51 protein-coding genes and 1 tRNA gene (1 of these 52 running past the window's edge) are annotated in these 57,671 nt (G+C 74.0%); 31 read left to right on the top strand and 21 right to left on the bottom strand.

Translation table 11 applies throughout. The annotated features are described in order from the left end of the window. A protein-coding gene (locus VGI02_RS09845) for an AMP-binding protein (protein ID WP_331627149.1) crosses the window boundary here: on the top strand, positions 1-1,388 show its 3' portion. It extends 265 nt beyond the left edge of the window; only the last 1,388 of its 1,653 coding nucleotides appear in the window; its start codon lies beyond the left edge, outside the window; the stop codon is at positions 1,386-1,388. 108 nt (positions 1,389-1,496) lie between these two features. Next, entirely contained in the window at positions 1,497-1,883 is a 387-nt protein-coding gene (locus VGI02_RS09840) for a cold-shock protein (RefSeq protein WP_331627174.1), read from the top strand. 39 nt (positions 1,884-1,922) lie between these two features. On the opposite strand, the gene VGI02_RS09835 is transcribed toward VGI02_RS09840, so the two are convergent. Both VGI02_RS09835 and VGI02_RS09830 read right to left on the bottom strand, forming a co-directional pair. After that, positions 1,923-2,477: a DUF2771 family protein gene (locus VGI02_RS09835; protein ID WP_331627148.1), complete on the bottom strand. Its 555-nt coding sequence runs from the start codon at positions 2,475-2,477 to the stop codon at positions 1,923-1,925. Continuing rightward, complete coding sequence (locus VGI02_RS09830) at positions 2,474-3,730, bottom strand: MFS transporter (RefSeq protein WP_331627147.1); 1,257 nt, start codon at positions 3,728-3,730, stop codon at positions 2,474-2,476. The genes VGI02_RS09835 and VGI02_RS09830 overlap by 4 nt, the downstream gene beginning before the upstream one ends. Before the next feature lie 438 nt (positions 3,731-4,168). On the opposite strand from VGI02_RS09830, the gene mfd reads away from it, so the two are divergent. Continuing rightward, on the top strand, positions 4,169-7,927 hold the full coding sequence (gene mfd, locus VGI02_RS09825; protein ID WP_331627146.1) for a transcription-repair coupling factor: 3,759 nt from the start codon (positions 4,169-4,171) through the stop codon (positions 7,925-7,927). 13 nt (positions 7,928-7,940) lie between these two features. Here the strand turns inward: mfd and VGI02_RS09820 are convergent, their stop codons facing one another. Together VGI02_RS09820 and VGI02_RS09815 are read right to left on the bottom strand one after the other, a co-directional pair. Beyond that, entirely contained in the window at positions 7,941-8,843 is a 903-nt protein-coding gene (locus VGI02_RS09820) for an MBL fold metallo-hydrolase (protein ID WP_331627145.1), read from the bottom strand. 28 nt (positions 8,844-8,871) lie between these two features. Next, positions 8,872-9,540, bottom strand: coding sequence for an NIPSNAP family protein (locus tag VGI02_RS09815; protein WP_331627144.1), 669 nt, complete (start codon positions 9,538-9,540; stop codon positions 8,872-8,874). 54 nt (positions 9,541-9,594) lie between these two features. On the opposite strand from VGI02_RS09815, the gene VGI02_RS09810 reads away from it, so the two are divergent. The 6 genes from VGI02_RS09810 to VGI02_RS09785 all read left to right on the top strand — a co-directional run bounded on the left by VGI02_RS09810 (position 9,595) and on the right by VGI02_RS09785 (position 16,557). Then, positions 9,595-10,560, top strand: a complete 966-nt coding sequence (locus VGI02_RS09810) for an asparaginase (RefSeq protein WP_331627143.1) — start codon at positions 9,595-9,597, stop codon at positions 10,558-10,560. A 59-nt stretch (positions 10,561-10,619) separates the two neighbouring features. Further along, positions 10,620-11,546, top strand: coding sequence for a nucleoside triphosphate pyrophosphohydrolase (locus tag VGI02_RS09805; RefSeq protein ID WP_331627142.1), 927 nt, complete (start codon positions 10,620-10,622; stop codon positions 11,544-11,546). A gap of 176 nt (positions 11,547-11,722) precedes the next feature. Continuing rightward, on the top strand, positions 11,723-12,568 hold the full coding sequence (efeU, locus tag VGI02_RS09800; RefSeq protein ID WP_331627141.1) for an iron uptake transporter permease EfeU: 846 nt from the start codon (positions 11,723-11,725) through the stop codon (positions 12,566-12,568). 73 nt (positions 12,569-12,641) lie between these two features. Continuing rightward, positions 12,642-13,826: an iron uptake system protein EfeO gene (gene efeO / locus VGI02_RS09795; protein WP_331627140.1), complete on the top strand. Its 1,185-nt coding sequence runs from the start codon at positions 12,642-12,644 to the stop codon at positions 13,824-13,826. Next, positions 13,823-15,067 (top strand): iron uptake transporter deferrochelatase/peroxidase subunit, encoded by a 1,245-nt coding sequence (gene efeB, locus VGI02_RS09790; protein WP_331627139.1) that lies wholly within the window; start codon positions 13,823-13,825, stop codon positions 15,065-15,067. Before efeO ends, efeB begins: the two co-directional genes overlap by 4 nt. 56 nt (positions 15,068-15,123) lie before the next feature. Continuing rightward, positions 15,124-16,557, top strand: a complete 1,434-nt coding sequence (locus tag VGI02_RS09785) for a lytic transglycosylase domain-containing protein (RefSeq protein ID WP_331627138.1) — start codon at positions 15,124-15,126, stop codon at positions 16,555-16,557. A 76-nt stretch (positions 16,558-16,633) separates the two neighbouring features. Here the strand turns inward: VGI02_RS09785 and VGI02_RS09780 are convergent, their stop codons facing one another. Next, complete coding sequence (locus VGI02_RS09780) at positions 16,634-17,518, bottom strand: type IV toxin-antitoxin system AbiEi family antitoxin (RefSeq protein ID WP_331627137.1); 885 nt, start codon at positions 17,516-17,518, stop codon at positions 16,634-16,636. A gap of 138 nt (positions 17,519-17,656) precedes the next feature. Further along, positions 17,657-18,022, bottom strand: a complete 366-nt coding sequence (locus VGI02_RS09775) for a tetratricopeptide repeat protein (protein ID WP_331627173.1) — start codon at positions 18,020-18,022, stop codon at positions 17,657-17,659. Between the two features lie 248 nt (positions 18,023-18,270). Here VGI02_RS09775 and eno point away from each other — a divergent pair, with 248 nt between their 5' ends. The 8 genes from eno to VGI02_RS09735 all read left to right on the top strand — a co-directional run bounded on the left by eno (position 18,271) and on the right by VGI02_RS09735 (position 26,727). Beyond that, positions 18,271-19,557 carry a phosphopyruvate hydratase gene (gene eno / locus VGI02_RS09770; RefSeq protein ID WP_331627136.1) on the top strand — a complete coding sequence of 429 codons (1,287 nt, stop codon included), beginning with the start codon at positions 18,271-18,273 and terminating at the stop codon, positions 19,555-19,557. A gap of 12 nt (positions 19,558-19,569) precedes the next feature. Beyond that, entirely contained in the window at positions 19,570-20,355 is a 786-nt protein-coding gene (locus VGI02_RS09765; protein WP_331627135.1) for an FtsB family cell division protein, read from the top strand. A 15-nt stretch (positions 20,356-20,370) separates the two neighbouring features. Then, complete coding sequence (locus VGI02_RS09760) at positions 20,371-20,874, top strand: DUF501 domain-containing protein (RefSeq protein WP_331627134.1); 504 nt, start codon at positions 20,371-20,373, stop codon at positions 20,872-20,874. Between the two features lie 462 nt (positions 20,875-21,336). Continuing rightward, complete coding sequence (locus tag VGI02_RS09755; RefSeq protein ID WP_331627133.1) at positions 21,337-22,335, top strand: Ppx/GppA phosphatase family protein; 999 nt, start codon at positions 21,337-21,339, stop codon at positions 22,333-22,335. Next, a complete protein-coding gene (locus VGI02_RS09750) occupies positions 22,332-23,051 on the top strand; it encodes a uracil-DNA glycosylase (RefSeq protein ID WP_331627132.1) in 720 nt (239 codons plus the stop codon). Before VGI02_RS09755 ends, VGI02_RS09750 begins: the two co-directional genes overlap by 4 nt. Before the next feature lie 13 nt (positions 23,052-23,064). Next, positions 23,065-23,138 (top strand) — tRNA-Leu (locus tag VGI02_RS09745). 252 nt (positions 23,139-23,390) lie between these two features. Then, entirely contained in the window at positions 23,391-24,335 is a 945-nt protein-coding gene (locus VGI02_RS09740) for a PIG-L deacetylase family protein (protein ID WP_331627131.1), read from the top strand. An 88-nt stretch (positions 24,336-24,423) separates the two neighbouring features. Further along, entirely contained in the window at positions 24,424-26,727 is a 2,304-nt protein-coding gene (locus VGI02_RS09735; protein ID WP_331627130.1) for a SpoIIE family protein phosphatase, read from the top strand. Positions 26,728-26,813: 86 nt separating this feature from the next. On the opposite strand, the gene VGI02_RS09730 is transcribed toward VGI02_RS09735, so the two are convergent. Continuing rightward, entirely contained in the window at positions 26,814-27,032 is a 219-nt protein-coding gene (locus VGI02_RS09730; RefSeq protein WP_331627129.1) for an antitoxin, read from the bottom strand. Between the two features lie 247 nt (positions 27,033-27,279). Here VGI02_RS09730 and VGI02_RS09725 point away from each other — a divergent pair, with 247 nt between their 5' ends. After that, a complete protein-coding gene (locus VGI02_RS09725) occupies positions 27,280-28,080 on the top strand; it encodes a Bax inhibitor-1/YccA family protein (RefSeq protein WP_331627128.1) in 801 nt (266 codons plus the stop codon). 64 nt (positions 28,081-28,144) lie between these two features. Here the strand turns inward: VGI02_RS09725 and VGI02_RS09720 are convergent, their stop codons facing one another. Continuing rightward, complete coding sequence (locus VGI02_RS09720) at positions 28,145-29,395, bottom strand: acetyl-CoA C-acetyltransferase (RefSeq protein WP_331627127.1); 1,251 nt, start codon at positions 29,393-29,395, stop codon at positions 28,145-28,147. Between the two features lie 109 nt (positions 29,396-29,504). On the opposite strand from VGI02_RS09720, the gene VGI02_RS09715 reads away from it, so the two are divergent. Next, the gene (locus VGI02_RS09715) at positions 29,505-30,881 is read left to right on the top strand and encodes a cystathionine beta-synthase (RefSeq protein WP_331627126.1); all 1,377 of its coding nucleotides are present in this window, start codon (positions 29,505-29,507) and stop codon (positions 30,879-30,881) included. Positions 30,882-30,895: 14 nt separating this feature from the next. Beyond that, complete coding sequence (locus tag VGI02_RS09710; RefSeq protein WP_331627125.1) at positions 30,896-32,047, top strand: cystathionine gamma-synthase; 1,152 nt, start codon at positions 30,896-30,898, stop codon at positions 32,045-32,047. 89 nt (positions 32,048-32,136) lie between these two features. On the opposite strand, the gene VGI02_RS09705 is transcribed toward VGI02_RS09710, so the two are convergent. Then, the gene (locus VGI02_RS09705) at positions 32,137-32,406 is read right to left on the bottom strand and encodes a hypothetical protein (protein ID WP_331627124.1); all 270 of its coding nucleotides are present in this window, start codon (positions 32,404-32,406) and stop codon (positions 32,137-32,139) included. 243 nt (positions 32,407-32,649) lie between these two features. Here VGI02_RS09705 and VGI02_RS09700 point away from each other — a divergent pair, with 243 nt between their 5' ends. Continuing rightward, positions 32,650-33,903, top strand: coding sequence for a threonine ammonia-lyase (locus VGI02_RS09700; protein WP_331627123.1), 1,254 nt, complete (start codon positions 32,650-32,652; stop codon positions 33,901-33,903). Here the strand turns inward: VGI02_RS09700 and greA are convergent. Further along, positions 33,891-34,385: a transcription elongation factor GreA gene (greA, locus tag VGI02_RS09695; RefSeq protein WP_331627122.1), complete on the bottom strand. Its 495-nt coding sequence runs from the start codon at positions 34,383-34,385 to the stop codon at positions 33,891-33,893. The genes VGI02_RS09700 and greA overlap by 13 nt on opposite strands. A 310-nt stretch (positions 34,386-34,695) precedes the next feature. Here greA and mca point away from each other — a divergent pair, with 310 nt between their 5' ends. The 4 genes from mca (at position 34,696) to abmR (ending at position 38,857) form a co-directional block, all read left to right on the top strand. Further along, on the top strand, positions 34,696-35,604 hold the full coding sequence (gene mca, locus VGI02_RS09690; RefSeq protein WP_331627172.1) for a mycothiol conjugate amidase Mca: 909 nt from the start codon (positions 34,696-34,698) through the stop codon (positions 35,602-35,604). Beyond that, the gene (locus VGI02_RS09685) at positions 35,604-35,903 is read left to right on the top strand and encodes a hypothetical protein (protein WP_331627121.1); all 300 of its coding nucleotides are present in this window, start codon (positions 35,604-35,606) and stop codon (positions 35,901-35,903) included. The genes mca and VGI02_RS09685 overlap by 1 nt, the downstream gene beginning before the upstream one ends. A 78-nt stretch (positions 35,904-35,981) precedes the next feature. Further along, positions 35,982-38,024: a thioredoxin domain-containing protein gene (locus VGI02_RS09680; protein WP_331627120.1), complete on the top strand. Its 2,043-nt coding sequence runs from the start codon at positions 35,982-35,984 to the stop codon at positions 38,022-38,024. Positions 38,025-38,188: 164 nt separating this feature from the next. Continuing rightward, entirely contained in the window at positions 38,189-38,857 is a 669-nt protein-coding gene (gene abmR, locus VGI02_RS09675) for an ATP-binding transcription factor AbmR (protein WP_527249128.1), read from the top strand. On the opposite strand, the gene trhA is transcribed toward abmR, so the two are convergent. After that, positions 38,848-39,474, bottom strand: coding sequence for a PAQR family membrane homeostasis protein TrhA (gene trhA, locus VGI02_RS09670; protein ID WP_331627170.1), 627 nt, complete (start codon positions 39,472-39,474; stop codon positions 38,848-38,850). The two genes, abmR and trhA, sit on opposite strands and share 10 nt — an antisense overlap. 176 nt (positions 39,475-39,650) lie before the next feature. On the opposite strand from trhA, the gene VGI02_RS09665 reads away from it, so the two are divergent. After that, positions 39,651-40,430, top strand: coding sequence for an isoprenyl transferase (locus VGI02_RS09665; protein WP_414638235.1), 780 nt, complete (start codon positions 39,651-39,653; stop codon positions 40,428-40,430). Positions 40,431-40,584: 154 nt separating this feature from the next. Here VGI02_RS09665 and VGI02_RS09660 read toward each other — a convergent pair whose 3' ends face one another. After that, positions 40,585-41,037, bottom strand: a complete 453-nt coding sequence (locus VGI02_RS09660; RefSeq protein ID WP_331627119.1) for a hypothetical protein — start codon at positions 41,035-41,037, stop codon at positions 40,585-40,587. A gap of 344 nt (positions 41,038-41,381) precedes the next feature. Between VGI02_RS09660 and VGI02_RS09655 the strand changes: the two genes are divergently transcribed. Further along, complete coding sequence (locus VGI02_RS09655) at positions 41,382-42,719, top strand: amino acid adenylation domain-containing protein (RefSeq protein WP_331627118.1); 1,338 nt, start codon at positions 41,382-41,384, stop codon at positions 42,717-42,719. A gap of 451 nt (positions 42,720-43,170) precedes the next feature. Further along, entirely contained in the window at positions 43,171-44,514 is a 1,344-nt protein-coding gene (gene phoH2 / locus VGI02_RS09650; protein ID WP_331627168.1) for an RNA 5'-3' helicase PhoH2, read from the top strand. Positions 44,515-44,610: 96 nt separating this feature from the next. On the opposite strand, the gene VGI02_RS09645 is transcribed toward phoH2, so the two are convergent. Together VGI02_RS09645 and VGI02_RS09640 are read right to left on the bottom strand one after the other, a co-directional pair. Further along, positions 44,611-46,080, bottom strand: a complete 1,470-nt coding sequence (locus VGI02_RS09645; RefSeq protein ID WP_331627117.1) for a GuaB1 family IMP dehydrogenase-related protein — start codon at positions 46,078-46,080, stop codon at positions 44,611-44,613. Between the two features lie 83 nt (positions 46,081-46,163). After that, positions 46,164-47,087, bottom strand: a complete 924-nt coding sequence (locus VGI02_RS09640; protein ID WP_331627116.1) for a LysR family transcriptional regulator — start codon at positions 47,085-47,087, stop codon at positions 46,164-46,166. A 67-nt stretch (positions 47,088-47,154) separates the two neighbouring features. Here VGI02_RS09640 and VGI02_RS09635 point away from each other — a divergent pair, with 67 nt between their 5' ends. Further along, positions 47,155-47,835 (top strand): O-methyltransferase, encoded by a 681-nt coding sequence (locus VGI02_RS09635; RefSeq protein ID WP_331627115.1) that lies wholly within the window; start codon positions 47,155-47,157, stop codon positions 47,833-47,835. 30 nt (positions 47,836-47,865) lie between these two features. Here the strand turns inward: VGI02_RS09635 and VGI02_RS09630 are convergent, their stop codons facing one another. From VGI02_RS09630 to glpX, 3 genes are all read right to left on the bottom strand, one after another. Then, positions 47,866-49,419: an ATP-dependent DNA ligase gene (locus VGI02_RS09630; protein WP_331627114.1), complete on the bottom strand. Its 1,554-nt coding sequence runs from the start codon at positions 49,417-49,419 to the stop codon at positions 47,866-47,868. Between the two features lie 73 nt (positions 49,420-49,492). Further along, positions 49,493-50,920, bottom strand: coding sequence for a class II fumarate hydratase (locus tag VGI02_RS09625; RefSeq protein ID WP_331627113.1), 1,428 nt, complete (start codon positions 50,918-50,920; stop codon positions 49,493-49,495). A gap of 61 nt (positions 50,921-50,981) precedes the next feature. Further along, positions 50,982-52,079, bottom strand: coding sequence for a class II fructose-bisphosphatase (glpX, locus tag VGI02_RS09620; RefSeq protein WP_414638233.1), 1,098 nt, complete (start codon positions 52,077-52,079; stop codon positions 50,982-50,984). A gap of 94 nt (positions 52,080-52,173) precedes the next feature. Between glpX and VGI02_RS09615 the strand changes: the two genes are divergently transcribed. Continuing rightward, complete coding sequence (locus tag VGI02_RS09615) at positions 52,174-52,734, top strand: DUF4245 domain-containing protein (protein ID WP_331627111.1); 561 nt, start codon at positions 52,174-52,176, stop codon at positions 52,732-52,734. A 295-nt stretch (positions 52,735-53,029) separates the two neighbouring features. Here the strand turns inward: VGI02_RS09615 and VGI02_RS09610 are convergent, their stop codons facing one another. The 4 genes from VGI02_RS09610 to VGI02_RS09595 all read right to left on the bottom strand — a co-directional run bounded on the left by VGI02_RS09610 (position 53,030) and on the right by VGI02_RS09595 (position 56,322). Then, complete coding sequence (locus VGI02_RS09610) at positions 53,030-54,133, bottom strand: hypothetical protein (RefSeq protein ID WP_331627110.1); 1,104 nt, start codon at positions 54,131-54,133, stop codon at positions 53,030-53,032. Between the two features lie 39 nt (positions 54,134-54,172). Beyond that, on the bottom strand, positions 54,173-54,415 hold the full coding sequence (locus VGI02_RS09605; RefSeq protein WP_331627109.1) for an exodeoxyribonuclease VII small subunit: 243 nt from the start codon (positions 54,413-54,415) through the stop codon (positions 54,173-54,175). A 108-nt stretch (positions 54,416-54,523) separates the two neighbouring features. Beyond that, positions 54,524-55,762 (bottom strand): exodeoxyribonuclease VII large subunit, encoded by a 1,239-nt coding sequence (xseA, locus tag VGI02_RS09600; RefSeq protein ID WP_331627108.1) that lies wholly within the window; start codon positions 55,760-55,762, stop codon positions 54,524-54,526. After that, positions 55,759-56,322 (bottom strand): lipid droplet-associated protein, encoded by a 564-nt coding sequence (locus VGI02_RS09595; RefSeq protein WP_331627107.1) that lies wholly within the window; start codon positions 56,320-56,322, stop codon positions 55,759-55,761. Before VGI02_RS09595 ends, xseA begins: the two co-directional genes overlap by 4 nt. Before the next feature lie 111 nt (positions 56,323-56,433). Between VGI02_RS09595 and VGI02_RS09590 the strand changes: the two genes are divergently transcribed. After that, positions 56,434-57,456 carry a 4-hydroxy-3-methylbut-2-enyl diphosphate reductase gene (locus VGI02_RS09590; protein WP_331627106.1) on the top strand — a complete coding sequence of 341 codons (1,023 nt, stop codon included), beginning with the start codon at positions 56,434-56,436 and terminating at the stop codon, positions 57,454-57,456. Positions 57,457-57,671 lie beyond the last annotated feature (215 nt).

Raw genomic sequence — 57,671 nt, 5'->3', positions numbered from 1 at the left:
GGACGCTGCTGCAGTACGCCGCGGCGAAGGTCGGCGCGATCCTCGTCAACGTCAACCCGGCCTACCGCACCCACGAGCTGGAGTTCGTGGTCAACCAGGCCGGGGTCCGGATGCTGGTCGCGGCGCGCAGCTTCAAGACCTCGATGTACGCCGAGATGATCGAGACCGTGCGGCCGAACTGCCCGGGGCTCGAGCGGGTGGTCATCACCGACACCGAACAGTGGGCGTCGCTGTTCGTCCACGACGGGGACCTGGGACGGGTGCGGAGCAGGCAGGATCAGCTCTCCGCCGACGACGCGATCAACATCCAGTACACGAGCGGGACCACCGGCTTCCCCAAGGGCGCCACGCTGTCCCACCACAACATCCTGAACAACGGGTACTTCGTTGGCCGGCTGTGCGGCTATACCGAGGCCGACCGGGTGTGCATCCCGGTGCCCTTCTACCACTGCTTCGGCATGGTCATGGGCAACCTCGCGTGCAGCAGCTCCGGGGCGACGATGGTCATCCCCGCGCCGGGGTTCGACCCGAAGCTCACCCTCGAGGCCTGCGCCGAGGAGCGGTGCACCAGCCTCTACGGCGTCCCGACGATGTTCATCGCCGAGCTGTCCCTGCCCGACGCCGACTCCTACGACCTCGCCCCGCTGCGCACCGGGATCATGGCCGGCTCGCCGTGTCCGGTGGAGGTCATGAAGCAGGTCGTCGAGCGCTTCGGGATGACCGAGGTGACGATCTGCTACGGCATGACCGAGACCTCGCCGGTGTCCACCCAGACCCGCGCCGACGACTCGCTGGACCGCCGGGTCTCGACCGTCGGACGCACGTTGCCCCACCTCGAGTCGAAGATCGTCGACCCGGAGACCGGACTGACGGTCCCGCGCGGCACCCCGGGTGAGCTCTGCACCCGCGGTTACTCGGTGATGCTCGGCTACTGGGAGCAGCCGGAGAAGACCGCCGAGGTGATCGACCGGGCGCGCTGGATGCACACCGGAGACCTCGGGGTGATGGACGACGAGGGCTACGTCAACATCACCGGCCGGATCAAGGACATGGTCATCCGGGGCGGGGAGAACGTGTACCCGCGGGAGATCGAGGAGTTCCTCTACACCCACCCGGACATCCTGGACGCGCAGGTCATCGGCGTGCCGGACGAGCGCTACGGCGAGGAGCTCATGGCCTGGGTGCGGCTGCGCGACGGCGTCGCGGAGCTCTCCGCCGAGGCGGTGCGGGAGTTCGCCTCCGGCAAGCTCGCCCACTACAAGATCCCGCGCTACGTCCGTGTGGTCGAGGAGTTCCCGATGACCGTGACGGGCAAGGTCCGCAAGGTCGAGATGCGGTCCGAGGCGGTCGAGCTGCTCGGCCTGGGGAACGTCAGCCCGACCGCCTGAGCGGTGATCACCCGGGGCTCACGCCGCCCCGACGGGGATACGATGGCGCGACGCGCTCCGGCACCTCGCCGGGGCGCGTTCTCGTCGACGAGAGAACAGGTGAGCACGGTGCCGACCGGCAAGGTCAAGTGGTACGACGCCGAGAAGGGCTTCGGGTTCCTCTCCCAGGAGGACGGGGGCGACGTGTACGTCCCCAAGGGTGCGCTCCCGGGTGAGGTGGAGGCGCTGAAGTCCGGTCAGCGCGTCGAGTTCGGGATCGCCGAGGGTCGTCGCGGCCCGCAGGCCCTGCAGGTCCGCCTGGTCGACCCGCTGCCCTCGGTGGCCGAGGCCAAGCGCCGCTCGCCCGACGAGCTCCACGGGCTCATCGACGACATGATCAAGCTGCTCGAGGTGAAGGTGCAGCCCGACCTCCGCCGTGGCCGCTACCCCGACCGCCGCAACACCAAGCGCCTCGCCGAGGTCGTCCGGGCCGTCGCGCGCGAGCTGGAGGGCTGATGCCCCCGGGTCGGCGCCCGACGGCGCCGGCCCGGTCGGTCAGCCGTTCACGAGCACCCAGGTGGAGCGCGTCGAGAACAGGCTCCCCTGGGGCGTGAGGGTCTCGCTCGCCCCGAACTGCTGGACCTCGACGCGCTGCAGACGCCAGCGCGGGTCCGGCAGCGCGAGATGGAACTGGCCGCGGGCCTTCGGGGCGAACACCTGGCTGCGCCCGCTCTGCTGGGTGCCGTTCTCGTCGAGGTAGGTGAACGCCACCTGCCACGGCGTGGCGAGCACGGTGTCCGGGACGGTGATGTCCACCGAGGCTCCGGGCGGCAGCGGGAGCGCGACGACGTCGGTCGGCTCGTTCTCGCAGTCGGTCACCATGACGTCGCAGTAGACCGTCGGCTGCGCGGACAGCGACTGACCGTTCGCGGCGAACGTGACGTCGCCGGGGGAGTCCGGCCCCGAGGTCAGGACGAGCGCCGTGACGGTCGCGGCCACCACCACGACGACCGCGGCGACCGCGATCCACACCCACCGCGGCACGGCCCGCAACCGGGCGAGCACGCCACCGCGGGACACCGGCCGGGACTCCTGGTCGGAGGCGGTCACGACGAGGCCCGCCTGCGGGGGATCAGCGAACGGCCGCGCGTGGTGAGCACGGTCTGCACGGTACCGACCGCCAGCACGGCGCTGATCACGGTGAACCCGATCCACCACGTCGGGGGCAGCAGCACCCCGAGCGCGCCGCCGAACACCCAGGAGAGCTGCAGGATCGTCTCGGAGCGCCCGAACGCCGACGCGCGCGCCGCCTCGGGCATGTCGCGCTGGACGACGGCGTCGAGGCACACCTTGAGCAGCGCGGACGCCGTCGCGCCGACGAGGGCGACGACCGCCGCCGTCGCCAGGCCGACGACGACCGCGGCGACCACCGTCGCCGCGAGGCTCGCGCACAGGCCGGTGACGAGCAGGGCGTCGGGCTTGTCGAAGCGCCGCCGCGCGCCGAGGGCGTTGCCGAGGAACCCGCCCGCACCCGCGGCGGCACCGACGATGCCGAGCAGCAGCAGCTGGCGGCCCGGGGTGCCCTCGGTCTGGTGCTTGACGACGAACGCCGCGAACAGCGTGAGGAAGCCGGTGAGGGCTCGGATCGAGCCGTTGGCCCACAGCGCGGTGATCACGTGCGCGCTCATCCCGACCCTGGGGATCTTCCCGTCCGCGCCCGGCCGCGGGATGAGGACGGTCTCCGTCTCGCCCTCGGTGACCTCCACCCACGACGGGATCCGCAGGCACAGCCACACCCCGACCCCGCAGATCACCGCGGTCAGCCAGGCGGCGCCCGCCGAGCCGGAGAAGTACGAGATCCCCGCGCCGATCCCGCCGAAGACCCCCGACGCGATCAGCCCGAAGACGGTGAGGCGCGAGTTCGTCGTGACCAGGGTGATGCCGGGTGGCAGCACCCGGGGGGTGACGGCCGCCTTGAGCACCCCGAACGACTTGGACAGCACCATGATCCCGAGCGCGGCCGGATAGAGCGCCCACGTGTCCATGAACAGGGCGAGCACGACGGCGAGCACGCCCTGGCCCGCCGTCGAGAGCGCGAGGGCGAGGCGACGGCCGCGCTGGATGCGGTCGAGCAGCGGGCCCACCACCGGCGCGATCAGCGCGAACGGCGCGACGGTGATGAGCAGGTAGAGCGCGACCTTGTCCTTGGACTCGGCGCTCGCGGCCGAGAAGAACAGGGTGTTCGCGAGGGCGACGGCGAGGGTGGCGTCGGAGGCGTAGTTCGCCATCCACGCGTAGGTCAGCGCGGTGAGCCCGGAACGGTCGGCGCCGTCGGCCGAGGCCGCGCGGTGGAAGGCGCGCACGCCTGCCCGGGTGAGGTTCCGCGTCCGCCACGCCGCGACCCGGGTGACGGTGATCTTCCTCGGGCCCTGGTCGCCGGGGTCCTGGCCGGCGAAGCGGCGGGTCGGGGGCGGCTCGGGAGTGTCAGAAAAGTCGCGTTCCAGACGTCGAGTGTCAGGTTTTCGACTTTCACTCCCCCGCTGGTCCCGCGGATCGTCACGCCTCCGGCGACCCGCCGACCACCCCGGACGCCCGGGATCGCCTGGCTGGTCGGAGCGGGTCACCGCCTCATCGTCGCCCATCGGCGCGGCGGAGGGGGAGGACGGTGGTGATCACCGGGTGGGGCCCCGGGCGCGGGCACCCCGCCGGTCGGCGATACCGACGTGGAGGGAAGGGCCGAGGCTGTCGGGGCGTTCTCCTAGACTGGAATCGATCGTTTCAGGTTTCTGCGAAGGGCTCTGGTGTCCTCCTCCGGCACTCCCCACGGACCGACGGCCCAACCACCGACGGCACTGTCCGGTCTCGCCTCCGTCGTGCTCGCCGACCCCGGCCTGCGCACCGTCGTCGACGCGGCGGGTCGCGACGCCGCGGTGGAGGGCCCGACGGCGCTGCGACCGCTGCTGGCCACCGCGCTCGCCGCGGATCCCGACGGCGAGCAGGGCGGCGCCGGGCGCACCGTGCTGCTCGTGTGCGCCACCGAGCGCGAGGCCGAGGAACTGGCCACCGCGACCGGGGAGATGGTCGGCGAGGACGTCGTGGCGTACCTCCCCAGCTGGGAGACGCTGCCCCACGAGCGGCTCTCCCCGCGGGCGGACACCGTCGGTCGCCGGATCGCGATCCTGCGCCGCCTGGCCCACCCCGAGCTCGACCCGCACGGCCGCCTGCACGTCGTCACGGCCGCCACCCGCAGCCTCATCCAGCCGCTGGTCCCGGGCCTCGGCGACCTCGAGCCGGTCGTGCTGCGCGAGGGCACCGAGATCGAGCTGGACCACCTCACCGAGCGCCTCGTGGACCTCGCGTACGCGCGGGTCGAGATGGTCGAGAAGCGCGGCGAGTTCGCGGTGCGCGGCGGGATCGTCGACCTCTTCCCGCCCACCGCCGAGTCGCCGGTGCGCATCGAGTTCTGGGGCGACGAGGTCTCCGAGCTGCGGTGCTTCTCGGTGGCCGACCAGCGCTCGCTGCCCGACTCCGTCGAGGCGCGGCCCGACGAGGTCGTCGCGCCGCCGTGCCGCGAGCTGCTGCTGACCGCCGACGTCCGCGAGCGCGCCGCCGAGCTGTCGCGCACGCACGCGGGCACCGGCTCCTTCGGTGGGGACAAGGCGCTGGCCGAGCTGCTCGGCAAGGTCGCCGAAGGCATCCCCACCGAGGGGATGGAGTCGCTGATCCCGGCCCTGCTCCCGGGTGAGCTCGCGCTGCTCCCCGAGCTGCTGCCCGACGGCGGGCACGTCGTCGTCTGCCACCCCGAGCGCGTCGAGCGCCGCGCCGCCGACCTCGTGCGCACCGGCCAGGAGTTCCTCGAGGCGAGCTGGCTGGTGGCCGCCGACTCGACCGAGGGCCGCGCCCCCATCGACCTCGGCGCCTCCGCCTACCGCGACCTCGACGTCGTGCGCGCCGCCTCGCGCGAGGGCGGGCACCCCTGGTGGACGCTCTCCAGCCTCGCCACCGACCCCGACCTGTCGGATGATTCGGTCACCAGCGGCGGCGTCCGCGTCGTGCGCACCGGCCTCACCGGCGTGGAGTCCTACCGGGGCGACTGGGAGAAGGCCGCGGTCGACCTGCGTGCCCACGCCGCGTCGGGCGGGGCGGCCCTCGTCGTCGTCCCGGCCGCCGGGACGGCGCAGCGGGCGGTCGAGCAGCTGAACGAGTTCGTCGGCGAGGACGTGCCCGTGGTGGGTGCGGACGAGCCCGCGACCCCGGTACCCGGCACCATCGCGGTGGTCCGCGGCCGTCTCGCGGACGGTTTCGTCTCGACGGCGAGCGCGCTCGTCGTGCTCACCGAGGCCGACCTCACGGGCAGCCGCGCCACCGGCAGCGACGCCCCGGCCAAGCGGGCCGCGGTCAAGCGCCGCAACGCCGTCGACCCGCTGACGCTGCAGACCGGGGACTTCGTCGTCCACGCCCAGCACGGCATCGGCAAGTTCGTCGAGATGACCCAGCGGACCACCGGCACCGGCAAGGCCGCGACCACCCGCGAGTACCTCGTGCTGGAGTACTCCAGCTCCAAGCGCGGGCAGCAGTCCGACCGGCTGTTCGTCCCCACCGACCAGCTCGACCAGGTCAGCCGCTACGTCGGGGGCGAGCTCCCGACGCTGAACAAGCTCGGCGGCTCCGACTGGTCGAAGACGAAGTCCAAGGCGCGCAAGGCCGTCCGGGACATCGCCGCGAGCCTCGTGCAGCTCTATGCCGCCCGGCAGGCCGCGCCGGGCCACGCGTTCGCGCTCGACACCCCGTGGCAGCGCGAGATGGAGGACGCCTTCCCGTACACCGAGACGCCGGACCAGGCGTCCGCGATCGACGAGGTCAAGGCGGACATGGAGAAGGCGGTCCCGATGGACCGGGTCATCTCCGGCGACGTCGGCTACGGCAAGACCGAGATCGGGGTGCGGGCGGCGTTCAAGGCGGTGCAGGACGGCAAGCAGGTCGCCATCCTGGTCCCGACGACGCTGCTCGCCTCGCAGCACCTGCAGACGTTCACCGACCGGATGCGGAACTTCCCGGTGACGGTGAAGGGCCTCTCGCGCTTCACCGCGCCCAAGGAGGCCGACGCGACGATCCGCGGGCTCGCCGACGGGACCGTCGACGTCGTCGTCGGGACCCACCGGCTGCTGCAGACCGGGGTCACCTGGAAGGACCTCGGGCTGGTGATCATCGACGAGGAGCAGCGCTTCGGCGTCGAGCACAAGGAGCACATCACCGGGCTGCGGGCCCACGTGGACATGCTCTCGATGTCCGCGACGCCGATCCCGCGCACGCTGGAGATGAGCCTCGCCGGCATCCGCGAGATGTCGACGATCCTCACGCCGCCCGAGGAGCGCCACCCCACGCTGACCTACGTCGGCGCCTATGACGAGAAGCAGGTCGCCGCCGCGGTTCGCCGCGAGCTGCTGCGCGACGGTCAGGTCTTCTACATCCACAACCGGGTGGCCTCGATCGACGACAGCGCCGCGAAGCTGCGCCGCCTCGTCCCGGAGGCGCGCATCGCCACGGCACACGGCCAGATGGCCGAGGAGCGGCTCGAGCGGACCGTCAGCGAGTTCTGGGAGCGCGAGCACGACGTCCTGGTCTGCACGACGATCGTCGAGAACGGCCTGGACATCTCGAACGCGAACACGCTGATCGTCGAGCGCTCGGACACGCTGGGGCTCTCCCAGCTCCACCAGCTGCGCGGGCGCGTGGGCCGCGGTCGGGAGCGCGGCTACGCGTACTTCCTCTACCCGAACGACAAGCCGCTGACCGAGACCAGCCACGAGCGCCTCGCCACCATCGCGCAGCACTCCGAGCTGGGCGCGGGCACCGCGGTCGCGATGAAGGACCTCGAGATCCGTGGTGCCGGGAACATCCTCGGCGCGGAGCAGTCCGGGCACATCGCGGGCGTCGGGTTCGACCTGTACGTGCGCCTGGTGGGCGAGGCCGTCGAGGCGTTCAAGAAGCACACCGGGGCCGACACCGACGACGCCGACGAGCCGCTCGCCGACGTTCGCGTCGACCTGCCGATCGACGCCCACGTGCCGCACGACTACGTCGACACCGAGCGGCTGCGCCTCGACGTCTACCGCAAGATCGCCGAGGCCCCCGACGGCCCGGCGCTCGACGCGGTGCGCGAGGAGCTCGTCGACCGGTACGGCGAACCGCCGATGCCGGTGACGAACCTGCTGGCGGTCGCGGCCTTCCGGCACGCGTGCCGGCGCTACGGGATCACCGAGGTCGCGGGGCAGGGCAACCAGATCCGGTTCGCGCCGGTCGACCTGCCCGAGTCCGCGCAGATGCGGCTCAAGCGGCTTCACCCACGGGCCCAGCTCAAGGCGGCCAGCCAGACGCTGAGCCTGCCCAAGCCGACCGAGGGCGAGTCCGGGGGAGGCGGCGCCAAGGGCCCGGTGCGCATGGGGGCCGCGCCGCTGCGCGACCTCGAACTGCTGGCCTGGTGCGAGCAGCTGTTCGTCGCGCTCTACGGGGAGCGCCCGGCCGCGCCGACTCCGGAGAAGGTCCCTGCGGGGGTCTGACGGTGTCGTCGGGTCAGACGAAGAGCTTGAAGCCCGACGCGTAGTCCAGCTCGCAGAGCTCGGTGTCCGGGGACCGCCGCGCCAGGGCCTCCCGGATCGGGGCGACGTCGACGGCGCCCGCGAAGCCGGGCAGCCAGTCGTCGTGGTGGGAGAGCACGAGCCGCCGCGGCCCCAGCCACGACGCCTCCTCGGCGACGAAGTCGGCCAGCGAGCCCTGCACCGGCTCGCCGTCGCGGTTGCCCCGACCCGCCGCGGCGAGGATCGCGACGTCGGGGGACTCCGCGCCGAGCACGCCCGTCCAGGCCCCGACGGTGTCCTGCACGAGCAGCGACCCCTCGGAGGTCTCCACGACGAACACCAGCGCGCCGCCGTCGCCCCGTTCGTCCTGCGAGGCCTGCTGCAGGTGGGTGAGCACGTCCTGACCCAGCGCCGGCAGGCCCGCGAACATCGCCCGGATCCGCTCCTGGCGCTCCTGCCAGGTCACCCCCAGCTCGCCGAGGCAGACCTGGTCGGCGGCGGGGAACGACACCTCCGACCAGATGCACGAGTGCAGGCTGGGCAGGACGCGCACGGTGGTCGCGTCGTCGAGCCGGACCCGCTCCCCGCCCGACACCGCGACGAGCTGCTCCTCGGGCACCCCGCACGCGGCCATCACCCGGACCGTCTCGTAGGACCCGACGATCCGCGCGCCCGACGCGGCGAGCCGCTCGGCCCCGTAGAGGTGGTCGAAGTGCGAGTGCCCGACGAGGACCCAGTCGCCCGGGCCCATCCCGGCGGCCACCTCCGCGACGCCGACCCCGCTCTGCGGCGCGTCCGGGACCCGGTCCAGGTACGCGTCGAGCATCACCGTGAGCCCCTCGGCGGTGACGAGGCGGAAGGTGGCGCAGCCGTACCAGTCCAGTCGGGCGGTGCTCATGACACCAGGCCTATCACCAGGACGACGATCAGGACAGCGGGGAGAACGCGGTCGGCCACGCCATGATCGACTCCGCGCCGAGGATGTTCTCGGGTCCGCCGGGCGGGGGCCACCGGTTCGACTCGTAGAGCTCGCGACGGACCGTGACCCGCTCGTCGAGGCTGTCGAACGGCCAGATGTGGACGATGCGGGCGGGACCGTCGAGGGCGTACATGACCACGGTCAGCGGATCGACGACGTGGCGCCCGGGGAGCCGCTGCCGCCATCCGTCGATCGTCTCCGGCAGGCCGCCGGGGACCAGGTGGTAGTCGCGGATCTCGTAGACGCGGCCGAACTGCCCGGGGATCACCCGGGGGACGAACGGGAACGGCGCGAACCCGCACATCCGCAGGTCGGTGAGGTGTTCCCCGGCGCCGAACGGGTGCGGGCTGCGCGCCGCCCGCTCGCGCTCGGCCGCGAGCGCCGCGTCGTCGTCGAAGGCGCGCAGGACGTACGCCCGGCCGAGGGGACCGTGCTCGCTGTACCAGCAGCCGAGGAGCTCGCCCCCGGCCTCGGGCGCGCGGACCCAGGGCTCGATCCCGTCCAGGGCGGCGTCGGCCCGGTGCAGGCGGAAGTGCAGGGTGGCGAGCTCATAGCGGACGGCCCGGTCGGCCGCGTCGACGTCGTCGCCGGTGATCGGCAGGGGCTGGGTGGGCACGCCCCCCATCCTCGTCCGCCGCCCCCGCACGCCGCCGCCCTAGGGTCCGGACCCGTGACCCGACTCGCGCTCCTCGCCACCGGCGGCACCATCGCCACCCGCGCCACCGCCGAGGGCCGCGCGGTCGCGGCCTCGGCGCGCGACCTGCTCGGCACCGTGACCGGCGCCGACACCGGCGTCGAGGTCGTCCCGATCGACGCCGCGGGCCGCCTCTCCTTCGCCGCGACCCTCGACGACCTCGCCGCCCTCGCGAGGACGGTCCGCGAGGCCTGCGCGGAGCACGACGGCGTCGTGGTCACCCACGGCACGGACACGCTCGAGGAGACGGCGGCGCTGCTCGCGCTGACCCACGACGGCGCGACCCCGGTCACCCTGACCGGCGCCCAGCGCCCCTTCGACGACCCGGCGCCCGACGGCCCGGGGAACCTCGGCGCCGCACTGCGCTGGGCCGCCCACGGCCGCCCGGGCGTGACGGTGACCTTCGCGGGCCGGGTACTGCCCGCGATCGGCGTCCGCAAGGTCCACACCGCCGCGCTCGCCGCGTTCGCCGCGCCCGACCGGGGACCGCTCGCGAGCGTGGACGGCGCGGGCGTCCGCGAGCACGCCGTCGCCCCCGACGCGGTCCTCGGCGACCCGCCCACGACCCTGCCGCGCGTGGACGTCGTCGCCCAGTACGTCGGCGCCGACGCGCACGCCCTCGACGCCGCGATGGCGGCCGGGGCGCGCGGGGTGGTCGTCGCCGCGTTCGGCGCGGGCAACGCGACGCCCGCCGTCGTCGACTCCGCCCGCCGCCTGCTCGAGCGGGGCGTCCCGGTCGTGGTGGCGAGCCGGACCGGGGCCGGGGCCGTCGAGGGGCTCTACGCGGGCGGGGGCGCCGACCTGGCCCGTGCCGGGGCCCTCTTCGCCGGGGACCTGTCGCCCTGGCAGGCGCGGCTGCTGCTCGCGGTGGCCCTCGCGAGCGCGCCGGACGACCCGGTCGGCGCCGCCCGGGCGTGGGCGGCCCGGACCGGGGTGGCCTGAACCGGCCGGCGTCCTCCGAACCCACCGTAGAGTGATCCGCCCCGTGAGAAGGTGACGCCGTGACCGGTCCGGCACCCACCACCGTCGTCGTCGACCCCCGGCTGGGGGCGGTCCTGCCGGCCCGGGCGGTCCGCCTCGTGGCGGCCGCCCCCGTCGTCCTGCTCGACGCCTCCCTGCCGCCGGGGCTGGCCCGGCGCTTCGCCGAGGACCTCGGGGCCGTGCCGGCCGGCTCGACCGGTGACGACGATCCGGGGCCCGGCGCGGTGCTGCTCGCCGCGGGCCCCGGACCGGAGGCGCCCGCGGGCGCGGAGCTGCTCGAGGCCGTCGCCGTGATGGACCGGCTGCGCGCGCCGGGCGGTTGCCCCTGGGACGCCGAGCAGACCCACGAGAGCCTGCTGCGCTACCTCGTCGAGGAGACCTACGAGCTCTACGACGCGCTCGCTGCCGGGGACGTCGCGGCCACCCGCGAGGAGCTCGGCGACGTGCTGCTCCAGGTGCTCTTCCACGCGCGGGTGGCGGCGGAGGCCGACGGCGAAGCGCGGTTCGACGTCGACGACGTGGCCGGTGAGCTCGTCGCGAAGCTGGTCGGTAGGCACCCCCACGTGTTCGCCGACGAGGCGGGCGTGGCCACCGCCGGCGACCAGGACGTGCGCTGGGAGGAGCTCAAGGCCACCGAGAAGCGCCGGGAGTCGGTGCTCGACGGGGTCGCCCTCGCCCAGCCCGGTGCCGCGCTGCTCGCGAAGTACGTGAGCCGCGCGAAGCGCGCGGGCGTGCCGCCGGACCTGCTCGCCGAGGCCGTCCCCGACGGTGCTCCGGAGGCCGTCGTGGCGGCCTACCTCGCGGGCGAGGACCCCGAGGGTCAGCTGCGCGCCGCCGCGACCGCCCTGGACATCCGGCTCCGTGACGTGGAGGCAAGGCTGCCCGTAGCGACCGACGGGCAACCGCGCCGGACGACCCCGGACGACTGGCGATCACACTGGCGGTGACCTCTATCGGTGTGCTGTAGGACTTTTGTCCGGATTTCGAGGGTTGTCACTCGGACGGATCACAGAAGTCGATCGCCTTTTCGCACCCAGGGTGCTTGACGCGAAGGTGAGGCAAACCTAAGACTTCCGCGTGCGAGGCGGCCACTCCGGTCGCCGCGGATCGAGGAGGCGCGGCGGTGCTGGCGACGTTCGTCATCGGACTCCGGGAGGGGCTCGAGGCCGCCCTGATCGTCGGGATCGTCGCCGGGTTCCTGCGCCGCCGGGGTGACTCCGCGGCGCTGCGCCCGATGTGGGCAGGCGTGGCACTCGCCGTGCTGATCTGCGTGATCGTCGCCGTGGTCCTCGAGGTGGTCTCCGCCGACCTGCCCCAGCAGGAGCAGGAGGGGCTGGAGACGGTGATCGGCCTGGTGGCCGTCGGGATGATCACCTACATGATCGTGTGGATGCGCAAGCACGCGCGGTCCATGCGCGGCGAACTCGAGAAGGCCGCCGAGTCCGCGCTGGCCAAGGGCTCGACGTGGGCGCTCGTCGGGATGGCCTTCCTCGCCGTGCTCCGCGAGGGCTTCGAGACCACGGTCTTCCTGCTCGCCGCCTTCCAGTCCTCGACGAGCCCGGTCGCCGCAGGTGGCGGTGCCGCGCTCGGGATCCTCGTCGCCATCGGTCTCGGCTACGGGATCTACCGCGGCTCGGTCCACATCGACCTGGCCCGGTTCTTCACGATCACCGCCGTCTTCCTGGTCCTCGTCGCGGCGGGACTGTTCGTCAGCGCGGTGCACACCGCCCACGAGGCGACCTGGATCAACGTCGGTCAGACCCAGGTCGCCGACCTGTCCGCGATCGTCCGGCCCGGCACCCCGATCTCGTCGCTGCTCACCGGCGTCCTGGGGATCCAGCCGCAGCCGACGGTCATCGAGGTCGTCGCCTGGTTGATCTACCTGGTGCCGATGCTCGTCTTCGTCCTCTGGCCCGTCCGACGGCCGTCGCGGTCCACCGCGTCGGCCACCGCGAGCGCCTCCGCCTGACCTCCGGTCCGACCCCGCCCGCCGACTCGTCAGGACACCTGCGTCCCCGGTCGCCCTTCGAAAGGACCCACCCGTGTCCCCCGTCTCGCCCCTCCCGGTGCGGCCCCGACGTCGCGGCACCGCCGTCGTCGGTGCCCTCGCCGTCGCCGTGGTCACCGCCGGGCTGATGGCGGCCTGCTCCTCCGGCGGCTCCGGTGACCAGGCCGCCGAGGGGGCCAAGGTCTCGCTGCCCCTCTCCGACGCCGGGTGTGCGCCGGAGCCCGCGTCGGTGCCCGCCGGGCCGGTCTCCTTCACCGTCACGAACAACGGCACGGCGAAGGTGACCGAGGGCGAGATCCAGAAGGACAGCCGGATCCTGGGCGAGAAGGAGAACATCACCGAGGGCATCTCGGGTGACTTCTCGCTGCGCCTCGACCCGGGCACCTACACGGTGTACTGCCCGGGCGCGGCGCAGGACACCGCGCAGCTCACCGTCACCGGAGCGGGCGGTCAGTCGCAGGCCGCGACCGACGCCTCCCTCGCGACGGCGACCACGGGCTACAAGCAGTACGTCAACGGCGAGGTCGCCGCGCTCGTGCCGGCGACGAAGCAGTTCACCGACGCGGTGCGCGCCAACGACGTGGCCAGGGCGCAGCAGCTGTTCGCCCCGGCGCGCTACCACTACGAGACGATCGAGCCCGTGGCGGAGAGCTTCGGTGACCTCGACCCGGCCATCGACCTCCGCGAGCCCGACGTGGAGCCCGGCCAGGACTGGACCGGCTTCCACCGCATCGAGAAGTCGCTGTGGGTCGACAAGAACACGACGGGGATGGCGCCCTACGCCGACAAGCTCGACGCGGACATCGCCCAGCTCCAGAAGCTCGTCGGCACCGCCGAGTACCAGCCGGCCCAGCTCGCCAACGGCGCGAGCGAGCTGCTGACCGAGGTCTCCACCTCGAAGGTCACCGGCGAGGAGGACGCCTTCTCCCACACCGACCTGTCGGACTTCGACGCCAACATCGCCGGAGCCCAGGAGGCGTTCGAGCTGCTCAAGCCGTCGCTGCAGACCAAGGACCCGGCTCTGGCGACGCAGCTGCAGGCCCGGTTCACCGGCATCACCGACGAGCTGCAGCCCTTCCGCACCGGTGCCGAGGCCGCTCCCGGCATCGCGGTCTACGTGGACTACTCGACGGTGAACGAGGCCCAGCGTCGCGTCCTGGCCGACCGGGTGAACGCGCTGGCCGAACCGTTGTCGCAGGTCTCCGGAAAGGTCGCATGACGAGCATCTCCCGCCGTTCTCTCCTCGGCCGCGCCGGCCTCCTCGCGGGGGCCGGCGTGGCCGGTGGCGTGCTCGCCGGTTGTTCGACCGACAGCGCGCCACCGCCCCCGGTCGTCGACTTCCGCGGCGCCCACCAGGCCGGGATTGACACCGCGGCGCAGGACCGGTTGGCCTTCGCGGCGTTCGACGTCGTCCCCGGCTCGACCCGCGCCGACCTCGTCGCCCTCCTGACGACCTGGTCCGCGGCCGCCGAGGCCATGACCGCCGGGCGGCCCGTGCCCGGCGACAACGAGGACCAGAACTCCCCGCCCGCCGACACCGGCGAGGCGTTCGACCTCGCGCCGGGCAATCTGACGGTGACCGTCGGGTTCGGCCCGGGACTCTTCGACGCCCGGTTCGGGCTCGCCGACCGGCGGCCCGCCGAGCTCGCCGTCCTGCCCGCGCTGCCCGGGGACACACTCGACCCGGCGATCTCCGGGGGTGACCTCGCGATCCAGGCGTGCTCGGAGGACCCCCAGGTCGCCTTCCACGCGGTGCGCAACCTCGCCCGGCTGGGCCGCGGCACCGTCGTGACCCGGTGGACCCAGCTCGGGTTCGGCCGGACGTCGTCGACCTCGACGGCGCAGGCGACCCCCCGCAACCTCATGGGCTTCAAGGACGGCACCCGCAACCTCAAGGTCGAGGACCCCGCGGCGGTGACCCGCTCGGTGTGGGTGGCGCCCGCCGACGCGCCCGGCCCGGCGGCGTGGTTCGCCGGTGGCAGCTTCCTTGTCTCCCGGCGGATCCGGATGATCATCGAGACGTGGGACCGCGACGTCCTCTCCGACCAGGAGAACGTGTTCGGCCGGAGCAAGGCCGCGGGCGCACCGCTGTCGGGCGGCGACGAGTTCACCCCGCCCGACTTCGCCAAGACGCTGGCCTCGGGCCTGCCCGCGATCCCCCTCGACGCCCACGTGCGGCTCGCGGCGCCGGAGAACAACAACGGGACCGCGATCCTGCGCCGCAGCTACTCCTTCACCGACGGCGTCGACCAGACGACCGGCATGCTCGACGCCGGACTGTTCTTCATCGCCTTCATGCGCTCGCCGACACAGTTCACGACGCTGCAGACGCAGCTCGGGGCGCGTGACGCGCTCAACGAGTACATCCGGCACACCTCGTCCGCGGTGTTCGCCTGCCCGCCGGGCGTCGCGCCGGGGAACGCGGGCGACTACTGGGGCCGGGCGCTGCTCGAGGGGTAGCGCTCGGGGTGGGCCGGGCGAAGGGCGCCGTGGCCGGGCCGTAACCTTGCTCACCGATGAGCGCGAGCGTCGACTCCCTGCGCGGGGCGGGTCCGCCCGATCCGTCCGACGACGGCACGGCGACCGATCGCTTCCGCGCGCCCACGGCGGACGACGCCACCGAACGCTTCCGCGCCCCGCGTGCCGACGAGGACCAGCCGGCGCCGGACGCGTTCGGCTGGGAGCTCCCCGGGGCCGAGGCCGGTTCGACCGGGCAGCCCGACGACGCGGGCGACACCGACGGCGCGGACGTCACCGACGACGCGGACGGCACCGACGACTCCGGGGAGATCGGCAGCGCCGGCGAGACCGGGGATCCCGACCCGGCCGACGACCAGGTGACGGGCACGCTCGAGGGGCTGGGGGACGCGTCTCGCTCCCGGCGACGCTCGCGGGGGATGCGGGTGCCCTCCGCTCCGCGCACCACCGATGTCCCGCTCCCGCCGGGGGCCGGCGCGATCACCGGTTCGGCGCGCGGCACCGACCTCGCCGTCGGCGTCCCGTCCGCCCCGATCTCCGCCGCGCTGACCGCGACCTCGCCCGCCCTCGGACCGGGCGCATCGTCCGGTGCCGGAGCTCCGCCTCCGGTGCTGCCGCTCGGCGGGCCGCCCCCGCCGTCGTCGTCACCGACCCCGCCGCGACGGACCGCCGCGATCGGGCGCCTGGCGCTCGTGCTGGTCCTGGTCGCCGCCGTCGTCGGCACCGTCGTCGTGCTGCAGCAGGGCAGCAAGTTCGGCCGCAACGACGCCGGGCCGGAGGAGATCCCCGCGCTGGAGGTGGCGCCCGCGCAGGTCGACCTCGGGTCGGTCACGCAGCCCACCGCGATCGCGCCGCCGTCGTCGCTCCTGCCCGGCACGGGCACGAGCCGCCCCAACGGTCAGGGCGCGCCGACGATCTCCAGCTGGGCGAACGGCCTCGGCCCGAAGACGAACATCCCGCCGGTCGCGCTGCAGGCCTACGGCATGGCCGACCTGACGATGCGCCAGGTCGACCCCAAGTGCCACATGTCGTGGGTGACGGTCGCGGGCCTCGCGCGCATCGAGTCCAACCACGGGCGCTACCGCGGTGCCCACGTCGCCCAGAACGGCGACATCGAGCCCCGGATCGTGGGCGTGCCCCTCGACGGCACCAGCGGCAACCGGACGATCGGCGACACCGACGGCGGGGTCCTCGACGGCGACCCGACCCTGGACCGCGCGGTCGGCCCGTTGCAGTTCATCCCCTCGACCTGGGCGAAGTGGCGTGCCGACGGCAACAACGACGGGCGCGCCGACCCGGACAACATCTTCGACGCGGCGCTCGCGGCCGGGCACTACCTCTGCGCGGGCGGGCGGGACCTCGCCTCCGGGCAGGGGTGGCGCTCCGCGGTGCTCTCGTACAACAACTCGGACGACTACGGCCGCCGCGTGTACGCCGCCGCCGAGGCCTACGCGAACAGCACCGCGCCGTAGTCCGGCGAGGGAGTCGCTGCGCGTCGAGCGGATCTCCGATCGCCCGCGTGGCGACTCCCTGATCACCGGGACCCGGTCAGGGGTCCGGGTTCAGCCTCCGCATCACGCGCGCCGCGAGTTGGTCGGCTCGGCGCTCGTCGAAGACCTGGACCGCCCCGATGTGCAGGATCTCCCATTCCTGGTCGTCGAGGTCGGCGTCGCGGAGGAGGTCCCGGTTCTGGCCGGTGATCGTGCGGTGCTCGGGGCCGTCGTACTCGAGTCCGAGCTTCCGGCGACCCGCCGGCACCCGCGGCCATGCGAGGTCGAGCCATCGGAGCCCGCCGTCGCGGACCCGGACCTCGTACTGCGGGACCGGCGCCGGCACCCCGCGCAGGATGAACACCAGCCGCAGCCGGGTCTCCATCAGCGACTCGGCCCGCGGATCCATCAGCGCCACGACGCGCCTGACCTGGACGGACCCGCGAGCTCCGGGATGAGCGGCCGCGACGGCGAGCAGGTGGGCCGACGTGAGCCCACAGCGGAAGGCGACGGCATCGACGGCCGCGACCGCCTCGACGAGCGGGCCGCGTCGGGCGAGGTCGAACGCGGTGCGGGCGGGCGAGGTGACGGCCACGCCGTAGCGGAAGCACACCTCGTCCGGGAGCAGTCGGTCGCGGCGGACGTCGATCTCGTCCGACGTCTCGCGCCGGCTCGTGGGCATGATGAGCTCGCGTTCCTCCCAGGGACACTCGGCTTCCCATGCCCGCGCGGCGAGGGGGCCGGCCACGACGCCGGCCCCGCGTCCCCAGAGCGCGACGGCCCGCACCCAGGTGGCGGTGTCGACCTCGGCCGACGACCCGACGTAGACGTCGGTCAGCAGCGGCCGGAACGCCGGCCCGGCCAGGCGGCCCCAGGACACCTCGCCCCGGGCGACCGCCTCCGACCCGCGGAACGGGCGGCTCGTACACGCATCGATTCCCATGGGGCTTCGACGCCGTCGGGTGCCGATCGGCTCCATCGGTACGGCGGTCCGCTGATCAGGGAGTCGCTGCACGGCGGAAAGAAGATCTGCTCCACGCGCAGTGACTCCCTCGCCGACGAACCGGGCGGGCCGCCCAGCTCAGGCCCCCCGGCGCAGCACGATCGACGCGCTGACCTCGCCGAGCGCCTCCTGGTACTCCGGGCGCGGGTCCATCGCGGCCGCCATCCGCAGCTGCGCGCGGGCCTCCTCGAGCCGCGACTGCCGCTGCAGCGTGCGCCCCAGGGCGAAGCGCGCGTAGTGGTCCGCGGGGTCGATCTCGAGCACCCGGAGGAAGCCGGCCTCGGCCCGCCGGAACTGCGCCGACGCCAGATAGGCCCGGGCCGCGAGCAGGTGCACGGACGCGGCCTCGGGCTCGGTCTCGAGGAGCGGCGCCAGGGTGCGCAGCGCGTCCAGCGGACGACGATGCTCGAGCAACTGCTCGGCGCGACGGAACGCGGTGACCATGCCGCCGCCGGGCGACGGGTCGTCGCCGGGCCCGGATCCGCTCCGCTCCGTGTCCCTCGACGACGACATGCCCGCACGGTAGGTCTCCGGCGCGCGCGACGCGAGACCGGACCGTGTCAGCCACCCGGGTGGCAGCCGCGCGTACGGAGGGCGACATGGCCCACGCCGTGGCTCACCCCACCTCCCCGCCCCGGCCGCTAGCATCGGCGCCCGGTCCGAGCACAGTCGTGGCAGTAGGAGGCGGATCCGTGGCGGTCATCGAGCAGGTCGGTGCTCGGGAAATCCTGGACTCCCGGGGGACCCCGACGGTCGAGGTGGAGGTCGCGCTCGACGACGGCACGCTCACCCGGGCCGCGGTCCCATCAGGAGCGAGTACCGGGGAGCACGAGGCGGTCGAGCTGCGCGACGGCGACCGCAGCCGCTACCTCGGCAAGGGCGTCGAGAAGGCCGTCGGCGGGGTGCTCGACGAGATCGGTCCCGGCCTCGTCGGGATGGACGCCACCGAGCAGCGGGTCGTCGACCAGAAGCTGATCGACCTCGACGGCACCCCGGACAAGTCCCGGCTCGGGGCGAACGCCCTCCTCGGTGTGAGTCTCGCCGTCGCCCGCGCGGCCGCCGAGTCCGCCGAGCTGGATCTCTTCCGCTACATCGGCGGCCCGAACGCCCACGTGCTCCCGGTGCCGATGCTGAACATCCTCAACGGGGGCGCCCACGCCGACTCCGGCGTCGACGTCCAGGAGTTCATGGTCGCGCCGGTCGGTGCGGACACCTTCCGCGAGGCGCTGCGCTGGGGCGCGGAGGTCTACCAGGCGCTGAAGGCGGTCCTGAAGAAGAACGGCCTCTCGACCGGGCTCGGTGACGAGGGCGGGTTCGCGCCGTCGCTGCCGAACAACCGGGAGGCGCTCGACCTCATCAGCACCGCGGTCGGCCAGGCGGGGCTCACCCTCGGCCGCGACGTCGTGCTCGCGCTCGACGTGGCCGCGAGCGAGCTGTTCTCCGACGGCACCTACACCTTCGAGGGCCAGAAGCGCAGCGCCGCGCAGATGAGCTCGTACTACGCCGAGCTGCTCGACTCCTACCCGCTGGTCTCCATCGAGGACCCGCTCTCGGAGAACGACTGGGAGGGCTGGAGCCGGCTCACCGCCGACATCGGCGACCGCGTCCAGATCGTCGGCGACGACCTCTTCGTCACCAACATCGAGCGGCTCGAGGAGGGCATCGAGCGGCGCGCCGCGAACGCGCTGCTCGTGAAGGTCAACCAGATCGGCACGCTCTCGGAGACGCTCGACGCGATGAGCCTCGCGCAGCAGTACGGCTACCGCTGCATGATGAGTCACCGCTCCGGCGAGACCGAGGACACGACGATCGCCGACCTCGCCGTCGCCACCAACTGCGGCCAGATCAAGACCGGTGCCCCGGCCCGGTCCGAGCGGGTCGCGAAGTACAACCAGCTCCTGCGGATCGAGGAAGCTCTGGGAGACGCCGCGCGCTACGCGGGCGACCTGGCCTTCCCGCGCTTCGACCCGGAGAGCTGAGGCCCGCCGACCGTGCCCACCCGGCCCCGCTCGCAGCCCCCGAAGCCCGACCCGGCCTCCGGCCGCGAGTCGGCCGGGGGCCGCTCGGCGGCGGCCGGTGCGGGCCGGTCCGGCTCGTCGACGGGCGCCGCCCGCTCGGGCACGACGTCGGGCGCCGCTCGCTCGGGCTCGTCGTCGGGCGCCGCCCGCTCGGGCACGACGACCGCGACCGCGACGACGGCCGGGTCGTCCACCGCATCCGGCCAGGCCGGGGCGGCGGGCCGACCCCGGACCCGGGTCCGTGCGCGCCAGGGGCCCCGCCGGGATCCCCAGCGCACCGCCCTGCGCCGCCATCCGCTGTCCGGGCGCCAGAGCGGCACCGCGCCCGCCGCCGCGCAGGCCGCCGCCCGCGCAGCCCGGGCCACCCGGGGGGCCCTCGGCCTCTCGACCGCGCGGCGCGCGGCGCTCCTCGCCGTCGTCGTGTGCGCCCTGGCCCTGACCGTCGCGGTGCCGCTGCGCAACTACGTCTCCCAGCGCCACGAGCTGGCGGCCGTCGCCGAGCAGCAGCACCGCCTCGACACCGACGCCGCGGCGCTGCGGGGTGAGCGCGCGGCGATGGACGACCCGGCCCACGTCGAGGCCCTCGCCCGCGCCCGCCTCGGGTACGCGCGCCCCGGCGAGACGCCCTACCGCGTCGAGCTCCCCGGCGACGCCGCGAACCAACCGACCAGTGTCGGGGCCGCCGCGCTCGCGCCGTCCGAGGCCGACCTGCCCTGGTACACCCGCGTCGCCCGCGGGACGCTCGGGACGGCCCCGTGAGCCGGTCGGACCCCGATGGCTGAGCCGCTGCGCGAGGGCGACCGGGAGGCCGTCGGCGCGCAGATCGGGCGCGCTCCCCGCGGGTTGCGCGGCGTGGCGCACCGCTGCCCGTGCGGGCTGCCCTCGACGGTGGTGACCGCGCCACGTCTCGAGGACGGCACGCCGTTCCCGACGCTCTACTACGCGACCTGCCCGCGCCTGGCGTCCCGGATCGGGAGCCTGGAGGCGGAGGGCCTCATGCGGTCGCAGACCGAGCGCCTCGAGACCGACCCCGGCTTCGCCGCCGCGTACGAGTCCGCCCACCGCGCCTACCTCGCCGAGCGTGACGCCATCGAGCCCCTCGGGATCGAGGTCAGCGCGGGTGGCATGCCCACCCGGGTGAAATGCCTCCACGTGCACGTCGCGCACACCCTCGCGGCGGGCCCCGGGGTGAACCCCGTGGGCGACGAGACGCTCGCCCGCCTGCCCGAGTGGTGGGCGGCCGGGCCGTGCGTGGGCCTCCACGCCGCCCCGCAGTGATCGACGACGCTTTCCGGACGTCCAGTGTCTGCAACGGGACTTTTCTGACGAGACCCGAGTAGCGGATCCGGGCCCGACGTCGCCGGGTCGTGTACGCCCGCCCCCGCGATCGCGACCTCCGGTGGTCGACGCAGCGTCGTCGCCGGTCGCGACACGGGTGATCTCGCGACACGGCCCGGTGGCGACCCCCGTCCTGGATTGCCCGGCGGCCCGCCCGGGCAGCACCATTGCCTGGTCGGTGACGCTCCGCAGCGGTCGCCGGCCCGGTTCTCCGGTGGTGCGGACGGCCCACCGGGACGCGGGGTCCTCCGCCGGACCTCGCGGCTGCGGACCGACCACCGGGCGGCGACACCCGCCGTCCGCCGCCCGGTGGCCGGTCACCTGCCGTCCGTCACCCGGGGTCACGGCACCCTTGCTAGCGTCCTCGCGGACCAGGCCACCGCCTTCTGCGAGGGAGTGCCCATGCCGCGCGTCGCGGCCATCGACTGCGGGACCAACTCGATCCGGCTGCTCGTCGCGGACGTCACCGTCCGGGAGGACGGCTCGCAATGGCTGCGCGACGTGCACCGCGAGATGCGGATCAACCGTCTCGGCCAGGGTGTGGACGCCACGCGGCGCCTCGCGCCGGAGTCGCTCGCGCGGACCAAGGAGGCGCTGCTCGCCTACGGCGAGATGCTGCGCCGCACGTCCACCACCACCGTCCGGCTGTGCGCGACGTCCGCGACCCGCGACGCGGAGAACCGCGACGAGTTCTTCGACATGGTGCGCGACATCATCGGCGTCGAGGCCGAGGTGATCAGCGGCGACGAGGAGGCGCGCCTGTCGTTCGCGGGCGCCGTCGCCGACCTCGACCCCGACGAGGGTCCGTGCGTCGTCGCCGACGTCGGCGGGGGCTCGACGGAGCTGGTCACGGGGACCTGGGACGCCATCGCCGCCGATGTCGCGGCGGCCTACTCGGCGAACGTCGGCTGCGTGCGGGTCGCCGAGAAGATCCTGCACGACGACCCCCCGACCGCCGAGCAGGTGGCCGAGGCCGAGGACTTCGTGCGCGCGACGCTCGCGCCGGCGTTCGAGGCGGTCGAGGTCGGGCAGGTGCAGACCTGGGTCGCGGTCGCGGGCACCGCCACCACCATCGCCGCGGTGGCCATGAACCTGCGCAGCTACGACCCCGAGCGCATCCACCTCGCCCGCCTCGGCCTCGACGACGTGCGCGGTACCTGCCGTCGCCTCGAGGAGATGCCGCGCGAGCAGCGGGCGGAGCTCGGCCCGATGCATCCCGGGCGGGTCGACGTCATCGGTGCGGGCGCACTGGTGATCCGGGTGCTCGCGGACGAGCTCGCCGAGCGCGCGGGGATCACCGAGCTCGTGGTCTCCGAGCACGACATCCTCGACGGCATCGCGCGCGAGTGCGCCGGCGGGAGACGCCGCGCGCCGGAGCCGGAGCCGGACCCCGAGGCGTGAGCGCGCCGGGCCGGGAGCGGGACCTCGCCGCCCTCGACGCCGAGATCGCCGACTGCCGTGCCTGCCCCCGCCTGGTGGCCTGGCGGGAGCAGGTCGCGGCCGAGAAGCGGGCCGCGTTCCGCGACTGGACCTACTGGGGCCGCCCGGTGCCGGGGTTCGGGCCGGCCGACGCGCGGCTGCTCGTCGTGGGGCTCGCGCCCGCCGCGCACGGTGCCAACCGCACCGGGCGGATGTTCACCGGCGACCGCAGCGGCGACGTGCTCTTCGCGGCCATGCACGCCGTCGGGCTCGCGTCCCAGCCCACGGCCACGCACCTCGACGACGGGCTCGAGCTCTTCGGCGTCCGGATCGTGGCGCCCGTCCGCTGCGCCCCACCGGCGAACAAGCCGACGCCCGCCGAACGCGACACCTGCCGGCCGTTCCTGGAACGCGAGCTGGCGCTGCTCGGCGACGCCCGCGCCGTCGTCGTGCTCGGTGGCTTCGGATGGCAGGCCCTGCTCCCGGTGCTCGATGCCGGGTGGGTGGTCCCGCGACCGCGCCCGACGTTCGGGCACGGGGCGCACGTGACCCTCGCACCCCGCGATACGCGCCCCCCGATGCAGCTCTTCGGCTGCTACCACGTGAGCCAGCAGAACACCTTCACCGGACGGCTCACCCCCGCGATGCTGGAGGAGGTGCTCTCCCGCGCCGCCGGTGCGGCCGGTCTGACCCAGTAGGGTCCGTCGCGGGGCCCCTGTAGCCCAATCGGCAGAGGCAGGCGACTTAAAATCGCTGCAGTGTGGGTTCGAGTCCCACCGGGGGCACGCCGTGTTCACCAGCCGGACCCCCTCCTCGGGTGGGTCGTTCACCCCCGTTCACCCCGTCGTCGCTCCGGGGTGAGATCACCGTCGTCGTGCCCTCACCCGGGCAGGCCATGCTGGGTCGCGAGGCCGGGGGAGGGCTCGTCCGTCGTGTGACCGCTTGCATCCCGGTCCGGACCGCTCGGCGTTCACCCGCGAGTACTGCTCCGAACGGGCGAGCCCCATAGGACAGAATTCGGACAGGAGGTGAGCGGGGTGGCTGACTTCGAGGACGTCGCGCTGCCCGTGGGCCACGACGGCCCGCGGCGCCCGACCGACGTGCCGTCGTCCGGACCGGGGGACTCCGTCCTCCGGCCGCCGTGGCAGGCGCTGGAGTCGCTCCGCCCGCTCACGCTGCGGGCCTGCCGGCGCATCGTCGTCGTCGCACCGCACCCCCGGGACGAGATCCGCGCCGCCGGCGGGCTGCTGCGCCGCCTGGGGTCGCGCCACGCCGAGGTCGACGTCCTGTCGGTCACCGAGCGCCCCACCCGCTCCTGCCCCACGCCGTCGGGCGGGGGCGACACCGTCCGCGACGGCCGGCTGAACGACGACCCCGAGGTGCTCGTGGGTCCGGGCGCCCCGCAGGACTCCTTCACGATCGACGACCTCCTCGCGGGACGGCTCGACGCCGAGCTGACCGGCGACGACGCCGACGGTGCCGGCGAGGACCCGGCCGACCCCGACGAGGCCGCCGCCGAGGCCGCGTACCGCGCGCTCGGGCTCTCCGTCGTCCGCAGGCACCGCCTCGGCCTGCCCGACGGGGGCGTCGCGCAGGCCGAACCGGACGTCGTGGGCGCGATCAGCGAGATCGTCGGGTTCGACGAGGACCCGTCCGGCCTCTGCGTGCTCGCGCCCTGGTCCGGCGACGGGGACGACGACCACGAGGCCGCGGGCCGGGCGGCGGAGATCGTCACGGCCGCCTACCGCGTCCGCCTGGTGCGCTGGCTGGACCGGGCGTGGAGCTGGGCCGGGCCGGACTCCGACGAGGTGCCGTGGCGCCGGGCGCGCCAGGTCGTGCTCAGCGACACCGTGATCGCCCGCAAGCACGCCGCGAGCGAGGCCTTCAGCGCCGCGCTCGGCGGGGGTGCCGGAGACCCCGCGCACGACCTCGAGCTCCCGGACGGGTCGGCGCCGGGGCCGCGCGAGGTCTTCCTGGTGTGAGGCCGCGCCACGTGCCTCACGACCGGCCCGTCCCCCCGGACGGTGGCGCGTCGGGCCGACCCGTACCCGGGTGGCTAGGCTTCACCGGGTGACCGGCAGGACCAACGGCGACGCCGGGGATGTGGCCACCTCGCGACCGGACGAGTGCGCGGCCGACGTGCCTGCCGACCTGGAGGGGGTGAGGGTCTCGAGCGCGGACGGACCGGACTGGGCGGGCATCGGGTACCCCGATGCCGGCATGGCCGACGAGGCCGCCCGCGTCCGCGACAGCGTCGCCGTCGACGCCGTCGGGGGCGACCTCCCGCAGGTCCTGCACACCGCGCCTGCCGCGGTCGCGCTGATCGACCTCGACGCCGGCACCGTGACCTATGCCAACGGCTCGGCCCAGGAGCTCACCGGTGGTCGCGCCCAGCTCCCGCTCGACATCGATGCGTGGAGCGAGGCCGCGGGCCTGACCGACCTCTCCGGTCGCGCGATGCGCGACACCGCCTCGCCGCTGTCCCGGGTCGCCCAGGGCATCCCGGTCTCCGGTGAGCCGGTCGCCATCGCGGACGCCGCCCGCAAGGGGTCCGATGCCACCGCCGAGGAGCGCGAGGAGGCCGAGGGCCGCCTCCTGTGGGTCACCGGGTTCCCGCTCTCCGAGGCCGAGGACGACGCCCGCCGACGGCTCGCGCTCGTCGTGTTCCTGCAGCTCTCCGGGGCCGGGGCGCAGCGTCACCTCGAGATGATGCGCGACCGCGCGGTCGTCGCCACCGAGCTGTCGTTCACCATCTCCGACCCCGCCAAGGACCAGAACCCGCTGGTCTGGGTGAACCCGGCGTTCACGCGACTCACCGGCTACGACCTCGACGAGGTCCTCGGCCGCAACTGCCGCTTCCTGCAGGGGCCGAACACCGACCCGACGTCGATCTCGCGGATCCGCAGCGCACTGGCCGACGAGCGGGCGATCACCGAGGTCCTGCTCAACTACCGGCGGGACGGCACTGCGTTCTGGAACCAGGTGTCGATCTCCCCGGTGTTCGACGGCGGCGGGCAGGTCGTCAACTTCGTCGGTGTCCAGGCCGACGTCACCGAGCGGGTCATGGTCGAGAACGAGCGCCGTGCCGCGCTCGCCGCGGCCGAGGAGACCCGCGAGCAGCTCCGCCTGCTCACCGACTCCACCGCCGCGATGACGGCGTCGCTCGACGCGGGTGGAGCCGCTCGGGCGTTGGCTCGCATCGTGGTCCCCGCGCTCGCCGACTACTGCTGCGTCGACCTGCTCGACGAGGTCGGCCTCCCGACGTCGGCGCACCGGGTCGCGGTCAACCACCGCGACGACACCAAGACCGAGACGGTCGGCATGCTGGGCCGCTGGATCACCCCGACCGAGGACGACGACGACCCGGTGGACCGCGTCCTGGCCGGCGGCGCCCCGTCGCTGCTGCCGGAGCTCCCGGTGCGCCCGGAGGGGCTGCGTGACGAGCCGGACCTCATGGCCCGCTACGAGCAGCTGCGGCCCCGGTCCGCGATCGTGGTCCCGCTCCGCGCGCGCGGGCAGGTCCTGGGCGCGCTCACCCTGGGCACCGAGCTGCCCTACGGCCGGCGCTACTCCCAGCGCGACCTCTACCTCGCGAGCGACCTGGCGGCCCGCGCCGGGCTCGCGGTCGACAACGCCCGCCTCTACGCCCGTGAGCACGGCGCGGCGGAGACGCTGCAGCGCAGCCTGCTGCCCGCGGTGCCCGCGGTCCCCGGCCTCACGGTGGCCTCGCGCTACCTCGCCGCGACCGACGGCGCGCAGGTCGGCGGCGACTGGTACGACCTGATGCCGCTGCCCGACGGCGCGGTGGGCGTGGCGGTCGGCGACGTCGTCGGGCACGACCTGCGGGCCGCCGCGGCGATGGGTGAGCTGCGCGGTGTGCTGCGCTCGTACGCGTGGGAGGGCCTCGGGCCGGAGGCGGTCATCGACCGCTGCAACGACCTGGTGCAGGGATTGCACATGGCGGCCATGGCGACCGCGGTGTTCGGCCGCCTGGAACGTGCCCAGGACGACGACGGCTGGGTCCTCGGCTACTGCAACGCCGGGCACCCGCCGCCCCTGCTGCGCCGCGGCGACGGCAGCGTCGAACTGCTCACCGGCAACCTCTCGCCGCTCATCGGCGCGACCCGCGAGGCACCGCGGGAGTGCACCGAGGTGCGCTGCCGGCCCGGTGACCTGCTCGTGCTGCACACCGACGGGCTCATCGAGGGGCCGGGGTTCGACCCGGACGAGCGCACCGACCTGCTGGTCCGCACCGTGGCCGCCGAGGGGCACGTCGAGGACGTGGGCGCACTGTGCGACCACGTGCTCGAGGTCCTCGGTGCCGAGGGTCTGCGCGACGACGCGGTGCTGCTCGCGATCCGGCTCGGCGACTGAGGGCCGGTCCCGGCCGGACACACGACGGCCGGCGGACCCGGATCGGGCCGCCGGCCGTGACGTGTGTGGCGCTTCCTCGCGCCTGCCTACTGCGGGGGCGGGGGCGGGGGCTGCTCGCCCTCCGGCGGGTTCTCCCCGTGCAGGAAGCCCTTCGCCTTGTCGCCGAACTGGTCGACCTGCTCCTCGTGGCCACCCAGCTTGCCCTTGACGGCGTCGCCGCCCTTGTCCACGAAGGAGTCGGCCTTGTCCGGGTTCTCCCCGGCCCACTCCTTGGCCTTGTTCACCATGTCACCGAGACCTGCCACGGCGTCCTCCTGAACCTCGGGGTCAGTCCTGGGAGTGTGCCCCCTGAGCCGTGATCGACACGTGATCGACCCTGCCCGATCTGAAGCAGAACCTGATTCAGGAGGTGAGTAAAAGCGCTTTTACCCGGCGGGAACCTCGATGCCGCTTCGCGCGTTGGAAGATTTGGAGAGCGGTCGACCGCCGCAGGAACGCCCTGCGGTCGGGCCCACGGCAGGGCGGCCGCCCCTCGCACGTGAAGGAGGACGAGTGCGCACCAGCAGCAACCCGGCGTTCCGCAGGCTGCCGACGTCACCCGGTGGGTATGCGCGGTTCGGGGACGCGCCGGCAGGTCTCGGGGGCGGCCTCGGCGGCGGTCCCGGGGGCTCGGCCCCGGTGGCGGGTGCCACCGACCGGCCGCTGACCGTCGACGACGTCGTCCAGAAGACCGCGCTGAACGCCGTCATCAGCATCGGCGTGGGCGTGCTCACCGCGATCAGCGGGCTCTACCTGCTCGGGATCGTCGGCTTCGTCGTCGGCCTGGTCGTCGCGCTGGTCATCATCTTCAAGCAGAGCACCAACCCCGCGCTGGTGATCACCTACTCGGTGGCCGAGGGCATGGCGCTGGGCGCGATCACCGGGGCGCTCGAGTCGTCGAGCAACCAGTACGCCGGCATCGGCTTCCAGGCGATCCTCGGCGTGGTCGGCGTGTTCATCGGCATGCTCGTGGTCTACAAGACCGGTGCCATCCGGGTCACGCCCCGCCTGACGAAGATGATCATCGGCGCCGCCATCGGCGTCATCGTGCTCATGCTCGCCAACCTCATCGTCGGGTTCTTCACCCAGGACGGCCTGGGTCTGCGCTCGGGCGGACCGCTCGCGATCATCTTCAGCCTGGTCTGTATCGGGATCGGGGCGTTCATGCTGCTCCTCGACTTCGACCAGGCCGACCAGGCCGTCAAGGCCGGCGTGCCCGCGCGCTTCGCCTGGTACCTCGCCTTCGGGTTCATGACGACCCTGGTCTGGCTCTACATCGAGATCCTGCAGCTGCTGAGCTACTTCCGAAATTAGCGGCGGCGACCGGAGGGCACCGTCGGCCACCTGGAGTGGCAGGCGGTGCCCTCGGTCGTTCCCGTCAGGACAGGCGCTCGAGCACCATCGCCATACCCTGCCCGCCGCCGACGCACATCGTCTCCAGCCCGATGGTCGCGTCCTTCCTGCGCAGCCCGTTCATCAGCGTGGTCGCGATGCGCGCGCCGGTCATACCGAACGGATGGCCGACGGCGATCGACCCGCCGTGGACGTTGAGCTTGGCCTCGATCGCCGACTCGGACAGGCCCAGGCCGCGGGCCGACGGGAGGACCTGCGCGGCGAACGCCTCGTTGATCTCCACGAGGTCGACGTCGTCGATGGTCAGCCCGGCCCGGCGCAGCGCCTGCTGCGAGGCCCCGATCGGCCCCAGTCCCATGATCTCGGGGGAGAGCCCGGTGACACCGGTCGACACCACCCGGGCGAGCGGGGTGATGCCGAGCTCGGCGGCGCGCGTCGAGGACATCACGACCACCGCGGCCGCGCCGTCGTTCAGCGGGCACGCGTTGCCCGCGGTGATGCGCCCGTCGGGACGGAACACCGGCTTCAGCCCGGCGACGGCGTCGTAGGTGGTGCCGGGGCGCGGGGAGTCGTCGGCGGCGACCACCGAGCCGTCGGGCAGTGTCACCGGGGTGATCTCGCGCGCCCAGAAGCCGTCGCCCGCCGACTGCTCGGCGCGGTTCTGCGAGCGCACCGCGAAGTGGTCCATCTCCTCGCGGGAGACGTTCTCTGCCAGCGCCACGTTCTCCGCGGTCTGGCCCATGGCGATGTAGGCGTCGGGGAGCAGGTCGTCGGCCCGCGGGTCGTGCCACTCGTCGGCCCCGGAGGCGGCGGTCTGCGCGGTCCGCGCCTGGGCCTCGTCGAAGCGCGGGTTCTGGGTGCCGGGCAGGCCGTCCGACGAGCCCTTCTCGAACCGCGAGACCGCCTCGACCCCGGCCGCGACGAACACGTCGCCCTCGCCGGCACGGATCGCGTGCGCGGCCATCCGGATCGTCTGCAGCGACGACGAGCAGTAGCGGGTGATCGTGGTGCCCGGGACGGTGTCGAGCCCGAGCTCCACCGCGACGATCCGGCCCATGTTGTAGCCCTGCTCGCCGCCGGGCAGGCCGCAGCCGAGCATGAGGTCCTCGACCTCGGTCGGCGGGAGTGACGGCACGGCGTCGAGGGCGGCGCGGACCATCTGGGCGGCGAGGTCGTCGGGACGCATCCCGGCGAGCGCGCCCTTGCGGGCGCGGCCGATGGGCGAGCGGGCGGCGGAGACGATCACGGCGTCGGGCGTCCCGGAGTTCTGGGCCATGGCCGAACCCTAGGCGCGCTGTGGCGCCGCGCACCCCGTCGAACCCCCCACACCGGTGATTCGCCGCACAACCCGGCCGCTGTTGCCGACGACCGGCAGGATGGTCGACATGCAGTACGTCGAGCACGTCGCGGACCTCGTCGGACACACCCCGTTGGTGAAGCTGAGCCACGTCGTGCCCGCGGGCCCGGATGCGCCGCTCGTGCTCGCCAAGGTCGAGTACTTCAACCCCGGCGGCAGCGTGAAGGACCGCATCGCCGAGAAGATGATCATCGCGGCCGAGGAGTCGGGCGAGCTCAAGCGCGGCGGGACGATCGTCGAGCCGACCTCGGGAAACACCGGCATCGGGCTCGCGATCATCGCCCAGCAGCGCGGCTACCACTGCATCTTCGTGGTCCCGGACAAGGTCAGTGTCGCCAAGCAGGACGCCCTGCGCGCCTACGGGGCCGAGGTCGTCGTCTGCCCCGCCGCCGTCGAGCCGGAGCATCCCGACTCCTACTACTCGGTGTCCGACCGGCTGGCCCGCGAGACCGAGGGCGGCTGGAAGCCCAACCAGTACGCCAACCCGGCCAACCCGGCGTCCCACGTCGCCTCCACCGGTCCGGAGATCTGGGAGCAGACCGAGGGCCGCATCACGCACTTCGTCGCGGGCGTCGGGACCGGCGGCACCATCTCGGGCACCGGCCGCTACCTCAAGGACGTGTCGGGCGGGCGCGTGCAGATCATCGGGGCCGACCCGCTCGGCTCGGTGTACTCCGGCGGCGAGGGTAGGCCCTACCTGGTCGAGGGCGTCGGCGAGGACTTCTGGCCCAGCACGTACGACCGCGAGGTCTGCGACCGGATCGTCGCGGTCTCCGACGGCGACTCGTTCCACATGACCCGGCGGATGGGCCGCGAGGAGGCCCTGCTCGTCGGCGGGTCCTGCGGGATGGCGACGGAGGCGGCGGCGCGGATCGCCTCGGAGCTGGGGCCCGACGACGTCGTCGTCGTCCTGCTGCCCGACGGCGGGCGCGGCTACCTGTCGACGGTCTTCAACGACCAGTGGATGGCCTCGTACGGCTTCATGCAGGCCGACACGACCGAGTTCACCGTCGGGGACGTGCTGCGGGGCAAGGACGGTTCGATCCCCGACCTGGTGCACGGGCACCCGAACGAGACGGTCTCCGACATCGTCGCGATCATGCGCGAGTTCAGCGTCTCGCAGATGCCGATCGTCAAGGCCGAGCCGCCGGTGATGATGGCCGAGGTCCGCGGCGCCGTCACCGAGCGGGACCTGCTGGACCGGCTGTTCACCGGCAAGGCCTCGCTCACCGACCGCGTCGAGGACCACCTCGCGCCGCCGCTGCCGACCGTCGGGATCACCGAGCCGCTCTCGCAGGCCATGACCTCGCTGCAGGGTGGGGACGGGCTGCTGATCATCTCCGACGGGCGGCCCGCGGGGATCGTCTCGCGGGCGGACGTGCTCGCGTTCCTGGCCGGCAGGTAGTGGAGAATCGGGACGTGACCGACCAGCACGGCTTCGCCACCCGCGCCATCCACGCCGGTCAGGCGCCGGACCCGACCACCGGCTCCGTCGTCGTGCCGGTGCACGCCACGTCGACGTTCGCGCAGGACGGCGTCGGGGGACTGCGCTCGGGCTACGAGTACGCCAGGACCGGCAACCCGACGCGGACCGCCCTGGAGGCGCAGCTAGCGGCGCTCGAGGGTGGGCGGTTCTGCCGCGCGTTCGCCTCCGGCATGGCCGCCGAGGACACGATCTTCCGCGCGACGCTGCGCCCGGGCGACCACGTGGTCATCCCGATCGACGCGTACGGCGGGACGTTCCGGTTGGTCTCGACGGTGCTCGCGGACTGGGGCGTCCACTACTCGGCGGTCGACCTCGCGGACCTCGACGCCGTCCGCGCGGCGATCCTTCCCGAGACGAAGCTCCTGTGGTGCGAGACGCCGACCAACCCGCTGCTCACCGTCGCGGACGTGCCCGCGCTGGCCGGGATCGCCGGGGAGCACGGGCTGCGCCTCGTCGTCGACAACACCTTCGCCTCGCCCTACCTCCAGCAGCCGCTCGCCCTGGGCGCGCACGTCGTCGTCCACTCGACGACGAAGTACCTGGGCGGCCACTCCGACGTGGTCGGCGGAGCCGTGGTGACCTCCGACGAGGACCTCGCCGCCGACCTCGCACGGCTGCAGAACGGCATGGGCGCGGTGCCGGGGCCGTTCGACTGCTTCCTGACCACCCGCGGGATCAAGACGCTCGCGGTGCGCATGGAGCGCCACTGCGACAACGCCGAGCGGGTCGTGGAGGCGCTCGACGCGCACTCCGCCGTCGCGTCCGTGCTCTACCCGGGGCTGGCCTCGCACCCCGGCCACGAGACGGCCGCCAAGCAGATGCGCCGGTTCGGCGGCATGGTGTCGATCCGGCTGGCCGGGGGCGACGCCGCGGCGCGGGCGCTGTGCGCGGCGACGCGGGTGTTCACCCTCGCGGAGTCCCTGGGCGGCGTGGAGTCGCTGATCGAGCACCCGGGAGCGATGACCCACGCGTCGACGGCGGGCTCGCCGCTGGAGGTGCCGTCGGACCTGGTGCGCCTCTCGGTGGGCATCGAGGACGGCGACGACCTGGTCGAGGACCTGCTCCAGGCCCTCGCGGGTCGCTGAGGCGCCTCCCGCGAACCGAACGAACGACTCGTTCGTGCACATAGACGCCACGAACGAGTCGTTCGTTCCGTACGGGATCGTCCGACCGGCTAACCCCGGCGGGCGTCCGCCTGGTCGTTCGCGGAGCCGTGCGGCGGGGTGTGGCCCGGCAGGACCAGCCCGGGCACGCTGCACCCGCCCACGAGCACGGGCCCGTGGTGGGTGGAGACGAGGGTTCCGGGGTCGTCGCAGCCGGCCTGCGAGACGGTGAAGACGGCGGCGCCGGTCAGTGCGGCGGCCGCGACGAGGGGGGCGATGAGCCCGAGGCGCGCGGCCCGGCGGACCGGCCGGCGTGCGCCGACGCTCTGTGTCCCGGTCATCCGTTGCCCTCCCGGCCCGTTCACGCTCTCAACACAGGCTACCGACCACATCCGCACACGTCGGGCGTTCGGTTCGACCCGTCCGACCGACGAGTCCCGCGCAGCGCCGACCGGACGCGGGCGGCGCCCGTCGCGGCCTGCCCCGCCCCGTCCGTCGCCGGGGTGAACCGGTCGGCGACGTCACCGCCGCGCCGGGAACTCCCGGGGTGCCCCGGCCGCGGGCCGACAGGCACCATCGCCGTCGTGCCGCAGACCCTGGTGACCCGCGAGGACGTCGAGGCGGCGCGGGTCGCCCTCGCAGGCGTGGTGCGGCGGACGCCGGTCGAGCCGTCCCGGGTGCTCGCGCGCTCCGCGGGCGGACCGGTGAGCCTCAAGTGCGAGAACCTCCAGCGCACCGGCAGTTTCAAGATCCGAGGTGCGTACCGGCGCATCCAGCGGCTCACCGACGACGAGCGCGCCCGCGGCGTCGTCGCGGCGAGTGCGGGCAACCACGCCCAGGGCGTCGCGCTCGCGGCGGGCCTGCTCGGCACCCACGCGACGGTGTTCATGCCCGCGGGCGCGCCGCTGCCCAAGCTCGCGGCCACGCGCGGCTACGGCGCCGACGTCGAGCTCGTCGACACCTTCGACGCGACGCTGACCGGCGCGCGGGAGTTCGCCGAGCGCACCGGCGCCGTGCTCATCCACCCCTTCGACCACCCGGACATCGTCGCGGGCCAGGGCACCGTCGGGCTGGAGATCCTCGAGCAGGTCCCGGACGTCGCCACGGTCGTCGTCTGCACCGGCGGCGGGGGGCTGGTGGCCGGGATCGCGGCCGCGCTGGCGGGTACCGGGGTCGGCGTCGTCGGCGCCCAGGCCGAGGCGCTGGCGGCCTGGCCACCTTCGCTCGAGGCCGGCGTCCCGGTGACGGTCACGGGCGCGACCATCGCCGACGGCATCGCGGTGCCGCGCCCGGGCGAGCTGACGTTCGCGCAGGTCAGCGCCCAGGTGGACGAGATCGTCACGGTCAGCGAGGAGGCGTTGTCCCGGGCGGTGCTCCAATGTCTCGAGCGCGGCAAGCTGCTCGTCGAACCGGCGGGGGCCGCCGCGGTCGCCGCGCTCGCGGAGTACCCCGGGCGGTGGCGGGCGCCGGTCGTCGCGGTGCTCTCCGGCGGCAACGTCGACCCGTTGATGCTCGACGAGATCGTCCGCCGGGGCATGGCGGCGGCCGGGCGCTACGCGAGCCTGCGGGTGCGGCTGCCCGACCGCCCCGGCTACCTCGCCGACCTCCTCGCCCGCGTCGGGCGACTCGGCGGGAACGTGGTGGACGTCGAGCACCGCCGCCTCGGGGTCTCGGCGGACCTCGGGCCGCTCGCGCTGGGCTCGGTGGAGGTGGCCCTCACGCTCGAGGCGCGCGGGCACGATCACCGGACCGCGATGGTCGACGCCCTCCGCGAGGCGGGGTACGCCGTCGTGGAGGGCACGGTGGAGCCGGGCGGGGCCGGGACTCAGGGCGAGTAGGGCTCCGCGGAGACCAGCGTGACCTCCATCGCCCCGCCGTCGGGCAGGTCGTAGCTCACGGTGTCCCCGGCCTTGGCGCCGATGAGTGCCGAGCCCAGCGGCGAGTTCGGCGAGTAGACCTCGAGGTCGCCGTGCGACCCCTCCTCACGCGAGCCGAGCAGGAAGGTCTCCGTGTCGTCGTCGCCCTCGAACCGGACCGTGAGCACGGTGCCCGGGACGGCGGTGCCCGACTCGGTGGGCGTCTCGCCGACCTTCGCGGTGTGCAACAGCTCCTGCAGGTGGCGGATGCGGGCCTCCATCACGCCCTGCTCCTCGCGGGCCGCGTGGTAGCCGCCGTTCTCCTTGAGGTCGCCCTCCTCGCGGGCGGCGTTGATCTTCTGTGCGATCGCGGGACGCTGCCCCACGAGGTCGTCGAGCTCGGCCTTGAGACGGTCGTAGGCATCCTGAGTCAGCCAGGTCACCTGGGTCTGCGTCTCGGTCACGGCGATCAACTCCTCGGAGGTCCGGTCCCGCCGGTTCGCGGGGCGGCTGCCTGCTCTCGGTCGGCACCCGCGGGTCCCGGCGAGGCCGGGACGGGAGCGTCCACAGACGGAAAAACACGACCCGCGGCATGCGGGCCGTGTCGGGCGACACTAACACGGTCGGGCCCCGGCGGGAGCCGTACGAACGATGCCCCCGGGAGGTTCCCGGATCTCCGGAGAATCTCACAGGGCCTGTGCGACCTGCGGCGATCGTGTGTTCCGGGCCTTTCGGGGCGAGCGGCCCGGCAGGCTGTCGGGGGTGCGGTGGATGATGGGGGGCGTGGGAGATCAGCTGCGGTTGATGACGGTGCACGCGCACCCGGACGACGAGTCGAGCAAGGGCGCGGCGACGTGTGCGCGCTACGTCTCGGAAGGCGCCGAGGTCATGGTCGTCACGTGCACCGGGGGTGAGGCCGGGAGCATCCTCAATCCGGCCATGGACCGCCCCGAGGTGCTCGCCGACATGATCGGCGTGCGCCGGACGGAGATGGCCCGTGCCGCCGAGATCCTGGGCGTGGAGCACCGCTGGCTCGGCTTCGTCGACTCCGGGCTGCCGGAGGGCGACCCCAAGCCGCCGCTGCCCGAGGGTTGCTTCGCGCTCGAGCCGCTCGAGGTGCCCACCGAGGCGCTGGTCCGGGTGATGCGCGAGTTCCGGCCGCACGTCGTCGTGACCTACGACGAGAACGGCGGCTACCCGCACCCGGACCACATCCGCTGCCACGAGGTGTCCATGGCGGCCTGGGAGGCCTGCGGGGACCCGGACCGCTTCCCCGAGGCGGGCGAGCCCTGGCAGCCGCTGAAGCTGTACTACTCCCACGGGTTCTCGAAGGCCCGGGTGCTCGCCTTCCACGAGGCGCTGCTGGGCGCGGGCCTGGAGTCGCCGTGGGCGGAGTGGCTGGAGCGCTGGGACGACTCGCGGACCGACCCCGGCACCCGGGTGACCACGCGGGTTCGCTGCGGCGAGTTCTTCTCGGTCCGCGATCAGGCGCTGCTCGCCCACGCCACGCAGATCGACCCCAACGGCCGCTGGTTCCAGATGCCGCTGGAGATGCAGCAGCGCGTCTGGCCGACCGAGGACTACGAGCTCGCGCGGTCCCTGGTCGGGGACCCGGAGGAGACCGAGTCGGCGGTGGACGGCGACCTGTTCGCCGGGGTCCGCGAGCGGGTGCTGACGCCGTGATGCCCGCCTCCGTCGTGATCCTGCTCGCGCAGGCCCAGCCGCCCGCGCCGGGCGCCGACCGCGGGGAGGAGTTCGGCAAGACCTCGCCGATCGCCCTCGTCGTGATCCTGCTGCTGGCCATCGCGACGGTGCTGCTCATCCGGTCGATGAACAAGCGGCTGCGCAACGTCCCGGAGTCGTTCGACCCTCCGCAGGACGCCGACTCCGGGGCCGGGACGACGGAGGACGGGCCGACGACCACGGGCGCGACGGGCACCGAGACGGGTCCGGTCCGCGAGCGGGGCTCCCCGGACGGCTGACGGGCAGGCGGGCCCGGCCCGGGGCCCGCGCCGGCCGTCCGGGCGACGCGGTGGTGACCCCGTGCGACGATCGGGTGCATGGCCAACCGGCTCGCGGACTCGACGAGTCCGTACCTGCGCCAGCACGCGGACAACCCGATCGACTGGCGGCCCTGGGAGACCGCGGCGTTCGACGAGGCCCGTGAGCGCGGGGTCCCGGTACTGCTCTCGGTCGGCTACTCGGCCTGTCACTGGTGCCACGTCATGGCCCACGAGTCGTTCTCGGACCCCCGGATCGCGTCCTTCGTCAACGAGCACTTCGTGGCCGTCAAGGTCGACCGGGAGGAACGGCCCGACGTCGACGCGGTCTACATGGAGGCCACCCAGGCCATGACCGGCCAGGGCGGCTGGCCGATGACGTGCTTCCTCACCCCGGACGCTCAGCCCTTCCACTGCGGCACCTACTACCCGGCGCAGGCGCAGGGCGGGATGCCCTCGTTCCCGCAGCTCCTCACGGCCGTGGCGAAGGCGTGGGAGACCGACGGCGACTCGGTGCGCAGCGCCGCCGCCCGGATCGCCGACCGGCTCGCCGGGGTCGCGCGCTCGCTGCCCGCGGCGGCGGTGGACGAGGCGACGCTCGCCGGCGCGATCGACGTGCTGGAGGGCGAGTTCGACCGGGTGGCCGCCGGCTTCGGCGGGGCCCCGAAGTTCCCGCCGTCGTCGGTGCTCGAGTTCCTGCTGCGCCATCACGAGCGCACCGGCAGCGAGGCCGCGTGGTGGATGGCGACCGCGACGCACGAGCGGATGGCCCGTGGCGGGCTGTTCGACCAGCTCGCGGGCGGCTTCGCGCGCTACTCGGTCGACGCGGGCTGGGTCGTGCCGCACTTCGAGAAGATGCTCTATGACAACGCCCTGCTGCTGCGCAGCTACGTCCACGAGGCCCGCCTGACGTCCGGGCGCCCCGAGGCCTCCACGCTCGCCCGCCACGCGGCGGAGCTCACCGGGAGCTTCCTGCTCCGCGACCTGCGCACCTCCGAGGGCGGGTTCGCCTCGGCGCTCGACGCCGACGCCGCGGGGGAGGAGGGCTCGACCTACGTGTGGTCGCCTGCCGAGCTCGCCGACGTCCTCGGGCCGGCCGAGGGCGCGTGGGCGGCGGAGCTGCTGGCCGTCACGGAGGCGGGCACGTTCGAGAACGGCCGCTCGACGCTGCAGATGCCTGCCGACCCCGACGACCAGGGGCGCTGGCAGGCCGCTCGCAAGGCCCTGCTCACCGCCCGCGGCGCGCGCCCGCAGCCGGCGCGGGACGACAAGGTCGTCGCCGCCTGGAACGGGCTCGCCGTCACGGCGCTCGTCGAGGGCGCGGCGGCACTCGGGCGGCCGGACTGGCTGGCCGCCGCGCGCCGGGCCGCGAGCCTGCTGCTGCGCACCCACGTCGTCCACGGTCGCCTGCGCCGCACCTCCCGCGACGGCACGGTGGGCGAGGCCCCCGGGGTGCTCGAGGACCACGCGGCGCTCGCGGAGGGACTGCTCGCGCTGCACCAGGCCACGGCCGAGGCGCGCTGGCTCGACGAGGCCTGCGGGCTGCTCGACGTCGCCCTCGAGCACTTCGCCGAGCACGACGAGGCGGGCGCCCCGACCGGCGCGTTCTGGGACACCGCCGACGACGCCGAGGCGCTGGTCAGCCGACCGCGGGAGATCACCGACGGGGCCACGCCCTGCGGGTCCTCGGTGCTGACGGCGGCCCTGGTCACCGCGGCGGTGCTCGCGGGACCCGAGCGGGCGGAGCGCTACCGGGGCGTCGCCGAGGCCGCGCTCACCACGGCAGGCACCCTCCTCAGCCGGCACGCGCGGTTCGCGGGCGGCTGGGCCGCCGCGGCCGAGGCGGCCCTGCGCGGCCCGCTGCAGGTCGCCGTCGTCGGACGGGATGAGGCCCAGCGGGAGCCGTTGCTGGCGGCGGCCCGGCGGGCGGCCCCGGGCGGCACCGTCGTGGTGGCGGGCGAGCCGGACGCGCCCGGGGTGCCGCTGCTCGCCGACCGCCCGCTCGTCGAGGGCGGGGCCGCGGCCTACGTGTGCCGCGGGTACGTCTGCCGGCGCCCGACCGTCTCGCCCGAGGAGCTCGCGGACGCCCTGCGCGCCGTCTGAGCGGCCCACCCCCGGGTGTCAGGAAAGTCGCGTTCCAGACGCTCAGTGTCTGCAACGCGACTTTCCTGACGTCAGGTGATCCCGTCCTCCCTCGGCGAACGGCGTCGACTCCTGCGTGCATGTAATGCTGTAATCGGTGCAGGCGCGAAACACGAGGAGTCGAGATGATGGTGGGACGAGGACACCGGGGACGCCCCGGCGGCGGTGGACGGGTCGGCCGGGGCGGGCGCCCCACGAGCGAGCTCCCGCCGACGGACGACCTGACGGCGTGGCTCGCGGGGCGGCTGCCCGACGGATGGTTCGTCGGTGCCCCCGAGGTCACGGTGGACCGCGAGGAGATCCTGGTCGTCGGCGAGCTGCCGGCGCCGGAAGCGGGCACGGACACCGACGCGGCGGCCCGCGCGGCGACCGCGACCGGGCGGATCAGCCGGTATCGGGAGGAGACCCGCGAGGACCGCATGGAGATCGCCCGGCAGGCCGAGCACCGCTACGGGCGCAAGGTGGCCTGGGGTGCCCGGATCGCGGGACCGGGCGACGAGGATGGCGTCGAGGAGCTGTTCACGACGCTGTCGGTGCCGGTGATGACGCGGCTGCGTCAGCCCGAGCGGCGCGTGCTCGACACCCTGGTCGACGCCGGGGTGGCGCGCTCGCGCTCCGAGGCGCTGGCCTGGGCGGTGGCGCTGGTGGGCGAGCACACCGAGCCATGGCTCGCCGAGCTCCGCGAGGCCATGAGCACGGTCGACGAGCTCCGGGCGCGGGGTCCGCGACTCGACGGCGAGGACGACGAAACCGGGGACGGCCCGGCCGACGCGCCGTCCGACCCTCAAGCGTAGAGGACCAGCCAGATCGCGACGTAGTGGCAGATCGCCGCGACGACGGTCGCCGCGTGGAAGAACTCGTGGTACCCGAACGTCCTCGGCCATCCGATGGGCCGCTGAAAGGCGTAACAGAGTGCCCCGAGGGTGTAGAAGCCGCCGCCGATGAGCAGCAGGACCAGCGCCGCCACGCCCCCGCGGTGGAGAAGGTCGGGCAGCACGAACACCGCGACCCAGCCCAGGGCCAGGTAGAACGGCACCCCGACCCACCGTGGGGCGTGCGGGCGGGCGAGCTTGAGCGTCGCCCCGCCGATCGCCCCGATCCACACCACGAGCAGGACCATCAGCCCGGTCCGTTCGGGGAGGGCGAGCACCGCGAACGGTGTGTAGGTGCCCGCGATGAAGATGAAGATCATCGCGTGGTCGAGCCGCTTCATCATCGTGCGCGCCCGCGGCGAGGTCCACGACCGGCGGTGGTACAGCGCGCTGATGCCGAACAGGCCCAGCACCGTCGCGGAGTAGACCGCGCACGCGACGGCGGCCTCGGCGGACACGGTGGAGCCCGCGAGCGCGATGAGCGTCGCGCCCGCCGCGATCCCGACCGCGAACGACCAGAGGTGCAGCCATCCGCGCATACGCGGCTTGGTCGGGGGCGAGGGCGAGTCGGTGAGGCTCACGGGAACCAGGGTAGGGCAGCTGCGCGCGGTTCCGGGGAACGTCCGACGACCGCGCGGTAACGGGCGTGCGACCCGGCCGTCCGAGTGGGGACGCGGGCTCGATCCGTGACCTCGGCGGCGTAACCTGGCCGCCCGTGAGCGTCCGGGACAACATCCGTGAGGTGGCCTACTCGCTCTACGAGCGACGGCTGCGTCACCGGGTCGCGGTCAGCCACCCGCCGCGGCACGTGGGGGTCATCCTCGACGGCAACCGCCGCTGGGCCCGCGAGGTCGGCCTGACCGATCCGAGCGACGGCCACCGCGTCGGCGCCCGCAAGATCGTCGACATGCTCGACTGGGCCGACGACGCCGGCGTGGAGGTCGTGACGCTGTTCCTCCTCTCGACCGACAACCTGGGCCGCCCCACCGACGAGCTCGAGCAGCTCCACGAGATCATCGCCGCGGCGGTGGAGGGCCTCGCGGCTCCGGACCGTCGCTGGCGGCTGCGGGTGGTCGGGAACCCCGACCTGGTCCCCGCCGCCACCGCGGAACGGCTGGCCGCGGCCGCCGCGAGCACCGAGGGCCGCACCGGGATGCAGGTCAACGCCGCCGTCGGGTACGGCGGACGCCAGGAGATCGCGGACGCGGTCCGCAAGCTGCTGTTGCGCCACGCGGAGGCGGGCACGTCGATCGAGGAGCTCGCGGAGGTCCTCGACGTCGACCACATCGCCGAGCACCTCTACACCTCGGGTCAGCCCGACCCCGACCTCGTCATCCGCACCTCGGGCGAGCAGCGGCTCTCGGGATTCCTCATGTGGCAGTCGGTGTACTCGGAGTTCTATTTCACCGAGGCATTCTGGCCGCAGTTCCGGCGCATCGATTTCCTGCGTGCGCTGCGCGATTACTCCGACCGGCACCGTCGCTACGGCGGCTGAGCTCGCGCCGTTCTCCGGACAGCACGACGCACCGGCGCGCCCGTGCCATCCCCCGATGGGCACGGACGCGCCGGTGCGTTGGGTGACCCACGCCGCGGACTCCCGGCACGCTCCCAGGTAACCGGGAGGCCGCGGCGTGGTTCGTCAGGTCGGCTCAGTGGTTGTCGTAGCTCGAGAGCACGCCGAGCTGGTTGATCGGGGCCTGCACGTTCGTGCCGTTGAGGCCGATGAGCTGGTCGCCGAAGTTGGCCGAGTCGCCGTTCTTCGCCGACGCACCGTTGGCGCCGCTGCCGCCGTGGTTGTCGTACTTGCTGAGCACACCCAGCTGGTTGATCGGCGCCTGGACGTTGGTGCAGTTCGCGCCGACGAGCTGGCTGCCGAAGTTGGCGCAGTCGCCGTTGGTGGCCGAGGCGCCACCCTTGTCCTTCGAGTGCTTGTGGTGACCGTGGCCCCAGCCGTGGTCCTGACCGCCGTGGTCGTCCCCGCCCCAGCTGTGGCCGCTGTCGGACGACGACGACGGCGCGTCGCCCGCGAACGCGGCCGGCGTCAGCGCAACCATGCCGGCGCCCGCGGCCAGGACGACCATTCCCGCCTTCTTCAGCAGCATTCGGAGATATCTCCCTCGTCTGAGTGCGATTCCCGGATCGGGGTCCGGGTGACCGCTTTCGTGTGTTCCAGCCTCACGGACGGTGTGGCTGATGACGTAAAACCTAACGAAGCCACCGGGCCGTGGGCATCGGCTATTCCCTGATCGAGTGGCGGACAATTCGTACCGCTACTTGAGTCACCGAATCGGGTGGGACCCGCGTCGGGATCGGTGCCGCACCCGACCCACCGGGAGCATTCAGCGCGCGATCCGTCACCGACCTCGACACCCGGGCGTCGTATCCAGTGACGCCGCGTCCGCGCCGAGGCCCCCGGACGGCCACTGACGGGTACTGTCCCGTCGCGGTGGACGGATGTGACCCCGAGGGGCTCGCGCGGGCCTACGTGGCGCTCGGACTGCGCCTCGGACGCGTGGTCCCGGGGCTCGTGGACGCCCATCTCGGCGACCCCGCGATCGTCGGCCGCCTGGCCGACGAGCCCCGGCCCGACCCGGTCGGGCTGCGCCGCGACGCCGCCGAACTGCGTCGCAGGCTCACCCACGACGGCGCGGTCGGTCCCGACGGTGCCGCCGACCCGGACCGCGCGGAGTACCTCGACGCGCAGCTCGCCGCGTGCGAGGTGATCGCCGCCCGGGCGGCGGGCGAGGACGTCGGCGTCGTCGAGGAGGTCCGGGACTGCCTCGGGGTCGCGGTCGGTCCCGGCGAGCCCGACGACTACCGCGCCGCCCACGAGCGGCTCGCGGGCGTCCTCGCCACCCCGCCGCGCGCACTCCCCGCGGCACTGGCCGCGTTCCGGGAGCGGGACCGGGTGTCTCCGGAACGCCTGCGGGCCGGGCTCGCGACGATGACGGCGGCACTGCGCGGGCGCACCGCGGAGGTCGTCGGGCTGCCGGCGGGCGAGGGGGTCGACCTCGAGATCGTCACCGGCGTGCCCTGGGCGGGCTTCGCGCGCCGCGTCGGGCCCGGGCGTTCGGTGATGGCGGTCTCGCGCGACGCCGGTCACCGGCGCAGTCATCTGCCGCTGCTCGCCGCGCACGAGGCCTATCCGGGTCACCACACCGAGATGGCCCGGACCGAGCTGGCGGGGGGCGCCCCGCCAGCGCCCGAGCGCACCCTGCTCCTCGCGCGCACGCCGCAGAGCCTCGTGGCCGAGGGCGCGGCCGAGTGCGGGCTCGCCGCCGTCGTCGGGCCGGGCTGGGGGGAGTGGGCAGCAGGGCACCTCGCCGCGGCGGGGGTCCCGACGACGACGGCCGAGGGCGCGCTGGGCGAGGCCGTCGAGGACGCGATGCTCCCGCTGGCCGCCGTCCGGCAGGACGCCGCACTGCTGCTGCACGGCGGAACCGGCGTCGACCGTGAGGAGCAGGCGCGGGCGCACCTGCGGCGCTGGCTGCTGATCGACGACGACCGGGCGGGGCGGATGCTCGAGTTCCTCACCCACCCGCGCTGGCGGATCCACACCACGACCTACGTCGAGGGGGTGCGTCTGGTCCGGCCGTGGCTCGACTCCGGGGGCGCCCCGACCGGCGCCCGCTTCGCCCGGCTGCTCGACGAGTCCTGGACGCCCGCCCGTCTGCGCCGCGAGACCCTGCGCCCACGGCGCGACCGGCAGGGCGACACCGCGTCCGGGCGCGACGAGCGGTACCCGCGCCACGCCGACGACGCACCGATGTCACCGTCCGTATGAGCCACGACATGAACTCGTCACGTTCGGCGCGCGACAACGGCCGGTCGTCGGCTGTAGCGTCCGCCTCGACGGCGCCGTAGCGGATGCGGACCGTCCGGGGAGGCCGGAGAACGTGACGGGTCGGTTCGGATCGCGGTGCCGCGGCACCGCCGGGGCACGAAGGCCGGGCACCGATCCGGCCGCGCCCCCGGCGGCCCGGGGCGTCGTCGATCGGGCGGGCTCGGCGGGAGGGCCGGCACCCGGTCCACCTGCTCGGCGCCGGAGAGGCAGGTCTCCCGGCGGGGGGCTGTGCCACCGGTTCCGCATCGCGACCTAGTCCCGACCGACTCGTCCGTCGAGGAATGTGGTCGTGGGTGCCGCGACCGCCGAGGGAGTAGCCGTGAGCGCAGAGCACGCAGAGCGTCCCCCGTCGGTGTCCGGCAGCGTCACGTCCCCGGTGGACCCCACCGCCGTGGACGCGGACCGCATCCCTGGAACCACCCCGACCCCGGCCCCGCCGGCCGGGATCACCTACGTACTCGACACCTCGGTCCTGCTCAGCGACCCGTGGGCCCCGACCCGCTTCGCCGAGCACGACGTCGTCGTCCCCCTCGTCGTCATCACCGAGCTCGAGGGGAAGCGGCACCATCCGGAGCTCGGGTGGTTCGCCCGGGAGGCCCTGCGCCTGCTCGACGACCTCCGTATCTCGCACGGCCGTCTGGACGAGCCGATCGCGATCACGCCCGAGGGCGGCACGCTGCACGTCGAGCTCAACCACACCGACCCGTCGGTGCTGCCCGCGGGCTTCCGGACCGGCGAGAACGACTCCCGCATCCTCGCGTGCGCGGCGAACCTCGCCCGTGACGGCCTGTCGGTCACGCTCGTCACGAAGGACATGCCGCTGCGGGTCAAGGCGGCCGCGGTGGGTCTGCCCGCCGACGAGTACCACGCCCAGGACGTCGTGCTCTCCGGCTGGACCGGGATGGCCGAGGTGGCCGCCGACCCGAGCGAGATCTCCGACCTGTTCGCGGAGGGTTCCGCGGACGTCGAGGCGGCGCGCGAGCTGCCGTGCCACACCGGCCTGCGCCTGCTCGGTGGCGGGTCGTCGGCGCTCGGGCGGGTCACGCCGGACAAGCAGGTCCGCCTCGTCCGCGGTGACCGGGACGTCTTCGGGCTGCACGGCCGTTCCGCCGAGCAGCGCATCGCGATCGACCTGTTGACCGACCCCGACATCGGGATCGTCTCGCTCGGCGGGCGCGCGGGCACCGGCAAGAGCGCCGTCGCCCTCTGCGCCGGCCTCGAGGCGGTGCTGGAGCGCCAGGAGCACCGCAAGATCGTCGTCTTCCGCCCGGTGTACGCCGTCGGAGGTCAGGAGCTCGGCTACCTGCCCGGCGGCGAGAACGAGAAGATGGCGCCCTGGGCCCAGGCGGTGTTCGACACCCTCGGTGCGCTGGTCTCGACCAACGTCGTCGAGGAGGTCATCGAGCGCGGTGTGCTCGAGGTGCTCCCGCTGACCCACATCCGCGGGCGCTCGCTGCACGACGCGTTCGTCATCGTCGACGAGGCCCAGTCGCTGGAGCGCAACGTGCTGCTCACGGTGCTCTCCCGCCTCGGCACGAACTCGCGCGTGGTGCTCACCCACGACGTCGCCCAGCGCGACAACCTGCGGGTCGGGCGCCACGACGGGGTCGCCGCGGTGATCGAGAAGCTCAAGGGCCACCCGCTGTTCGCCCACGTCACGCTGACCCGCTCGGAGCGCTCGCCGATCGCCGCGCTGGTCACCGAGATGCTCGAGGGCGAGGCCGGCCTGGGCTGACGCCGTACTGAGCGAAGGGCACCCCTCGGCCGATCTAGTCGACCGGAGGGGCCCTTCGCTCAGAACGACGGCGGCCCAGGGGGAGAGCCGGAACGCTCACCAGCCGGTCGGGAGCGGCCTGCCCTCCGCGAAGCCCGAGGCGGACTGCACCCCGATCACCGCGCGGGCGTGGAACTCCTCCAGCGTCTCGGCCCCGGTGTAGGTGCAGGCCGAGCGCACCCCCGCGCAGATCGCGTCGAGCAGGTCCTCGACGCCGGGCCGGGCCGGGTCGAGTTGCATCCGCGAGGAGGAGATGCCCTCCTCGAAGAGGCCCTTGCGGGCGCGGTCGAAGGCCGAGTCGGTGCGCGTGCGCGCGGTGACGGCCCGCTTCGAGGCCATCCCGAACGACTCCTTGTACGGCGCCCCGGACTCGTCGCGCTGCAGGTCGCCCGGCGACTCGTAGGTCCCCGCGAACCACGAGCCCACCATCACCGCCGACGCGCCCGCGGCCAGCGCCAGCGCCACGTCGCGCGGGTGGCGCACGCCGCCGTCGGCCCACACGTGCGCGCCGCGCTCGCGGGCCGCCACGGCGCACTCGGCGACCGCCGAGAACTGCGGTCGCCCGACCCCGGTGGCCATGCGCGTCGTGCACATCGCGCCGGGCCCGACGCCGACCTTCACGATGTCCGCGCCCGCGTCGACGAGGTCGGCGGTCCCGGAGGCGGTGACGACGTTGCCCGCGACGACGACGGCGCCCGGGGCGGTCGCGCGGACCGTCCGCAGCGCGCTGATCGTCTTCTGCTGGTGGCCGTGGGCGGTGTCCACGACGAGCACGTCGATCCCGGCGGCCCCGAGCTCCTTCGTGCGGGTCGCGACGTCGCCGTTCACCCCGAGCGCGGCGGCCACCCGCAGGCGGCCCTCCGCGTCGAGCGCCGGGGTGTAGACCTCGGCGCGCAGGGCGCCGGTGCGGGTCAGCACCCCGGCGAGCCGGCCGCCGTCGTCGATCCCGAGGGCGAGGTCGCCGGCGCCCGGCGCGGAGAGCTTCTCGAACACGGTCCGCGGCTCGGTGCCCACCGAGACCGTCACCGCGGGGACCAGCACGTCGGCCAGCCGTGTGAACCGGTCGACTCCGGCGCAGTCGGCCTCGCGGACGACGCCGAGCGGGCGCCCGCCGTCGTATCCATCCCCCGTCGCTCCGCTCGCCCGGTCGACGACCACGACCGCACCGTGCGCGCGCTTGTTGACCAGGTTGAGCGCGTCGGCCACCGCCTCGCCCGGGTTCAGGACGACGGGGGTGTCCCAGACGGTATGCCGCGACTTCACCCCGGCGACGATGTCCGCGATCGCGGCCGCGTCGACGTCCTGCGGGATGACGGCCATCCCGCCGCGGCGCGCCAGCGTCTCGGCCATGCGCCGGCCGGACACGGCGGTCATGTTCGCCGCGACAATGGGGATCGTCGCGCCCGACGGGTCGGCGACCGCGAGGTCGACGTCGAACCGGGAGGCGACGTCCGAGCGCTCCGGGACGAGGAAGACGTCGTCGTAGGTCAGGTCATGAGCCGGGCCGTGGCCGTCGAGGAACCGCACGTGCGCACAGGTTACCGGCAGGAGGGCGAGTGGACGGGCGGGTGGCGGCGACGGGGGGTGGACGGGAAGGTGCGGTCGGGTGCCTACGGCTCGTGGGGCGACGCCACCTCGCGGACCCGGTCGCGCAGCCAGCGCCGCACCGGGTCGGTGTCGGTGCGCCGGTGCCAGGTCTGGCCGACGTTCACGGCGGGCAGCGGGACCGGGCACGGCCAGGTCCGCAGCTCGGCGCCCCGCACCCGCCGGGTGAGGCGCTCGGGGGCGAGGCAGACGAGGTCGGCCGACCGGGCCAGCGTGCAGGCCGCGGAGAACCCCGGTGCGGTCGCGACGACCGTGCGCGCCTCGCCCAGGGCCTCGAGCGCGTCGTCGAGCGGGCCGCGCAACACTCCACGCCGCGAGGCGTTCACGTGGCCGGCGGTGGTGAGATCGGTGGGCGTCGGATCCCGGCCCGCCACGCGCCGCGCGAACGCGCCGTCGGTCCGCCCGACCACGACCATGACGTCGTGGGCGAGCGTCTCGTGCCGCAGGCCGTCGTCGCCGGTGATCGGGGCGCCGAGGTCGAGATCCACCGTGCCGTCGCGGAGATCCGTGGCGCTCTCGTCGCCCTCGCCGACCAGCCGCAGGCGCACCGCGGGAGCCCGTGCCGTGATCGCGGCCAGCAGGTCGGGACCGAACTCCTCGGCGGCGTCGGTGCCGGTCCGGACCGTGAGCACCGCGTCGAGGGAGCGCTCGAGCTCGGCGTCGGTCGGCGTCGTCCGGGTGGAGAGCAGCCCCTGCGCTGCGGCGAGGACCTCGTGCGCGGGGCCCCGCATCGCCTCGGCGGCCGGTGTCGGGACCAACGTGCGTCCGGCGCGGACCAGCAACGGGTCCCCGGTGATGCGACGCAGCCGGGTGAGCGAGCGGCTCACCGCGGGCGGGCTGAGGTGCAGCCGTTCCGCGGCCCGCGTGACGCTGCCCTCCTGCAGTAGCGCGTCGAGCACCTCGAGCAGGTTGAGGTCGACGGATTGCACGAGACGCAATCCTAGACTTAGTACGCGTGTCTACAACACAATCCGCGACCGTCCTAGCGTCGTCGCCATGACGAACACCGTGCGCTCGACGCTCGACACCGACCCCGTTCGGACACTCCTCGACGAGATGCTGCACGCCGCCGACGCCCAGGAACCCGAGCTGGAGGCCCTGGTCACCCGGGTGGCCGCCACCGGCCCGATCTCGGAGACCGCGCTCGCGCCGGAGCTGCGCGAGGCCTGGATCTGCGTGCCCCGCGAGGTGGGGGACCTGCTGGCGACGCTGGTCCGCGCCACCGGCGCGCGCACCGTCGTCGAGTTCGGCACCTCGTTCGGGGTCTCGACGACGTTCCTCGCGGCGGCGCTGCGGGACAACGGCGGGCGGGACGACAACGGCGGCGCCACCGTGATCACGACCGAGCTGGAGCCGACGAAGGCCGCCGTCGCCGCGGCCAACCTGCGCCGCGCCGGGCTCGACGACCTCGTCGACCTGCGGGTCGGCGATGCGCGGGAGACGCTCGCGGGCCTGCCCGAGGTCGACCTGCTCCTGCTCGACGGGTGGAGCGAGCTGTACCTGCCGGTCCTGCGTGTCGTCGAGCCGCGGCTGCGCCCGGGCGCCCTGGTGATCGCCGATGACACCGACCGGTTCCCCGACGCCCTCGCGGACTATCTCGCCCATGTCCGCGGCGAGGGCTACCGCTCGCAGCCGCTCCCGCTCGGGGACGGGTTGGAGATGAGCGTGCGCCTGTGAGCGGATGCGTCGTTCCAGCGAGGACTCCGCTCACCCGTGCCGGAGGCCCCTCACCGTCTCGATGGTGTCCGCCTCGGAGGCCGGCTTGTCGTCGCGGTAGCGCACCACCCGGGCGAACCGCAGCGCGACGCCGCCGGGATAGCGGGTCGAGGTCTGCACCCCGTCCAGCTCGATCTCCACGATGATCTCCGGGCGCAGGTACACCGCCCAGTCGTCGCGGTGGGTCTCGTACCGGGGGAACGTCTCGGTCTGCCAGCGCAGCGTCTCGTCGGTCATCCCCTTGAAGGTCTTGCCGATCATGACGAACTCGCCGTCGGCGCCGCGCGCCCCGAGGTGGATGTTCGAGAGCCAGCCGCGCCGCCGTCCCGAGCCCCACTCGCAGGCCAGCACGACCAGGTCCAGGGTGTGCGCGGGCTTGATCTTCTGCCAGGCCTTCCCGCGGCGGCCGGCGGAGTAGGTCGAGTCGAGGGCCTTCACCATCGAGCCCTCCTGACCCGCGGCGAGCGCCTCGGAGATCGCCTCGGCGGCACGCTCGGCCGTCGGGCGCTCGACCGAGGGGATCATGCGGTCGCCCACGACCTCGGCCAGGACCCGACGGCGGGTCGAGAGCGGCTCGTCGAGCAGGTCGGTCCCGTCGCGGTGCAGGCAGTCGAAGAACCACGGCTGCATGACGCCGTTGCCCAGGCCCTTCATCGAGTCCTGGAACGCCCTCGGCCTGCCGTCCTCGGCGACGGCGAGCGTCTCGCCGTCGAGGACGACGGTGTCGACGGCGAGCCCGCGCGTGTAGGCCACGATCTCGGGGACCGCATCGGTGATCTCGTGCAGCGTCCGGGACCAGACCCGGACGTCGTCCCCGCGTCGGTGCACCTGGATGCGCGCTCCGTCGAGCTTGTGCTCGACGACGACGCCCGGCTCGCCGTCGGGAGGCCCCAGGTCGGCGAGAGTCGCGTCGAGCGAGTCACCGGGGGAGGCCAGCATCGGGCGGACCGGGCGCATGACCTCGAGGCCGACGGACCCCAGCGCGGCGACCGGGTCGGCGCTGGTCAACGCCGCCACCGCCGTCGTCGGGAGCCGGCCCGAGAGCATGAACGCGCGCCGGACGGCGTCGGCGGGGACCTCGACACGACTGCCCGTCGCCTCGCTCGCCAGGGTGGCCGCCGACGCCACCGCCTCGATCATCAGCCCCTCGAGTGCTCCCTGGCGCAGCTCGCCGCCGAGCAGCCGGACGAGGAAGCGGCCCTCGTCGGCGGTCGCCGAGCCGAGCAGCGACGTCAGCTCGGCCGTGCGCCGGGCGCCGACGCCGGTGCCCGAGCCGGCCATCGCGGCGAGCCTGTCCAGGGAAGCGTCGACGTCACCGACCGTCAGCGACGGCCCGGCCGCGGGGTCGACGGTCAGCCCCGACAGCGTCCGCCACCCGATCCCGGTGCGGCCCTGCAGCATCTCCCCGGCCAACCACGCGCTGACCGGACGGACCTCGTCGGGGCCCGCGCCGGCCAGGACCGCGGCGAGCGCCGCGGTCTTGGCCTTGCGGGAACGGGTCGCGCCAACCTGTGACGAGGCCTCGACGACGGCGGTGAAGAGCATGCGCCGGACTACCCGAAAATTCTCTCCCCGTCGCTCCGCTCGCCCCTAGCTCTCCCCGTCGCTCCGCTCGCCCCTAGGAGTCCACGCGCGTCATGGCCAGGACGTCCAGGGCCTCGTCGAGCTGGGACTGGGTCAGCTTCCCCTCCTTGACGTAGCCGTCCTCGTCGATGACCTCGCGGATCGTCCTGCGCTCCTTCATTGCCTTCTTGGCGATCTTCGCGGCCTCCTCGTAGCCGAGGAGGCGGTTGAGCGGCGTGACGATCGCCGACGACGACTCGGCGTAGCGCAGGCACGCCTCCTCGTCGGGCTGGGTGCCCTCGAGGACGCGGTCGGCGAGCAGCCGGGCGGCGTTCGCGAGCAGCCGTGCGGACTCCAGCACGTTGCGGGCCATCACCGGCATCATGACGTTGAGCTCGAGGTTGCCCTGCGAGCCCGAGAACGCGACGGTCGCGTCGTTGCCGATCACCTGTGCGGCGACCATCATCGTCGCCTCGCAGATCACCGGGTTGACCTTGCCGGGCATGATCGAGCTGCCGGGCTGCAGGTCGGGCAGGTGGATCTCGGCGAGGCCGGTGGAGGGGCCGGAGGAGAGCCAGCGCAGGTCGTTGGCGATCTTGTACAGGCTGACGGCGACAGTGCGCAGCGCCCCGGAGATCTCGACGAGCCCGTCGCGCGCGCCCTGGGCCTCGATGTGGTCGCGGGCCTCGGTCAGCTCGGGGATGCCGGTGGCCTGACGCAGCTCCTCGACGACCTTGCCGCCGAAGCCCTCCGGGGTGTTGATCCCGGTGCCGACCGCGGTGCCGCCGATCGGCAGCTCGCCCAGGCGCGGCAGGGCGGCGCGCAGCCGCTCGGTACCGTGGCTGCACTGGGTGGCCCAGCCACCGGCCTCCTGCCCGAGCGTGATCGGCACGGCGTCCATCAGGTGGGTCCGCCCGGACTTCACCACGTGCTTCCAGTCCTGGGCCTTGCGGTTGAGCACGGCGCCCAGGTGGTCCAGCCCGGGGATCGTGTCGGTGACGACGGCCTCGGTGGCGGCCAGGTGGATCGTCGTCGGGAAGACGTCGTTCGAGCTCTGCGAGGCGTTGACGTGGTCGTTCGGGTGGACCTTCTGGTCAGACCCGGAGGAAGCCAGCGCGCGGCTCGCGAGGGTGGCGATGACCTCGTTGGCGTTCATGTTCGAGCTGGTGCCCGACCCGGTCTGGAAGACGTCGATGGGGAACTCGCCGTCGTGCGCGCCGGAGGCGACCTCGTCGGCGGCCGCGGAGATCGCGTCGGCGATCCCGGCGTCGATCACCCCGAGCGAGGAGTTCACGCGTGCCGCGGCGCCCTTGACCAGCCCGAGCGCGCGGATCTGCGCCGGCTCGATCGGCCGGCCGGAGATGGGGAAGTTCTCCACGGCGCGCTGCGTCTGTGCGGCGTAGAGCGCCGCGGCCGGCACCTGGACCTCGCCCATGGTGTCGTGCTCGGTCCGGTACTCCTTCGTGCCTGCGTCATTGCCCATGGCCGCATTTTCGCGCCTGGCCGGGCGCCGGACGAGTCGGGGTGGGAGTGGCTCGGGCCACCTATCCCCAGGGGCTCTCGTCGCTCTCGAGCTCCTCGACGCCGAAGTCCACCGTCGAGTACTCGCGCAGCTTCTTGAGCCGGTGGAAGCCGTCGATGAGACGGACCGTGCCGGACTTCGAGCGCATCACGAGCGACTGCGTGGTCGCCCCGCCCGCGCGGTACTGCACGCCCCGCAGCAGATCGCCGTTGGTGACCCCGGTGGCGCAGAAGAAGATGTTCTCGCCGCGGACGAGGTCGCTGGTGTGCAGCACGCGGTCGAGGTCGTGGCCCGCGGCGATCGCCTTCCGGCGCTCCTCGTCGTCCTTCGGCCACAGCCGGCCCTGGAACGACCCGCCCATGCAGGTGATCGCCGACGCCGCGATGATCCCCTCCGGCGTGCCGCCCACGCCGAGCAGCAGGTCGACGTCGCTCTCGTGACGGGCCGCCGCGATGGCGCCGGCGACGTCGCCGTCGGAGATGAACCGGATGCGCGCGCCCGCGTCGCGGATCTCCTGGACGAGGTCGTCGTGACGCGGCCGGTCGAGGACGACGACGGTGACGTCCGGGATGCCCGACCCCTTGCGCTTCGCGATGGCGCGCAGGTTGTCCTTCACCGTCGCGGTGATGTCGACGACGTCGGCGTACTCCGGCCCGACGGCGAGCTTCTCCATGTAGAACACGGCCGACGGGTCGAACATCGCGCCCCGCTCGGCGACGGCGAGGACGGCGAGCGCGTTCGGCATGCCCTTGGCCATGAGGGTGGTGCCGTCCACCGGGTCGACGGCGACGTCGCACTCCGGCCCGTCACCGTTGCCGACCTCCTCGCCGTTGTAGAGCATCGGCGCCTCGTCCTTCTCGCCCTCGCCGATGACCACCGTGCCGCGCATCGAGACCGAGCCGATGAGCTTGCGCATCGCGTCGACGGCCGCCCCGTCGCCGCCGTTCTTGTCCCCGCGCCCGACGAAGCGTCCGGCGGCCATCGCCGCCGCCTCCGTCACCCGCACCAGTTCGAGCGCGAGGTTGCGGTCGGGGGCCTCGGGGCGACGGGCGGGGGCCGGGGACTGCGTGGAGGTCACCGAGTTCTCTCCTGTCGGGTGCAGTGCGGGCGGAACCCTCATCCTCCCAGACCAGCGCGGTCACGGAACCGGCATCGACCGGCCGGGTCCGGGGCGCCCGCCACTGGAACGATGGAGGCATGGAACGGAGGCTGTGGTGAGCGCGCCGCGCGGGGGATCGACACTGGGCCCGCTGGCGATCGGGACGATCGTGCTCGCGGTGATCGTCCTCGCCCTCACGGGACTGACCCGGGCCTGCTCGTTCTCCCCGACCACCCCCGCCGTCGACCGCGGATCGGTCCACCGCATCGACGTCGCCGAGATCTCGCGGGACGCCGCCGGCTCGCTGCCCTTCGCCGTGCGCGCCCCCGCGATGCCCGCCGACTGGATTCCGCAGTCCTCCGACGTGCGCCCGGTGGGGACGGCGCGCGCGTTCCGCATCGGGTGGCTCACGCCGGAGAACGGGTTCGTGCGGCTGGTGCAGTCCGACGCGCCGGAGGCCGCGCTGGTCGCGTCCGAGCAGGGCGCGCCGCAGGCCTCCGGGCCGGTGTCCGCGGGCGGACGCCCGTGGACGACCTATCGCGGGCTGCGCGGCGAGGCGGTCTGGGTGACCGACGTGGATGGCGAGCGCTGGCTGATGACCGGGGACGGGACGCCCGCGCGCTTCGTGCAGCTGGCGACGACGGCGCTGGGGTCACCGGTGGTGCCGCGCGGCTGAGGTCCGCGCCTCCGGCCGTGACCGCAATGGCCCGTTCCTGTCATCGGGCGAGCGGAAGGCGCCACCCATCGTTCGCGCCGCGGCCATGAGCACGATTCGGGCGGCGAAGTGCTCGCTCAGCGATCACTTTGCCGCCCGGTTCGCGATCTTCGAGGGTCGCGGGCCTTCGCGGCACTCGGGGGCTCTTGTCGCAGTGATTCAGAACGACAAGACCGGTTGCCCGGGGCGGGAGCCCGCGACAAGGACGCTCGGGCCCGATATCGGGGCGGGCCGGCCCGGGCTCGGTCCCTGCTGGTCAGTCCCTCGGGGGCGGACCCCAGCCCTCGGGCGCGGGGCGCGCGACCGGCTCGCGCTCCTCCTCGGTCGCCCAGCCCGCCGTCGGGTCGGGTGTGGGCGCGGACCGGGGGAGCGCGCCCGAGCCGGGTCGGCCCGCGACGGCGGGGTCGGGGACGGCGGGGCCGGGGTCCTGGTCGCGGCGGCGGTCGTCGTACCCGCCGCCGTCGTCCCTGTGGTCGGCACGCCTGCCGTCGTCGTACCTGGGGCGCTCGTCGTACCTGGGGCGCTCGGCGTACCTGGGGCGCTCGTCGTAGCTGGGGTGGTCGTACCCGTCGTCGTACCGGCGGTCGTCGTGTCCGGCGACCTGCTGCTCGCGCTCCCGGACCTCCTCGGCGTGGGCGGCGGCCGCGACCCCCTCGCGCGCGAGGGAGTGGACGCTCTCGCGCATCGCGCGCGTGGACGCGGCGCGCAGTTCGGACGAGAAGACCGGCAGCGGGGCGTAGCGACCGAAGGTGTCGCGGAGGAAATGGGCGAGCAGGGTCGCGGTGGAGCGCGAGCGCCACATCGTCCAGCCGACGTACAGGTCGGTCCCGTACGGCTGCACCAGCAGCATCGCGCGCTCGCTGCGCTGCCGGAACAGCAGTACCGGCACGCCCGCGACGGTGCTCGGCGTGACCTCGGCCGGCGTGCGGCGGGCCTGCGCGGCGCGGCTGACCCACTGGTAGGCGCCGCGTGCGGCCGCGGCGCGGCCCTCGAGCAGCCGGGAGTACTCGGCGATCGGCTCCTTGGCGGGGGCGAAGAACGACGCGAGCCCCGCGAGGTAGAGCACCGCGGTGACGGCGGCGATCACATTCATGATCAGCCGCCCGGTGATCGACGGGCTGGAGGTGCTGGCGAGGTAGTCGAGCAGCAGCCAGATCAGCAGCAGCACGGTCGGGGCGACCAGGAAGAGCAGCGCGCGCATCAGGTGCGGGGAGAGCATCCGCCAGGTGACGACGTCGTCGACGAGCACGTCGGGATCGCGGTGGGCCCGTGTCCCGGAGTGGTACCCGTCGTGGGCCTCGCGGATCGTCCGCGCCCACCCGTCCTCGGGGCCGCTAGGACCGCCCTTGCCACCGCTCATGGACGCACAGTGTGGCCGACGGCCCCGCCCGGGGTGTGGCTACTCGCGGGACTCGGCCTCGCGGAGGACGGTCTCCACCCGTTCGCGGGCGCCCGCGAGGTGACGTTCGCAGGTGCGAGCCAGCGACTCCCCGCGCTCCCACAGGGCCAGCGAGTCCTCCAGCGAGAGCCCGCCCGCCTCGAGCTTCGCGACGACGGCGGCCAGTTCCTCGCGGGCCTGCTCGTAGCCGGGCTCGTCGTCGGGCGTGGCGGCGGCCTTGTCGGCGGCCTTGTCGGCGGCCATGGGTCCTCCTCCCGGGGGGGCGGATCGAGTATCGGCGTCATCGAGGATGTGGAGCTACTGACGTCCAGTGTCAGCGATGCCGCATCGCTGACACGTCTCGTGATGCTGTCACCCCTCGGCCTCCACCCGGGCGTGGACGGCGCCGTCGGCCAGCCGCACGCGAAGGACGTCGCCCGGCGCCGCGTCGTCGGCGGACCGGAGCACCGGCGCGGAGACCTCGCCCCCGGCCTGCACGATCGCGTAGCCGCGGGCGAGGGTCGCGGCGGGCCCGAGCGCGGTGAGGGAGGCGCGCAGGTGCCGCACGTCGGCGTCGCGCTCGCGCAGCCCGCCGTCGACCACCCGGCGTCCCCACCGCACCAGTTCCGCCACCTCGTCCTCCCGCACCGCCACGGCCCGCAGCGGGTCGGCGATCACGGGTCGGGAGCGCAGCCGGGCCAGGGCCGCCTCCTCCCGCTCGACCCACGCGTGCAGGGCGCGCCGCGCGCGGGTCCGCAGGTGCTCGAGGTGCGCGGTCTCCTCCGCGAGATCCGGGACGATCGACTTGGCGGCGTCGGTGGGGGTCGCGGCGCGCAGGTCGGCGACGTGGTCGACGAGCGGGGTGTCGGGCTCGTGTCCGATGGCGGTCACCACGGGTGTCCGGCAGCTCGCCACCCCGCGGCAGAGGGCCTCGTCGGAGAACGGCAGCAGGTCCTCGACGCTGCCGCCGCCCCGCGCGAGGACGATGACGTCGACCTCCGGGTCCCGGTCGAGCGTCTCCAGGGCGTCGAGGATCTGGGGGACCGCCTGCACGCCCTGGGTCGCGGTGTTGAGGACCCGGAACCGCACCGCGGGCCAGCGCCCGGTGGCGATGCTCACGACGTCGTGCTCGGCGGCGCTCGCCCGGCCGGTGACGAGGCCGACACAGCCGGGCAGACGCGGCAGCCTGCGCTTCCGGGCGGGGTCGAACAGTCCTTCCGCGGCGAGCAGGGCGCGCAGCCGCTCGATGCGGGCCAGCAGCTCGCCGACCCCCACGGCGCGCACCTCGTCGACCCGCAGCGAGAGCGTCCCGCGCCCGAAGTAGAACGAGAACTTGCCGTGGACCACGACCCGCTGCCCCTCGGCGAGTGGCGGTGTCGCCCCGCGGACGACCTGCGCGGGCGCGGTGAGCGACAGCGACACGTCGGCCGCGGGGTCGCGCAGCGTCAGGAAGGCGGTGCCCGTCCCGGGGCGGGCGGTGACCTGGGTGAGCTGACCCTCCACCCAGAGCGCCCCGAGACGGTCGATCCACTTCGAGACCTTCAGGGCCACCGTGCGCACCGGCCACGGCGCCTCGGCGGTCGTCGCCGGGTCCGGACCGGGCGCGCTCACGACTCCGCGGTCAGCGTGGCGATGCGGTTGGTCAGCATCGTCACGAAGGGCGGGCGGTCGGCGTGCGCCGACTCCCAGGCGAGCAGCTCGGCCAGCTGGTCGACGGACAGGCCGCGCAGGCGCGCGCGGAGCTGGGCGATCGTCATGGTCTCGTAGCCGGGCAGGGCGTCCGGGGTGACGCTCGGGGTCTCCTCGGCCAGGCCGATCGCGGTGCCGCCGACGGGACGGGGGTGACCGTTGGTGGACCCCGGGGACCGGGGCGCCGCCAGGGCGTCGTCGAACGGTGCGCGACGGGGCGGGAGAGGCGTCCGGCCGTCGGTGTCGTCGTCGAAACGCGCCCAGGACGGGGCCTCCTCCACCGGCCGTGCGCCCTCGAGAGCGGTGTCGCCCTTGATGGCCAGCTCGGTGACGACCTGCTGCGCGCGCATCGAGAGCTGCAGCACCTGGCTCGCGGCCGTGATCGGCAGGCCCACGATCGTGCGGGGGAGGGACTGCACCTCCTCGACCGCGGTCACGACCAGGCCGGCGGCGACGCGCACCGGGAACGGGAGGGAACTCATAGGAGACACCCTGCCAGCCCACGGCTCGGCTGTGCGAATCCCCACGGCGTGGGGCCCGTCGCGGCTCGCGCGCGGGCGGCCCGTGAGGCCGTCGGCCCGTACGCTCGAGGCATGTCCGTCTCCCCGGGACCCGACACCACCACCGTCGAGAACGCCGGCGGCACCGACGGCACCGGTGCGACCAGGCGGGTGCTGCTCGCCAAGCCGCGTGGCTACTGCGCGGGCGTCGACCGGGCCGTCATCGCCGTCGAGAAGGCTCTCGAGACGTACGGCCCGCCGGTCTACGTGCGCAAGGAGATCGTGCACAACCGGCACGTGGTGACGACCCTCGCCGAGCGCGGCGCGGTGTTCGTCGAGGAGACCGACGAGGTCCCCGAGGGCGCCACGGTGGTCTTCTCCGCGCACGGCGTCTCGCCTGCGGTCCACTCGCAGGCCCGCGAGCGCGAGCTGCGGACCATCGACGCGACGTGCCCTCTGGTCACGAAGGTCCACCAGGAGGCCAAGCGCTTCGCCCGCGACGACTACGACATCCTGCTCATCGGTCACGAGGGGCACGAGGAGGTCGAGGGCACTTCCGGCGAGGCCCCGGAGAACATCCAGGTGGTCGACGGCCCCGGTGCGGTCGACGCCGTCGAGGTCCGCGATCCGGAGAAGGTCATCTGGCTCTCCCAGACGACGCTGTCGGTCGACGAGACGATGCAGACGGTCTCCGCGCTGCGCGAGCGGTTCCCGGCGATCTCCGACCCGCCGTCGGACGACATCTGCTACGCCACCCAGAACCGGCAGGTCGCGGTGAAGGCGATGGCCCCGCAGTGCGACCTCGTCGTGGTGGTCGGCTCGACGAACTCGTCGAACTCGGTGCGCCTCGTCGAGGTCGCCCTCCAGGCCGGCGCCCGCGACTCGCACCTCGTCGACCACGCGGGCGAGATCGACGAGAGCTGGCTCGAGGGCGTGACGACGGTCGGCGTCACGAGTGGGGCCTCGGTCCCGGAGATCCTCGTCGGCGACGTGCTGCACTGGCTCGCCGACCGCGGGTACGGCGAGGTCGAGGAGATCACCACCGCGAACGAGAAGCTCACCTTCTCGCTGCCGCGCGAGCTCAAGCGCGACATGCGGCCCGACGCCGTGCGCTGACGCCTGTCGCGGCCAGGCCGCCGACGCTTTTCGCGGTCAGGGCTCGCGGGCCGGCTCGGCCGGTCGTCGGGTCGGCGGCCGGTCGTCGGTTCGGGTGGTCAGCGCGGCCGGTCGTCCGGCCGGCGCTCGCGCACCGGGTGCACTCCCGGCGGCGGCTGACCCGGTCCGCGTCGTTCCTGTTCCTCGCGCAGCCGCTCCTCCCGCATCCGGTCCTC

The organism is Actinomycetospora sp. (assembly GCF_036497245.1).
GTDB lineage: Bacteria > Actinomycetota > Actinomycetes > Mycobacteriales > Pseudonocardiaceae > Actinomycetospora.
The sequence above is the reverse complement of the archived record's forward strand: the minus strand, read 5'-3'. Positions and strand labels throughout refer to the sequence as shown.

Bases quoted from the DNA above. Each gene is read 5' to 3' on its own strand.
- VGI02_RS09705 (WP_331627124.1), bottom strand. From the start codon at position 32,406: ATGACCGGGACACAGAGCGTCGGCGCACGCCGGCCGGTCCGCCGGGCC.
- trhA (WP_331627170.1), bottom strand. From the start codon at position 39,474: ATGCGCGGATGGCTGCACCTCTGGTCGTTCGCGGTCGGGATCGCGGCG.
- VGI02_RS09610 (WP_331627110.1), bottom strand. From the start codon at position 54,133: ATGAGCGGTGGCAAGGGCGGTCCTAGCGGCCCCGAGGACGGGTGGGCG.
- VGI02_RS09625 (WP_331627113.1), bottom strand. From the start codon at position 50,920: ATGGGCAATGACGCAGGCACGAAGGAGTACCGGACCGAGCACGACACC.
- VGI02_RS09630 (WP_331627114.1), bottom strand. From the start codon at position 49,419: ATGCTCTTCACCGCCGTCGTCGAGGCCTCGTCACAGGTTGGCGCGACC.
- VGI02_RS09635 (WP_331627115.1), top strand. From the start codon at position 47,155: ATGACGAACACCGTGCGCTCGACGCTCGACACCGACCCCGTTCGGACA.
- VGI02_RS09685 (WP_331627121.1), top strand. From the start codon at position 35,604: ATGCCCGCCTCCGTCGTGATCCTGCTCGCGCAGGCCCAGCCGCCCGCG.
- VGI02_RS09760 (WP_331627134.1), top strand. From the start codon at position 20,371: ATGGCTGAGCCGCTGCGCGAGGGCGACCGGGAGGCCGTCGGCGCGCAG.
- VGI02_RS09590 (WP_331627106.1), top strand. From the start codon at position 56,434: ATGTCCGTCTCCCCGGGACCCGACACCACCACCGTCGAGAACGCCGGC.
- VGI02_RS09715 (WP_331627126.1), top strand. From the start codon at position 29,505: ATGCAGTACGTCGAGCACGTCGCGGACCTCGTCGGACACACCCCGTTG.
- VGI02_RS09785 (WP_331627138.1), top strand. From the start codon at position 15,124: ATGAGCGCGAGCGTCGACTCCCTGCGCGGGGCGGGTCCGCCCGATCCG.
- VGI02_RS09720 (WP_331627127.1), bottom strand. From the start codon at position 29,395: ATGGCCCAGAACTCCGGGACGCCCGACGCCGTGATCGTCTCCGCCGCC.
- VGI02_RS09775 (WP_331627173.1), bottom strand. From the start codon at position 18,022: ATGGTCACCGCGTTCCGTCGCGCCGAGCAGTTGCTCGAGCATCGTCGT.
- VGI02_RS09820 (WP_331627145.1), bottom strand. From the start codon at position 8,843: ATGAGCACCGCCCGACTGGACTGGTACGGCTGCGCCACCTTCCGCCTC.
- VGI02_RS09605 (WP_331627109.1), bottom strand. From the start codon at position 54,415: ATGGCCGCCGACAAGGCCGCCGACAAGGCCGCCGCCACGCCCGACGAC.
- glpX (WP_414638233.1), bottom strand. From the start codon at position 52,079: ATGAGGGTTCCGCCCGCACTGCACCCGACAGGAGAGAACTCGGTGACC.
- VGI02_RS09780 (WP_331627137.1), bottom strand. From the start codon at position 17,518: ATGGGAATCGATGCGTGTACGAGCCGCCCGTTCCGCGGGTCGGAGGCG.
- efeB (WP_331627139.1), top strand. From the start codon at position 13,823: ATGACGAGCATCTCCCGCCGTTCTCTCCTCGGCCGCGCCGGCCTCCTC.
- mca (WP_331627172.1), top strand. From the start codon at position 34,696: ATGGGGGGCGTGGGAGATCAGCTGCGGTTGATGACGGTGCACGCGCAC.
- VGI02_RS09595 (WP_331627107.1), bottom strand. From the start codon at position 56,322: ATGAGTTCCCTCCCGTTCCCGGTGCGCGTCGCCGCCGGCCTGGTCGTG.
- VGI02_RS09660 (WP_331627119.1), bottom strand. From the start codon at position 41,037: ATGCTGCTGAAGAAGGCGGGAATGGTCGTCCTGGCCGCGGGCGCCGGC.
- abmR (WP_527249128.1), top strand. From the start codon at position 38,189: ATGATGGTGGGACGAGGACACCGGGGACGCCCCGGCGGCGGTGGACGG.
- VGI02_RS09755 (WP_331627133.1), top strand. From the start codon at position 21,337: ATGCCGCGCGTCGCGGCCATCGACTGCGGGACCAACTCGATCCGGCTG.
- VGI02_RS09680 (WP_331627120.1), top strand. From the start codon at position 35,982: ATGGCCAACCGGCTCGCGGACTCGACGAGTCCGTACCTGCGCCAGCAC.